48 protein-coding genes and 5 pseudogenes (1 of these 53 running past the window's edge) are annotated in these 57,671 nt (G+C 59.0%); 34 read left to right on the top strand and 19 right to left on the bottom strand.

Translation table 11 applies throughout. The features are described 5' to 3' along the window. The 7 genes and pseudogenes from AB1E33_RS17080 to AB1E33_RS17050 all read left to right on the top strand — a co-directional run. On the top strand, positions 1–253 hold the final stretch of the coding sequence (locus AB1E33_RS17080) for an aromatic ring-hydroxylating dioxygenase subunit alpha (protein ID WP_372578480.1). The gene continues 656 nt to the left of window position 1, outside the view; only the last 253 of its 909 coding nucleotides appear in the window; its start codon lies off the left edge, out of view; it ends in the stop codon at positions 251–253. A gap of 25 nt (positions 254–278) precedes the next feature. Further along, a complete protein-coding gene (locus AB1E33_RS17075) occupies positions 279–1,136 on the top strand; it encodes an aromatic ring-hydroxylating dioxygenase subunit alpha (RefSeq protein WP_372578479.1) in 858 nt (285 codons plus the stop codon). 22 nt (positions 1,137–1,158) lie between these two features. Beyond that, on the top strand, positions 1,159–2,886 hold the full coding sequence (locus AB1E33_RS17070) for a Rieske 2Fe-2S domain-containing protein (protein ID WP_372578478.1): 1,728 nt from the start codon (positions 1,159–1,161) through the stop codon (positions 2,884–2,886). An 8-nt stretch (positions 2,887–2,894) separates the two neighbouring features. Then, positions 2,895–3,563 (top strand): glutathione S-transferase family protein, encoded by a 669-nt coding sequence (locus tag AB1E33_RS17065; RefSeq protein ID WP_372578477.1) that lies wholly within the window; start codon positions 2,895–2,897, stop codon positions 3,561–3,563. Between the two features lie 118 nt (positions 3,564–3,681). After that, entirely contained in the window at positions 3,682–4,794 is a 1,113-nt protein-coding gene (locus AB1E33_RS17060; protein ID WP_372578642.1) for an S-(hydroxymethyl)glutathione dehydrogenase/class III alcohol dehydrogenase, read from the top strand. 3 nt (positions 4,795–4,797) lie between these two features. Beyond that, positions 4,798–5,067: a hypothetical protein gene (locus AB1E33_RS17055; RefSeq protein WP_372578649.1), complete on the top strand. Its 270-nt coding sequence runs from the start codon at positions 4,798–4,800 to the stop codon at positions 5,065–5,067. Continuing rightward, a pseudogene (locus AB1E33_RS17050) lies at positions 4,973–5,948 on the top strand (IS5 family transposase). Before AB1E33_RS17055 ends, AB1E33_RS17050 begins: the two are co-directional and overlap by 95 nt. A 195-nt stretch (positions 5,949–6,143) precedes the next feature. Here AB1E33_RS17050 and AB1E33_RS17045 read toward each other — a convergent pair. The 7 genes and pseudogenes from AB1E33_RS17045 to AB1E33_RS17015 all read right to left on the bottom strand — a co-directional run bounded on the left by AB1E33_RS17045 (position 6,144) and on the right by AB1E33_RS17015 (position 12,063). After that, on the bottom strand, positions 6,144–6,380 hold the full coding sequence (locus AB1E33_RS17045) for a DUF6429 family protein (protein WP_372578476.1): 237 nt from the start codon (positions 6,378–6,380) through the stop codon (positions 6,144–6,146). A 113-nt stretch (positions 6,381–6,493) separates the two neighbouring features. Further along, positions 6,494–6,802 carry a hypothetical protein gene (locus AB1E33_RS17040; protein WP_372578475.1) on the bottom strand — a complete coding sequence of 103 codons (309 nt, stop codon included), beginning with the start codon at positions 6,800–6,802 and terminating at the stop codon, positions 6,494–6,496. Positions 6,803–7,243: 441 nt separating this feature from the next. Further along, on the bottom strand, positions 7,244–7,957 hold the full coding sequence (locus AB1E33_RS17035) for a DedA family protein (protein WP_372578474.1): 714 nt from the start codon (positions 7,955–7,957) through the stop codon (positions 7,244–7,246). A 785-nt stretch (positions 7,958–8,742) separates the two neighbouring features. Next, a pseudogene (locus tag AB1E33_RS17030) lies at positions 8,743–9,039 on the bottom strand (integrase core domain-containing protein); the annotation flags it as partial. A 194-nt stretch (positions 9,040–9,233) separates the two neighbouring features. Beyond that, positions 9,234–9,611, bottom strand: coding sequence for a hypothetical protein (locus tag AB1E33_RS17025; RefSeq protein ID WP_372578473.1), 378 nt, complete (start codon positions 9,609–9,611; stop codon positions 9,234–9,236). Between the two features lie 88 nt (positions 9,612–9,699). Then, positions 9,700–10,596, bottom strand: a pseudogene (locus AB1E33_RS17020) (IS5 family transposase). 759 nt (positions 10,597–11,355) lie between these two features. Then, on the bottom strand, positions 11,356–12,063 hold the full coding sequence (locus AB1E33_RS17015; protein WP_372578472.1) for a DUF1194 domain-containing protein: 708 nt from the start codon (positions 12,061–12,063) through the stop codon (positions 11,356–11,358). A gap of 494 nt (positions 12,064–12,557) precedes the next feature. Here AB1E33_RS17015 and AB1E33_RS17010 point away from each other — a divergent pair, with 494 nt between their 5' ends. Next, positions 12,558–13,241, top strand: a complete 684-nt coding sequence (locus tag AB1E33_RS17010) for an IS6 family transposase (RefSeq protein WP_372578641.1) — start codon at positions 12,558–12,560, stop codon at positions 13,239–13,241. Positions 13,242–13,412: 171 nt separating this feature from the next. On the opposite strand, the gene AB1E33_RS17005 is transcribed toward AB1E33_RS17010, so the two are convergent. Next, the gene (locus AB1E33_RS17005) at positions 13,413–15,146 is read right to left on the bottom strand and encodes a calcium-binding protein (protein WP_372578471.1); all 1,734 of its coding nucleotides are present in this window, start codon (positions 15,144–15,146) and stop codon (positions 13,413–13,415) included. A gap of 395 nt (positions 15,147–15,541) precedes the next feature. Continuing rightward, on the bottom strand, positions 15,542–15,952 hold the full coding sequence (locus AB1E33_RS17000) for a hypothetical protein (protein ID WP_372578470.1): 411 nt from the start codon (positions 15,950–15,952) through the stop codon (positions 15,542–15,544). A 47-nt stretch (positions 15,953–15,999) separates the two neighbouring features. On the opposite strand from AB1E33_RS17000, the pseudogene AB1E33_RS16995 reads away from it, so the two are divergent. After that, positions 16,000–16,975, top strand: a pseudogene (locus AB1E33_RS16995) (IS5 family transposase). A 414-nt stretch (positions 16,976–17,389) separates the two neighbouring features. On the opposite strand, the gene AB1E33_RS16990 reads toward AB1E33_RS16995, so the two are convergent. Next, complete coding sequence (locus AB1E33_RS16990) at positions 17,390–18,598, bottom strand: alpha/beta hydrolase (protein ID WP_372578469.1); 1,209 nt, start codon at positions 18,596–18,598, stop codon at positions 17,390–17,392. A 169-nt stretch (positions 18,599–18,767) separates the two neighbouring features. Between AB1E33_RS16990 and AB1E33_RS16985 the strand changes: the two genes are divergently transcribed. Continuing rightward, positions 18,768–19,442, top strand: a complete 675-nt coding sequence (locus AB1E33_RS16985; protein WP_372578468.1) for a class I SAM-dependent methyltransferase — start codon at positions 18,768–18,770, stop codon at positions 19,440–19,442. A 22-nt stretch (positions 19,443–19,464) separates the two neighbouring features. Next, on the top strand, positions 19,465–20,376 hold the full coding sequence (locus tag AB1E33_RS16980; protein WP_372578467.1) for an alpha/beta fold hydrolase: 912 nt from the start codon (positions 19,465–19,467) through the stop codon (positions 20,374–20,376). Between the two features lie 261 nt (positions 20,377–20,637). On the opposite strand, the gene AB1E33_RS16975 is transcribed toward AB1E33_RS16980, so the two are convergent. Then, positions 20,638–21,639: a LysR family transcriptional regulator gene (locus tag AB1E33_RS16975; protein ID WP_372578466.1), complete on the bottom strand. Its 1,002-nt coding sequence runs from the start codon at positions 21,637–21,639 to the stop codon at positions 20,638–20,640. A gap of 49 nt (positions 21,640–21,688) precedes the next feature. On the opposite strand from AB1E33_RS16975, the gene AB1E33_RS16970 reads away from it, so the two are divergent. Next, positions 21,689–22,660: an MBL fold metallo-hydrolase gene (locus AB1E33_RS16970; protein WP_372578465.1), complete on the top strand. Its 972-nt coding sequence runs from the start codon at positions 21,689–21,691 to the stop codon at positions 22,658–22,660. 278 nt (positions 22,661–22,938) lie between these two features. On the opposite strand, the gene AB1E33_RS16965 is transcribed toward AB1E33_RS16970, so the two are convergent. From AB1E33_RS16965 to AB1E33_RS16955, 3 genes are all read right to left on the bottom strand, one after another. After that, positions 22,939–23,943: a peptidoglycan-binding domain-containing protein gene (locus tag AB1E33_RS16965; RefSeq protein ID WP_372578464.1), complete on the bottom strand. Its 1,005-nt coding sequence runs from the start codon at positions 23,941–23,943 to the stop codon at positions 22,939–22,941. Position 23,944: 1 nt separating this feature from the next. Further along, a complete protein-coding gene (locus tag AB1E33_RS16960) occupies positions 23,945–24,139 on the bottom strand; it encodes a hypothetical protein (RefSeq protein ID WP_372578463.1) in 195 nt (64 codons plus the stop codon). A gap of 105 nt (positions 24,140–24,244) precedes the next feature. Next, positions 24,245–25,201, bottom strand: coding sequence for a homocysteine S-methyltransferase family protein (locus AB1E33_RS16955; protein WP_372578462.1), 957 nt, complete (start codon positions 25,199–25,201; stop codon positions 24,245–24,247). Between the two features lie 109 nt (positions 25,202–25,310). Between AB1E33_RS16955 and AB1E33_RS16950 the strand changes: the two genes are divergently transcribed. Beyond that, positions 25,311–26,921 carry a winged helix-turn-helix domain-containing tetratricopeptide repeat protein gene (locus AB1E33_RS16950; protein ID WP_372578461.1) on the top strand — a complete coding sequence of 537 codons (1,611 nt, stop codon included), beginning with the start codon at positions 25,311–25,313 and terminating at the stop codon, positions 26,919–26,921. Here AB1E33_RS16950 and AB1E33_RS16945 read toward each other — a convergent pair. Beyond that, complete coding sequence (locus AB1E33_RS16945; protein ID WP_372578460.1) at positions 26,896–27,897, bottom strand: hypothetical protein; 1,002 nt, start codon at positions 27,895–27,897, stop codon at positions 26,896–26,898. The genes AB1E33_RS16950 and AB1E33_RS16945 overlap by 26 nt on opposite strands. 365 nt (positions 27,898–28,262) lie before the next feature. On the opposite strand from AB1E33_RS16945, the gene AB1E33_RS16940 reads away from it, so the two are divergent. The 8 genes from AB1E33_RS16940 to AB1E33_RS16905 all read left to right on the top strand — a co-directional run bounded on the left by AB1E33_RS16940 (position 28,263) and on the right by AB1E33_RS16905 (position 39,181). Continuing rightward, entirely contained in the window at positions 28,263–29,705 is a 1,443-nt protein-coding gene (locus AB1E33_RS16940; protein WP_372578459.1) for a cytochrome-c peroxidase, read from the top strand. A gap of 219 nt (positions 29,706–29,924) precedes the next feature. Further along, positions 29,925–30,656 carry a hypothetical protein gene (locus AB1E33_RS16935; protein WP_372578458.1) on the top strand — a complete coding sequence of 244 codons (732 nt, stop codon included), beginning with the start codon at positions 29,925–29,927 and terminating at the stop codon, positions 30,654–30,656. A gap of 220 nt (positions 30,657–30,876) precedes the next feature. Further along, a complete protein-coding gene (locus AB1E33_RS16930; RefSeq protein WP_372578457.1) occupies positions 30,877–31,557 on the top strand; it encodes an IS6 family transposase in 681 nt (226 codons plus the stop codon). Between the two features lie 189 nt (positions 31,558–31,746). Then, entirely contained in the window at positions 31,747–33,525 is a 1,779-nt protein-coding gene (locus AB1E33_RS16925) for an acyclic terpene utilization AtuA family protein (protein WP_372578456.1), read from the top strand. Further along, on the top strand, positions 33,522–35,138 hold the full coding sequence (locus tag AB1E33_RS16920; RefSeq protein WP_372578455.1) for an acyl-CoA carboxylase subunit beta: 1,617 nt from the start codon (positions 33,522–33,524) through the stop codon (positions 35,136–35,138). The genes AB1E33_RS16925 and AB1E33_RS16920 overlap by 4 nt, the downstream gene beginning before the upstream one ends. A 4-nt stretch (positions 35,139–35,142) precedes the next feature. Continuing rightward, positions 35,143–37,128, top strand: coding sequence for an ATP-binding protein (locus tag AB1E33_RS16915; RefSeq protein ID WP_372578454.1), 1,986 nt, complete (start codon positions 35,143–35,145; stop codon positions 37,126–37,128). A gap of 15 nt (positions 37,129–37,143) precedes the next feature. Beyond that, a complete protein-coding gene (locus AB1E33_RS16910) occupies positions 37,144–37,947 on the top strand; it encodes a TIGR03084 family metal-binding protein (protein WP_372578453.1) in 804 nt (267 codons plus the stop codon). A gap of 76 nt (positions 37,948–38,023) precedes the next feature. Next, the gene (locus tag AB1E33_RS16905) at positions 38,024–39,181 is read left to right on the top strand and encodes an acyl-CoA dehydrogenase family protein (protein WP_372578452.1); all 1,158 of its coding nucleotides are present in this window, start codon (positions 38,024–38,026) and stop codon (positions 39,179–39,181) included. 79 nt (positions 39,182–39,260) lie between these two features. Here AB1E33_RS16905 and AB1E33_RS16900 read toward each other — a convergent pair whose 3' ends face one another. After that, positions 39,261–39,965, bottom strand: a complete 705-nt coding sequence (locus AB1E33_RS16900) for an SDR family oxidoreductase (RefSeq protein ID WP_372578451.1) — start codon at positions 39,963–39,965, stop codon at positions 39,261–39,263. Between the two features lie 104 nt (positions 39,966–40,069). Beyond that, on the bottom strand, positions 40,070–40,987 hold the full coding sequence (locus tag AB1E33_RS16895; protein WP_372578450.1) for a LysR family transcriptional regulator: 918 nt from the start codon (positions 40,985–40,987) through the stop codon (positions 40,070–40,072). Between the two features lie 74 nt (positions 40,988–41,061). Between AB1E33_RS16895 and AB1E33_RS16890 the strand changes: the two genes are divergently transcribed. The 8 genes from AB1E33_RS16890 to AB1E33_RS16855 all read left to right on the top strand — a co-directional run bounded on the left by AB1E33_RS16890 (position 41,062) and on the right by AB1E33_RS16855 (position 50,765). Continuing rightward, positions 41,062–44,268 carry a reductive dehalogenase gene (locus tag AB1E33_RS16890; RefSeq protein WP_372578640.1) on the top strand — a complete coding sequence of 1,069 codons (3,207 nt, stop codon included), beginning with the start codon at positions 41,062–41,064 and terminating at the stop codon, positions 44,266–44,268. Positions 44,269–44,336: 68 nt separating this feature from the next. Then, a complete protein-coding gene (locus AB1E33_RS16885) occupies positions 44,337–45,110 on the top strand; it encodes a hormone-sensitive lipase (RefSeq protein WP_372578449.1) in 774 nt (257 codons plus the stop codon). A gap of 120 nt (positions 45,111–45,230) precedes the next feature. Then, positions 45,231–46,373 carry a patatin-like phospholipase family protein gene (locus tag AB1E33_RS16880; protein WP_372578448.1) on the top strand — a complete coding sequence of 381 codons (1,143 nt, stop codon included), beginning with the start codon at positions 45,231–45,233 and terminating at the stop codon, positions 46,371–46,373. A 200-nt stretch (positions 46,374–46,573) separates the two neighbouring features. After that, a complete protein-coding gene (locus tag AB1E33_RS16875) occupies positions 46,574–47,440 on the top strand; it encodes an FAD binding domain-containing protein (protein ID WP_372578447.1) in 867 nt (288 codons plus the stop codon). Further along, on the top strand, positions 47,437–47,916 hold the full coding sequence (locus AB1E33_RS16870; protein ID WP_372578446.1) for a (2Fe-2S)-binding protein: 480 nt from the start codon (positions 47,437–47,439) through the stop codon (positions 47,914–47,916). Before AB1E33_RS16875 ends, AB1E33_RS16870 begins: the two co-directional genes overlap by 4 nt. Further along, entirely contained in the window at positions 47,916–50,177 is a 2,262-nt protein-coding gene (locus AB1E33_RS16865; protein WP_372578445.1) for a xanthine dehydrogenase family protein molybdopterin-binding subunit, read from the top strand. The genes AB1E33_RS16870 and AB1E33_RS16865 overlap by 1 nt, the downstream gene beginning before the upstream one ends. Next, positions 50,167–50,415 (top strand): MoaD/ThiS family protein, encoded by a 249-nt coding sequence (locus AB1E33_RS16860; RefSeq protein WP_372578444.1) that lies wholly within the window; start codon positions 50,167–50,169, stop codon positions 50,413–50,415. The genes AB1E33_RS16865 and AB1E33_RS16860 overlap by 11 nt, the downstream gene beginning before the upstream one ends. A gap of 98 nt (positions 50,416–50,513) precedes the next feature. Beyond that, entirely contained in the window at positions 50,514–50,765 is a 252-nt protein-coding gene (locus tag AB1E33_RS16855; protein WP_372578443.1) for a hypothetical protein, read from the top strand. A gap of 27 nt (positions 50,766–50,792) precedes the next feature. Here AB1E33_RS16855 and AB1E33_RS16850 read toward each other — a convergent pair whose 3' ends face one another. Then, on the bottom strand, positions 50,793–52,163 hold the full coding sequence (locus AB1E33_RS16850; protein ID WP_372578442.1) for an amino acid permease: 1,371 nt from the start codon (positions 52,161–52,163) through the stop codon (positions 50,793–50,795). A gap of 208 nt (positions 52,164–52,371) precedes the next feature. On the opposite strand from AB1E33_RS16850, the gene AB1E33_RS16845 reads away from it, so the two are divergent. Continuing rightward, entirely contained in the window at positions 52,372–53,298 is a 927-nt protein-coding gene (locus tag AB1E33_RS16845; RefSeq protein WP_372578441.1) for a DMT family transporter, read from the top strand. Here AB1E33_RS16845 and AB1E33_RS16840 read toward each other — a convergent pair. Next, positions 53,277–54,068, bottom strand: a pseudogene (locus AB1E33_RS16840) (glycosyltransferase). The gene AB1E33_RS16845 and the pseudogene AB1E33_RS16840 overlap by 22 nt on opposite strands. 406 nt (positions 54,069–54,474) lie before the next feature. Between AB1E33_RS16840 and rpsL the strand changes: the two are divergent. The 4 genes from rpsL to AB1E33_RS16815 form a co-directional block, all read left to right on the top strand. Continuing rightward, positions 54,475–54,846, top strand: coding sequence for a 30S ribosomal protein S12 (rpsL, locus tag AB1E33_RS16830; RefSeq protein ID WP_009810698.1), 372 nt, complete (start codon positions 54,475–54,477; stop codon positions 54,844–54,846). Positions 54,847–54,861: 15 nt separating this feature from the next. After that, positions 54,862–55,332 (top strand): 30S ribosomal protein S7, encoded by a 471-nt coding sequence (rpsG, locus tag AB1E33_RS16825; protein WP_249712339.1) that lies wholly within the window; start codon positions 54,862–54,864, stop codon positions 55,330–55,332. A gap of 19 nt (positions 55,333–55,351) precedes the next feature. Further along, positions 55,352–57,469, top strand: a complete 2,118-nt coding sequence (fusA, locus tag AB1E33_RS16820; protein WP_372578440.1) for an elongation factor G — start codon at positions 55,352–55,354, stop codon at positions 57,467–57,469. 60 nt (positions 57,470–57,529) lie between these two features. Next, a partial coding sequence (locus AB1E33_RS16815; protein WP_348157405.1) for a GTP-binding protein occupies positions 57,530–57,671 on the top strand: 142 nt, incomplete at its 3' end.

The following is a 57,671-nucleotide window of genomic DNA, read 5'->3' as shown; positions in this document are numbered from 1 at the left end:
GCCTGAGAGCATTCTGGCCCACACCGGTATGTGCATTTTGGATGAGGAAAGTCCGTACCAGGCCATCCGCTATTTCCAGCAGGTGATCTTCGGACAGGATAAGCCCATTCTCGAAAACCAGATGCCCAAGCGCCTGCCGCTGGACCCACGCGCCGAAACCCCGATCCGGGCTGATAAATCCGCCATTGCCTATCGTCGCTGGCTCAGTGGCAAGGGCCTGACCTACGGCGTGATCCCGGTCTCAAACCCTTGAACCATTCTATTCCACGGAGGACACCATGACCTGCGACAACAAAATTCTGTTGAACGACTGGCATGTTGTTGCCGAGGCTGACCTGCTGGCCTTTGGCGACGTACAACGAACCGTATTGTTTGAAGAGCCGGTCTATGTGTCACGGGATGAGGATGGCGGGATCACGGTCAGGCGGAATACTGCAGATGGCGCGAAACTGCCATTGCAGGAGAAGTACGGGTTCATCTGGACCTGTCTTGGCGCACCTGAACGCGACATCATCCATGTGCCCGAAGCTTTTGAACCCGATCGGTACTTGGTCAGCGGCGGTTCATTCGGGGTCAAGGTTTCGGGTCTGCGTGTAGTCGAGAACTTCCTCGACATGGGGCATTTCCCGTTTGTTCACACCGGCTGGCTGGGTGAGGAACCACATACCGAGGTGCAGCCCTATGAGGTGGAGCTGACCAAAGATGATGAGATCATCGCGTCTGAGTGTTACTTCTATCAGCCGCAGGCCTCGCCCACGGCCGAGGGCGGGATCATGGTGGAATACACCTATCGGGTTTACCGGCCCTATACGGTCGCTCTGTATAAAACCAACCCGACCTATCCTGACCGCAACGACTATATCGTGCTGTTCGTGCAACCGGTCGGGCCTGAGGACTGCATCGTGCATCCATACCTTTGTTACGTCAAAGACGGGATGGAAGAAGACACTCTGCGCTGGTTCATGCAACTGATCTTTGCGCAGGACAAACCGATCCTGGAAAATCAGATTCCGCGCAAACTGCCGCTTGATCCCCGGGCCGAAACCCCCATTCGCGCCGACAAGGTCGCCATTCTCTATCGCCGTTGGCTGAGGGATCATCAGGTCACTTTCGGCACACTGCCAGCCGTCGCCTGAGCCAGCACAGAAAGGAATTTTCATGACTACTGAACTTCATTCGCAATGGATCCCGATCGCTTCAAGCTCGGACCTGCCGCTGCGCCATGTGTATCAGGCCAAGCTTCTGGGACGGGAATTCGCCGTGTGGCGGGCCGATGACGGCTATGTCAACATCTGGGAAAACCGTTGCCTGCATCGCGGCGTACGCCTGTCCATTGGCATCAACGATGGGCGCGAGCTGAAATGCCAGTATCACGGCTGGCGCTATGCCAATCGTACGGCAGGTTGCACCTATATTCCGGCCCATCCGGCGGATGCGCCCGCCCGCACGATCTGCAATAACACCTATCCCGCGCAAGAGGCGCATGGTCTGGTCTGGTGCGGTGAGCAGGCGGTGGGTGAAATCCCGGCGCTGGATGGGTTCGAAACGGCCACCACGCTGCGCCCGATCCCCATCAATGCGCCGCGTGATTTTGTGATCGAGGCGCTGACCTGCTACAGCATGGCAGACGGCTGCGCCGGGTTGGTCAATGAGGACGGGTCGGTCACGGTGACAGCCGGTGACGGCAGTGCTGTTCGGTTGTTCGTGCAGCCCTGCGACAGCAATCACAGCGTCATTCGCGGGGTTGTAAACCGGGCGGCACAGGGGGCAGACCACATCGCCTTGCTGCGCACCCACAGTCAGGCCCTGTCTGCGCTGCGCCGGAAGATCGAGGCACAGGCCGCGCAGCTTGAGGCGCTGGAACCGATGTCGGCCCCGATTGGTCGCGTGGCCGAGGATCTGGTCGACATCCCTGCCGCCAGCACCGATGGGCGCAATGCCGATTTGCGTGTGCAAGTCGCCGCGAAAGAGAGGACCGCCGAAGGGATCGTCAGTCTGCGACTGGAACCGCTGACGGGCAGCCGGTTGCCCACCTTCCAGCCCGGCGCACATATCGACGTGCATCTTCAGAACGGGCTGGTGCGGCAATACTCGCTGACCAACGGCCCAGGCGAGACGGACCACTACACCATCGGCGTCAAACGCGAACCGGACAGCCGGGGCGGCTCCACGGCCATTCATGACAGCGTCCAAAAGGGCGACGTTCTGGCGATCTCGGTGCCGCGCAACAATTTCCCGCTGCGTCGGGACGCGGTGAACACGATTTTTGTCGCCGGGGGCATCGGGGTCACACCGCTGCTGTCGATGGCGCGGACGCTGAACAGCCAGAATCTGGGGTTCGAGTTTCACTATTTCGTCCAGTCCGACGAACATGTGGCCTTTAAACAGGCAATCGGTGAATTCGAACAGGCGGCAAGCCTTCACAAGGGTCTGTCACCGGACGAAACCGTTGCCGTTCTACGCAAGGTGCTCGCCGAACCCGGCCATGCCCGCCACATCTATATCTGCGGTCCAGGCCCGATGCTGGAAGCGGCCCGTCAGGTCGCCTCCAATTGCGGCTGGTCCGACGAGGCGGTGCATTTCGAGTATTTCAAGAATACGGTCGAGCTGGACGATTCCAATAGTTTCGAAATCGACCTAGCCCGCTCGGCGGTGACGCTGACAGTGCCTGCTGGCCAGACTATCCTTGAGGTGCTGCGCGAAAACGGCATCAACATGGGCAGTTCCTGCGAACAGGGCGCCTGCGGCACCTGCCGCTGCGGCGTGATCGAAGGCGATGTGCTGCATCAGGACGTCTATCTGTCCGACAGCGAAAAGGCCGAAGGCAAGTCGATCATGACTTGCGTCAGCCGGGCCAAATCTGACCGGCTTATTCTGGATATTTGAGGTGCATCATGATCACGCTTTATGACTACGAACTGTCGGGCAACTGCTACAAACTGCGTCTGCTGATGTCCTTTCTGGGCGTCGAATTCGAGACTGAGAAGATCGACTTCTACCCGGGCCTTCAGCACAAGTCCGAAGAGTTCCTGAAACTCAACCCGCTGGGCCAGCTGCCGGTAATCGACGATGACGGGCTGGTGTTGCGCGATGCGCAGGCGATCCTGGTCTATCTGGCGTCGAAATATGACAGTTCGGGCCAATGGTATCCGACCGGCGATCCGGCGTTGCTGGGGCAGGTGTCGCAGTGGCTGGCCTTTGCCGACGGGATCACTGGCACAGCGTCTGCAGCCCGGCTGCATGACAGCTTGCTGTATCGCCATCTGGATATCGACTCGGCCCGAGCGGGCGCTCATAACCTGTTCCGCATTCTCGACGAACACCTGTATTTCGCCGAGCTGGACGGGCAGGATTGGATCTGCCCCGGCGATCACCCGACCGTCGCCGATATCGCCTGTTTCCCCTACATCATGCTCAGCGAGGATGGCGGCATACCGCGGATGGACTACCCGGCGATCCGCCGTTGGTGCGACCGGTTCAAACGTATCTCCGGCTTTGTGGTGATGTCGGGCGTTTTCCCCGCCGGCCCCGCGCCTGCAAAAGAGGCTGAACAGGCCGCATAACCCAAAGACTCCCTTTCGCCGCATACCCGTGCGGCGAAGCTCGGCGTCCGGTTCGAGATGCGACAACTTTGGACCGGACGCCACTTTTTACGGTATTCCAAGTAAGGACGAATCTATGATGAGAACCCGTGCTGCCGTCGCTCTTGCCCCCGGCAAGCCACTTGAAGTGATGAAAGTGAACCTTGAAGGCCCCCGCGCGGGAGAAGTTCTGGTCGAGATCAAGGCCACAGGCCTGTGCCACACCGATGAATTCACCCGCTCGGGTGATGACCCCGAAGGCATCTTTCCTGTGATCCTCGGTCATGAAGGCGCAGGTGTGGTCATTGAGGTCGGAGAAGGCGTGACCAGCCTTGAAGTTGGCGATCACGTGATCCCGCTTTACACGCCTGAATGCCGCGAATGCGAATATTGTCTGAACCCCAAGACCAACCTGTGCCAGTCTATCCGTTCGACGCAAGGGCAAGGGCTGTTGCCAGATGGGTCCACCCGGTTCTCGATGCTGGATGGCACGCCGATCCATCACTACATGGGCTGCTCAACCTTCGCCAACCACACCGTTGTGCCCGAGATCGCTCTGGCCAAGATCCGCAAGGACGCGCCCTTTGATAAAGTCTGCTATATCGGCTGCGGTGTGACGACTGGGATCGGTGCAGTAATCAACACCGCCAAGGTTGAGATTGGCTCTCGAGGGGTGGTCTTCGGCCTCGGCGGCATCGGTCTGAACGTGATCCAAGGCCTTCGGCTTGCGGGCGCGGATCAGATTGTCGGCGTCGATCTTAATGACAGCAAGGCTGAGATGGCGACGAAGTTCGGCATGACCGATTTCGTGAATCCATCGAAGATTGATGGCGATCTGGTGGCGCATCTGGTCGAACTGACACACGGCGGCGCCGACTACACTTTTGATGCCACGGGGAATGTCGGCGTCATGCGAACCGCGTTGGAAACGGCGCACAAGGGTTGGGGTGAATCAATCATCATCGGCGTGGCACCGGCAGGAGCCGAGATCTCGACCCGTCCGTTCCTATTAGTCACGGGTCGCTCTTGGCGTGGCACTGCCTTTGGCGGCGCATCGGGCCGGACAGACGTGCCCAAGATCGTCGACTGGTATATGAACGGCAAGATTGAGATCGACCCGATGATCACCCACAAGCTGACGCTGGATCAGATCAACGAAGGCTTTGAGCTGATGCACAAGGGCGAATCCATCCGGGCAGTGGTCGAGTTCTGATCCATGGAGCTGATTGAAAACACATCCTGCTTTGGTGGGAAAAACGCAGTTTACAAGCATCCTTCAGATGCTTGTAATTGCGAGATGACTTTTGGCATCTACTTACCACCGCAAGGGCTTTGTTGCACAAATGCTTTGAGGGATTCACTGTTTGAAATTAGCGTGGTAGCCGGGGCGTATGAGCAGTTGGTCCCCGACGAAGTACAAGACCAGGAACTGGCCTTCGTACAACACGGCGTTGAAGCAGCGCGGGTCACTGTCGATCTGGTTTGATCCTGAGATGGCATGGCATCCACCGGCAACTGGCAAGCCAGGCCGTCAGCCCGAGTTCAGCGACGGCGCAATTCAAGTTTGCCTCACGATGAAGGTGCTTTTTGGGATGCCCCTCCGACAGACCACGGGGTTTGTCGAAAGCCTCTTGCGACTGGCGGGCCTCGACTGGAGAGTGCCGGACTTCAGCACTCTGTGTCGGCGTCAGAAGACGTTGGAAGTCTCCATCCCTTGTCGTGGCGGAACGGGGTCGCTCCACCTGCTGATTGACGCGACCGGGATCAAAGCAGAGGGCGAAGGTGAGTGGAATGCCCGCAAACATGGTGGCACCAAGAAACGTCTTTGGCGCAAGCTCCACCTCGGTATGGATGAGCAAACACTGGAGATCCGTGCCGTCGAAATCACGACGAGCGACGTCGGCCCCTCTCGGCAGATTTCTTTCAGAAATCGCCTGCCGGGCAGTGGATGCCCCAATGCTGCCTGACCTTCTGGAACAGATCCCGCCCGATCAGGAGATCGCCACCGTCACCGCTGATGGTGCGTATGATACGCGCAAATGTCACGATGTGATTGCCGCCCGAGGGGCCGCCGCCATCATCCCACCGCGCAAAAATGCCCGACCGTGGAAACCCGACACCACGGGTGCCGTCGCGCGGAACGAAGCGCTACGAGCCTGCAAATATCTTGGGCGAGCGCTGTGGCGGCGGCTGACAGGATAGCACCGCCGAAGCCGCGCAGAGACAAAGATGAACTGCGTCAAACTGCTTGGCCAAGGCCTCATGGCCCGAGATTTCGACCGACAGGTCGCGGAAATCCAAGTCCGTGTCGCGGTGCTCAACCGCTACACCGCTCTTGGCATACCTGTCACTGAAGCCGTAGGCTAAGTCCGTCCGGGCAAAGGGGAAGTGCGTTCACGCCGCGATTTGTGCAACAAAGCCCGTCAAGATCATGCGCCGTCGTCTTCTGTGCACACTCCAGTTTCGCAGAACTGGGAGCGATCTAGCGCATGTTGCGCCCGCCATCCAGATGAAGGGCCAGTATCCGCAAACAACATCTCGTTGGATGCGCCACGGAGATGGCTATTTCCCGTGTTTGCGTTCAAAAAGCTCCTTGAAGAGTGCTTCGGAGCGGCGCAGGCCCTCTTCGGTCAGTACCACCGACTTCGCCTTCCCAACCGGGTCCAGGATCAGCCCTTTGTGATGCAGGCGGTCGAGCGCGTCCCAGTCAAACCCCTTCCAGGCGCGGCGCTCGCCGTGCAGCGTCAGCCAGAGCAGCGCCAGGACCGCATCATCCACCTTGTCCTCTTCTATCTTCATGACCACACCGGACGCCATCGGGGCCGCGCCCGTCAAGCCCGATCAGGCGAGAACAGAGTGCTGCCAGTCCGCGTACAATCGTGACCCCTTGCGGTTCAGATCTCCTGATCGCATCAGGGCTTATTGCTATCGATCCAGCGGGTCATCATCTTGCGATCGCGAAAGCACTCATCCGGAACATCGCGGCGTTTGATCCGGGCAATACGCTCGGCAAAAGCCACTTGTTTTGAGCTCGGGCGCGTGTCGTGCATGCGGGGCGCGGCAAGCTGGGCATCAATCCACGCACTGATGAGCTTTCGGTCCTGCTGAATCTCCCAAGGTAAGATGATATTCTGTTGCTCTGCAATCCGGCGGGCATAGGCGATCTGTTTATGTGTGGCCGGCAGAGCGGTGGATGTGTCGGAATTGGCATGATCGAGCATGGGATTTCCCCTTTGGCAGCGTTGGCTCAAACTAGAACAAATGGGGATCAAAAGCAAGGATGTTGTGTACTATTTCCCACTTGACACCACATCTGGTTCTCATTGTTGAAAGGAAGAGGGGGTTCTTTGTCAGAACGATCCTGGCTGGGGTATTGAGGTGAATCTGGAAAGGACAAGCCCTATGCAAACTACGTTCGTCCACTCGATGATGGGCGGATCTACCTATTCAGGGGCGGGGCAGATTCTGTTGGAGCACCAGACCGGACAGTCCTACCTTTTCCGGGTGAACGCTATCGCAGATGCTCTTTCCATCACGCAGTTGGCCTCAGACCTGGGGGTCGAGAGTCGCTTCCCATCCAGCAGCGATCGGGTTTCTTCGTCCCGCCGCCAACAGTCCGATGCTATGATCTAGAAATCGTTACATGAGGTTGGGGTCGTCCTTCAATGGGATGACTTCCTGTCATCGGGGTTGTGCACTTTCAGGCGGCTGCGACCAAAAACAAACACCAGCACAAGGATTGTTGGCACCAGAATGACTGCAATCAGTGATAGGTGATGAAGGGCTTTTGGCAGCAAAGAAATGTGTTGTCCGAACTGATAAGCAAGCGTCGACCAGAATGAGACCCAAAGAGCAGACCCGAGCACGTTGGCAATAAAGAAGTTTGGCCAGGGCATGTTTACTGAGCCAGCAACCAAACCATTGAGTTGCCTCAGCAATACGAAAAATCGCGCACAGACCACAGCATAGGCACCGTATTTCTCTGTTGCGCGTTCTGCAGCTTGATATTTGGCCTCCGAGATCCCGAAGCGGCCACCATAGACCAAGATGAGTGCACGGCCATACCGTCGCCCAATCAGGTAAGCGACATTGTCGCCAGCTACGGCCGCAAGGCCGGCGACCGCGGCAACCGCAAAGATGTTAAAAGATCCATCGGTCGCAATCGCTGCAGTTGCAACGAGAGCGCTTTCACCGGGTAGCGGTAGCCCGAATGTTTCAAGGAAAAGCGTCACAAACAGTACAATGAGGCCGTAGCTCTCAATCAGGTTTGCGAAGTGTTCTGGAAGGTGATGCATCTTGAAAACCGACCCTACTGCAACGCCAGTCGAAGGGAAATCCGATCTTGTCCGGCGCTCTTCCTGCGGCTTTTTTAGCATTCGACATAGCGCTTGTGCAGGGTGGTCCAGAGCATCCCGGCGTTAGATCGTACAGACTGATGGGATCCACATCAGGACTGAGCCGGTTAGCTTGCCGAGCGCGATAAGAACGCAGAAAGTAATAGGGGGATCGATCGGTAATTGATCGATCCCCTCTAAGCGTGAGGTCCGAAGAGGGGGCTGTCGAACCTCATGTCCCAAGTGGTAAACGGACGGTTAATGCCCCGCTATTGGGGGATTCCCGTAAGAACGAAAAGATTCTGGCTTTGGGCCCTTCGCATATTGCTCTTGTTTGAAAACTCGTGGCGACAGAACATCGCTAACCCATTGCCAAACAATGATGTTTTGAGAGGATGTTCAAAGCAGCTTCGCCGATGGATGGGCAACGGGTCCAGAAATTAATCGCTGTTGCTGACGCCACGTGTCTGCCGGCCACCGCCCTGAACGCAAATTTGGGTTACAATAGCCCACAAAGGGTTGGATTGTTCTTTCGCCAGCTCAAGCGAACATATGTCGATCCGATCAACACTAAACACCAAAAACCTTCAAAATCTCCAGCCTACAAAGCCATTCGAGGCCAAATCGATGTTTGTGGCAAAAACAGGCCAGAAAGTTAACTTGCAACGATTCTGGCCCACTCCTAACGCTAGTGTCCAGCCACTGTCCGAGCCTTGTGTGAGTTGGGGGGTGCGTCGGTTGTGGTCAGGGCCGGTGGGTGTGTGTTTGCCCCCAGCCCGCCTATTTCCACTTCATGCCACCTGACCTGCCCCCCGAGGCTCCCTCATTCATAACGAGAGTCTGCGGGTCTGGTTTTCATATTCTTCGTCGTCTGTTTGAGCAAGCGCATCGGGCGCGGAGCCCTCAAGTTGCTCATGCGTCCGGCACGCTTCTGCTGGGGTCTGGTTCCCGAGCGATGAGTGCGGCCTGACGTTGTTGTAGTCGTATCGCCAAAGGGCCAGCTTGCGCCTTGCATCGTCCAGGCTGTTGAACATCTCCTCGTTCAGGAGTTCATCGCGCAGACTGCCGTTGAAGCTTTCAATGAAGGCGTTCTGCTGGGGTTTGCCCGGGTCGATGTAGTGCCATTTCGGGATTTGAAGTTGGGCTGGATCAGCTTCCCCCTGCGCTTTGTTGCCACCGGATCACAATGTTTGTCCAACGCACCGAAGCTTTCCTCAAACTCGGCGGAATTCCTCGATTGATGCAACAAGTCCTATCTGAGACTGGCAGAGTTTGTCTGGCAGCACCCATCGGACAAACCGCAACGATAGTCATGCAATCAAGGCGCGCGACCCTCTGCAACATTTTTGCCAACCTGATAGCAATGTAGCGAGCAAGGAAAGTGCCTGATTAGCACTCCGTCAATCTCGCTTTCGGCTGTAATCGTCTTTGTTGTTGCTCCGGCCGGGATGCCGGTGTCAAAGTTACGCTTGGCAAATTCGATGAGTCCGCGCAGCTCACCCGGTTGATCGGCTGCATATCTGTCTGACCATTTGATTTCATAGGCCCACTTGGGTTTGAGACGCGCCCGATCGACGCGGACAAGATCAACTTCCAGATCTGACCTGCCCTTTCTCCAGCGCGCATAATGCAGGTTCTTCATCAGGTCTGAATGGAACCACTGCGAAAAAATCGCTGTTTCCGCCATCGCGCCCATGGCATCATCTCCGTCCGAGATTTGTGCAAATAGGGGCTTTGTTGCACAAATCGCGGCGTGAACGCACTTCCCCTTTGCCCGGACGGACTTAGCCTACGGCTTCAGTGACAGGTATGCCAAGAGCGGTGTAGCGGTTGAGCACCGCGACACGGACTTGGATTTCCGCGACCTGTCGGTCGAAATCTCGGGCCATGAGGCCTTGGCCAAGCAGTTTGACGCAGTTCATCTTTGTCTCTGCGCGGCTTCAGCGGTGAAATCCTGTCAGCCGCCGCCACAGCGCTCGCCCAAGATATTTGCAGGCTCGTAGCGCTTCGTTCCGCGCGACAGCACCCGCGGTGTCGGGTTTCCACGGTCGGGCATTTTTGCGCGGTGGGATGATGGCGGCGGCCCCTCGGGCGGCAATCACATCGTGACATTTGCGCGTATCATACGCACCATCAGCGGTGACGGTAGCGATCTCCTGATCGGGCGGGATCTGTTCCAGAAGGTCAGGCAGCATTGGGGCATCCACTGCCCGGCAGGCGATTTCTGAAAGAAATCTGCCGAGAGGGGCCGACGTCGCTCGTCGTGATTTCGACGGCACGGATCTCCAGTGTTTGCTCATCCATACCGAGGTGGAGCTTGCGCCAAAGACGTTTCTTGGTGCCACCATGTTTGCGGGCATTCCACTCACCTTCGCCCTCTGCTTTGATCCCGGTCGCGTCAATCAGCAGGTGGAGCGACCCCGTTCCGCCACGACAAGGGATGGAGACTTCCAACGTCTTCTGGTCTGTCGGAGGGGCATCCCAAAAAGCACCTTCATCGTGAGGCAAACTTGAATTGCGGCGTCGCTGAACTCGGGCTGACGGCCTGGCTTGCCAGTTGCCGGTGGATGCCATGCCATCTCAGGATCAAACCAGATCGACAGTGAACCGCGCTGCTTCAACGCCGTGTTGTACGAAGGCCAGTTCCTGGTCTTGTACTTCGTCGGGGACCAACTGCTCATACGCCCCGGCTACCACGCTGGATTCAAACAGTGAATCCCTCAAAGCATTTGTGCAACAAAGCCAGTATGAATGTCTTATTCATTTTCAAGCCTCTTTGTCCAAAAGCAACTATTCGGGCCCCCATGATACGCGAAAATTTCGCTTCTCAATCCAATTCATCTGCCCTACTTGTGGCACGCCTTGCACATTCAGCCGAATGAGAAACTGCCTACAGCACATATCGAGCACTGTCTCTCGCCGCGCTCTACGATAAAGCCGGAAACACTTCGGTACACACAAGACCAATACGGCCTGTTGGCGCGAAACAAACAGGCAAGAACGATCAACAGCAAATTCTCTCAGTTTGGTTGTGAACCGGAATCCGACCAAAACTACCGTTCTGGGTACGGACCTTGGAAGCTGACGTTGACACAGACGTAGCGAATGCCTGTAGTGTCCTGCAACACGTAAGTTCCTGCGCCGTGCGGCGAATGGTCGGTTCAAAATACGGCGCTGTTAACCAGTTTGAATGGCTGCTTTGGTGAAACATGCTGCACTGCCATACGGTCATCGCCGCGGTTGCGGGCAAATGCTGCGTTAGCAATAGCTGCGACAGCACAAGTCCGGTTTGTCCGCACGGCAGCCACTGGCTCCATTGTCGGATTATCGTGCCCGCGCTTAGCATAACTCGCTAGCTGTCGCACTACGCCCTGACTAAGCCGCCAATTTGATAGTCTATTGGGCGACTTCGCAACGCACGGGTTAATTGGGGTATTTCGCTAGTGTTCTGAAACTAATGCGTTCGGAGGGGTTCCTAAGTCGAGGAGGGAGAGGCTTGGAGCTAGTTCGCGCAGCAGTTTTCGCTTCATTGCGCGATCGTAGTCGTCATAGCCGTAGGTGACTTCCACAAAGGCCAAAGGCCCACGGATCACTTCGGATAGGTAATAGACGACTGGATCAGGGCGGGCGCCCGCGACCACCAAACCATTGATGGTGACCCCCTTTGCGGCGACGGCGTCCGAGATCGGGTTGACCTCTGGACCTGCATTCGAAATGCCATCGCCCGACACATCAATCACCTGTCGGCGACAGGGATATTCGAGCTGGTGGAACATCAGATCGGCATGCAGCAGGGCCTCCGAGACCGAGGTCTCGGCATGCCAGAAGCCACGATCGATCTCGATCAGATCTTCAACGAATTCTATGACGCTTTGCCGTTTCCAGAGGCGGCGCCAAGCGATCGGCTGGCGCTGCTGACCGGCGCCACCCCATTGGGTTACGGTCACTTTCATACCCCCAGGCATCCAGGCAATCAAATCGGTGACTTCGACATCTAGGAGTGCCTGGCCGATCCCGTTTCGCATCAGCACATACTCGAATTTGTCAACCGAGCGCGACACGTCGAGGGCAATGACCAGCGCAAGCTCGCAAGCGCGGGAACCCGCAGGAGTGAGCGCGAGGAGGAGCGATAGAACCAGAGCTTTCACGGGAGGGAAGCATAGCTCCACTCTCGGTGATCGGCAATTCAATTCATAGTAATCGCTTTCGCCTTCCAAGATTCATCTGTGTCAGGCAGCGTTTTGATGATCCTACGTAAACACTTGGACTATCTCAGAGTCCGACGGAAAGAAGCAGACATTGAAACTGTTTACGCGAACGGCTGCAAAGTCCGCCTCTCGGAAATTGCAAAGCTAGCTTTTGAAGGTCCACTTTGGGCAACCACCAGCCTATCATGATCACTGCTGAGAACTGCAGCACCGAGCCCAAGGCCGTCCTTGCTTGACCGGTTAGCATCGCTAACGAAGCATTTCCTTCGGCGGCCTAAATAACCTAGTCAGGAGTTCCCGTTTGCGGCTTCCGGGTGAAACTCGAATGCTAAAAAGTTCAAAAAAGGGATGTGTCGCAAAATTTTGGTCTGGATTGACGAGCCTGCAGCTTCCGAAGTTTGTTGTCCGCGTATTGTTTTCCATCAGGTTTCAGCATGATTTCCTTGAAAGGCTGCCATTTTCCCAAGGATGCGGTTCTATACGCTTTGTACTTCTACCTGCGGTACACGGTTTCCTATCGTGATTTGGAAGAGATCATGGCCGAACGCGGTGTTCACGTTGACCACGCGACTCTCAACAGGTTGGTTGTGAAGTATTCGCCGATGATTGCAGCGAGAGCGCAATCGAAGAAGCGCCCAACGCTGAGTTCCTGGCGCATGGACGAGACATATGTTCGTGTTCGCAGCAAATGGATGTACTTCTACCGGGCAGTCGACAAAGCTGGAAATACTCTTGATTTCATGCTGTCTGAGCGGAGGAACCGTCCGGTAGCCGCCAGGTTCTTTGCCAAAGCGCTGTCTTCTAACGGAATTCCAGGCAAGATCGTTATCGACAAAAGTGGAGCCAACGCGGCAGGCATCCGAGAAGTGAACAAAATCCTTACTCGGTTTGGCTGCCCAGCCAAAATCCAAACAGTCAGGTCCAAGTATTTGAACAACATGATCGAACAGGATCACCGGTTCATCAAGCGTCGCATCCGGCACATGTGTGGGTTCAAATCGTTCAGATCCGCCTCGGCCACTTTGGACGGCATCGAGGTCGCCAACATGATCCGGAAGCGGCAATTCGCCAGCACTACGACGTCTGGTTTTCGACTATTTTCCGAGATCGCAGGATAGCTGCGTCAAGTAAGACGCTAACTCCGACCGTCCCAAAAGTTTGCGACACATCCCAGCCGCGTGTCTCAGGCGCGCTTCGGCAGTTTTTTGGCGACGGCCGGTGATGTTTTCCGGACTCGTGCCGACAAAAGCGATCAGGCGCGCCGAAACCCCGTGCGCCTGATCATTGACTTACATAAAAAACAGGAAATCAGACTCAGTAAGCTCACTCACGTTTTCGATCGTAATGATGAAATCTGAACTGCCCCAAATTGGTTCAAGATAATCGTCCGCCAGAAATCCGGCTGTCTTGAAGTCAATCACCAGATCGCCGCCCGAATAGCTAACCCCAATGTCATCGCCGTTCACCACACCATCCGGCATGTTGGCAACCGGACCGCCGCCCGTATCGAGGTTGTCAAACGACAGATTCTCGCCACCAGGGCCATTGAATTCGAGCAACGCGATTTGGTCACCCGGCCCAAAGCCGCTGATGACATCGCTGCCAAAGCCATCTGCGTCTTCGACGGGGCTGGTCGATATATTGCTGATATCGAAGATGAACACGTCATCAGACCCACTTCCGCCGTGCATGGTGTCATCACCGCTGCCGCCCTCCAGATGGTTCCAGCCGTCTTCGAAACCGACGTTGCCAACACCTTCGTTCGCAACGGTTTGTGGTGAGGCAAAGGCCCACATGACGTCGTCGCCGTCTCCGCCGCGTAGATCATCATTGTCGCCGCCACCTTCCAGCGTGTCCTCGCCGGTGCCGCCTTCCAACGTATCAGAATCCCGACCACCCATCAGGTGGTCATCACCGATACCACCATCAAGCGTATCTGATCCGTCCTCGCCGCGCAGCACGTCGTTGCCGGAATCGCCGTTCAGTTCGTCCTGATCCTCGCCGCCACGCAGGTTGTCGTTGCCGCTGCCGCCGTTGACGGTGTCGTTGCCGTTCTGACCATTGACTTGATCATTGTTGGATCCACCGTCGATTTCATCGTTACCAGAACCGCCAAGGATATAATCACGACCGCTGCCACCGTTGATTTCATCATTGCCGCTGCCGCCTAGAATGGCATCGTTGCCACTGCCGCCCGAAATCGTGTCGGAGCTGGAGCCGCCATCAATGGTGTCTGACCCCGAGCCGCCAGAAATTTCGTCTGCGCCGCTGCCACCGATGATGCCGTCATTGCCATTGCCGCCTGACAGTTCATCGTTACCGCGACCACCATTCAGGAAGTCATTGCCCCAGCCGCCATCAAGCGTGTCCTGCCCGTTGCCGATACCGCCATGCAGAATGTCGTTGCCGGTATTGCCGATCAGCAGGTCGTGGCTTGAGCCGCCATTCATCGTATCATTGCCGGACCCACCGTTCAGCGTGTCGCGGCCACTTAGCCCTGACATAACGTCATTACCGGACCCACCCGACAGGAAATCATTCCCGCCACCGCCGTTCAGCTGGTCATTGTTGGCTCCGCCATAGAGCCTGTCAGCACCACTGCCGCCAAATATGCTGTCTTGGCCTCCATCACCGTACAGCCGATCATTTCCACCCTCACCAAAGATGCGATCGTTACCCGAACCTCCGCGGATCGTGTCGTTGTAGGTCAGAGCGCCAATGACGACAGGCACGAAGTCCAGTGGAGAGGCTGCCGTATCAAAGCTGGCTCTGACAGGTTGGCGGGCTGAAGCCGTGGCGAATTCGAAATCCCCCGGCCCGGGCGGGATCGATCCGCCAGTCCTGTCGCCATAAAGCAGATCATCGCCCCTCCCGCCACTAATTTCGTCAGACCCTGAACCGCCATAAACGGTATCGTTGCGGCGGCCCGCCTCAATCGTATCATTGCCCCCAAGGCCCCGAATGTAGTCTGAAAAAATAGTGCCCGGCAGATCATCGGCAAAGTTTGTACCTGTAATATTCATCGTTCTCTCCAATCGCTGTTTAGAAATTTGCACTCATTCCGACACGATGGCCGGTAATAAGTGCAGGCTAGGCAAACCAAGCGTGGAGGTGTTGTTGAGTTTTTGTAGAGTCTTGGCGCAACGGACGGATCAGCGTTTGCCCGCCCTGTCTTTTTCCCGGTTTTCCTGTTGGATGGATACCCATTTACAGGCGTTTCAGACAAATTCCGCCAAGCGCAGCCAAGAGACTTTAGCTATGAGCCAATGGTCATTTTATCCGGACGGCAACCTGCTGGTTGGTGAGGCCGGTTCACGCCAATTGACGCCCAAGGCAGCGGCTGTTCTGACCTGGGTAGTGTCGCAAACTCCGTCGTGAGGCGAGGTGGGGGCTTCAGGCTGTGAGATCCCGCGCTATGTCATGCCTTGCGTAACGAACACCCCGATGGATCCGACGAATCCGACTCTAGTGCACCCGTGGTGATCGCAGTGAGCAGTCCGGCGAGGTAAGAGCCGATGTCCAGTGACCCACTTGTGGTTCCATCGGGATCGAGGAATTGCTGGAGGATGTTGAGGTCACGGGTGGGCTGTGTGCTTGGATCGGGAATTCCCCGCTGGACGTCTTCCTTGGGTGGCAGCGGGATACCGATGGTTCGACTCACATCCTGGGCGAGCATCTTGGCGACCATACCGGCGAGCGTTCGTCCATCAAAAGGAATCGCGTCCCTGGGTTCACCCAGCCGGTCTGCGATCAACCGGATTCGGAAGTTGCGAATGGCCGGTGAGATGTGGTCTTCGACGGTATCGTCAAAAAGGGCTTTGTTGCACAAATGGGTGAGGGATTCACTGTTTGAATCCAGCGTGATAGCTGGTGGGTATAAGCAGTTGGTCCCCCACGAAGTACAAGACCAGGAACTGGCCTTCGTACAACACGGCGCTGAAGCAGCGCGGTTCCCTATCGATCTGGTTTGATCCTGATATGGAATGGCGTCCGCTCGCAACCGGCAAGCGCGGCCATCAACCAGAGTACAGCGATGCTGCGATCCAGGTTTGTCTCACACTGAAGGTGCTGTTTGGGATGCCCCTTCGACAGACGACAGGGTTCGTCGAAAGCTTGTTGCGGCTGGCAGGGCTCGACTGGAAGGCGCCAGACTTCAGTACCCTTTGCCGTCGCCAAAAGACGTTGAACGTCTCCATCCCATACCGTGGTGGAACTGGGCCGTTGCATCTGCTGATTGAAGCGACTTGGATCAAAGCTGAGGGTGAAGGAGAATGGAACGCACGCAAGCATGGCGGGAGCAAGAAACGCCTGTGGCGTAAGCTTCACCTCGGTATGGACGAGGAAACACTGGAGATCCGCGCGGTTGGTGTCACGACAAGCAACGTCGGCCCCTCTCGGCAGATTTCTTTCAGAAATCGCCTGCCGGGCAGTGGATGCCCCAATGCTGCCCGACCTGCTGGGCCAGATCCCACCCGACCAAAAGATTGCCACCGTCACCGCTGATGGGGCCTACAACACGCGAAGATGTCACAATGTGATTGCCGCTCGGGGAGCCACTGCTATCATCCCGCCGCGCAAAAATGCCCAACTATGGAAACCAACCTCAGCGGGCGCTGTCGCGCGAAACGAAGCCGTAAGAGCCTGCAAATATCTCGGACGGGCATTGTGGCGAAAGTTGACCGGATATCACCGACGAAGCCGCGCAGAGACAAAGATGAACTGCGTCAAACTGCTTGGCCAAGGCCTCATGGCCCGAGACTTCGATCGGCAGGTCCCCGAACTTCAGGTTCGGATCGCGGTGCTCAATCGCTACACAGCTCTTGGCATACCCGTCACAGAGCCCGTAGGATAAGTCCGTCTGGGGAAAGGGGAAGTGCGTTAAAATCCCGAATTGTGCAACAAAGCCCAAAGAACACCACACATCTTGCCGAACTTATCCGCGGGACCGAGATTGATCTGTCGTCTGACGACCTCGCGTAGATCGAAACGGTTCTTCCCGTCGGCTGGGCCCATGGTGATCGCTACAGTTTTGCGCAATGGGAAGGCCCTGAGAGATATTGCTGACCACAATCGCCGAGTTTTCGGAGAGGGTCCAAGTCAAAGTGTGGCGATCTCGTGAACGCCTTAGATCCAACTTGGCCCTTGAACGATGTCCCCAAGCGATGAGAGTGCGAATAGCATATCGATGATTGGCAAATTGGGTGTGGCTGGCCATGTGAGCTAGCGCCGGGGGAGTTAGAAGCTGAACAGTCCAACTAAGGAAAGACTATCCCCTAAGGAACGCGTTTGCCTGCACAGCCACGTCAAGCGGCCCGAACCAAGGCGCGTGTGCATCGCCCGGAAGAAGGTGCAACCGCGCATCTGGAATGGTGCGCGCCAACCATTGTCCATGATCGACCGGGACTGCTCGATCATCCTGGCGATGCAATACAAGGCTTGGAACGCGGACCTTGCTTGCGTCAGACTTCGCGTTGACCATCCAACTCAACTGAAGCATTGCAGCGGCCTGTTCCGGTTTAGCCGCAGCGCGTTGTTGCGCCGCAAAACGATGCCTGGCTTCGGCATCGGCCGAGGGAACGAATATATCTGCGAGTGCGCGAGACCCCACCCCCCAATGTTGCCGGATCAGCCCGAGGAGCATGGCTTGGGATTCTGGCGGCGCGAGATCCTCGCCTGAACCGTAAGCGCCATAGAAACAGATGCGCTCTAGGTTGTCCGGATGCCTAACGGCATAGCGAATTGCGACGGCACCCGCAGCAGAGATGGCAAAAAGTATGACCGGCTCAGAACCAAAAGCCGCTACCATATCCTCAAGCAGTGCTACTTCGTCTTCCAGTGATTCATTTGGCGGCGCGTCCCGACTAAGGCCAGACGCAGGACGATCAAAGCGCAATATGCGCACCCCTTTGCCCAATGTAAGATAGAATTCTCTGATGTCCGGATGATCATGCCATAGATCGGAGGCTGTCACCCAAAATGGGGGAAGTATGACAAGCGGGCCCTCACCGTGAATTGCATACCCGATGGAACGGCCCTTCCGATCTGTGACATAGCCGATCTCGGGCGCACTCGCTTCACCCATCTGCGCAGGTTCTTCTGTGTGGGCCCCGCTCCCGTGCGATGCAATCGGCGCGGTCGACGGCTTATCAGGATTGCGCAATAGCTCGACTGGCTCAACAGAACCGTCAAAACGGTATCCGACCCTTGGCAACGTGCGGATAAATCGCTGGGCGCGACCGTCATCGCCGATGGCTTTCCTTGCGGATTTGATACGGCTGGTAATCGCATCGTCAGAAATCGCGCGCCCATCCCATATCTGATCGACCAACTCGTCCTTGGTAACGGTTCGCCCCTCCGACTGAACCAGAAAAGCCAACAGGTCGAACACCTGCGGTTCGACATGCTGTTCAACCTCATCGCGCAAAAGCGTCCGGCGGTCGAGATTCAATTCGCAGTCTGAAAACCGTAAAATCACCGTTGTGCCACCTCATACCTTTTTTAGTCGGTCGCGCATGAGCTGCAAATTGCGCGTCTCACACTAGATTATCCAGCGTTTCTCCATTGTTTCTCCAGAGCCCCGCCAAGTACACAATGCCAAATCCGCACATGGTTTCCACGGCAACATCTCCGAAGGAAACCAAACCATGTCACTATATAGTAAGCATATTCTTCCGCGGATTGTCGATTGCGGCTGTGGGGGGCGAGCATTTGAAAAACAGCGGCGGCGCATCGTGCCCAAAGCGCGAGGGGTCGTGCTTGATCTTGGTATCGGCACAGGCCTGAACATACCGCTTTACGATGAATCCCGTGTCATTAAAATCATCGGCTTGGACCCGTGCGAGAACAGTCTCGGCATGGCAAGAAAGGTGGCCAGCGATTCAGGTATTCCCGTCGAATTCCTCCAAGGGGTGGGAGAGGACATCCAGCTTGACGGCGGAAGTATCGACACGGTTGTTCTGACCTACACGCTGTGCACGGTTCGCGACATTGACGCAGTGCTGAGCGAAGTCCGTCGGGTATTGCGGCCAGACGGTGAAGTCCTGTTCTGCGAACACGTCAGTGCGCCGCGCCGCTGGATCTCGCGACTTCAAAATATCTGCAATCGACCCTGGTCTCTTCTTTTTGGTGGCTGTCAACTCGACCGGCGTGCAGCCACGGCCCTCCGCCGCGCAAAGTTTCGTGTTGATGCCCAAACTGCCCGGCTCCAAGGCGCGCCCATTCCTATCGCATGGCAAACAACCGGTTATGCCCGGCCTCTTAGGCAGGGTGAACTCCCAGACCGCTGCCCAACGGGTCCGGATCTCAATCTTTCAGTTTAACCACCTTTCAGGAGCCAATCTTATGACTGCATACACATCAACCGACGACTTTCCGTGCATAGATCGCGGAGAAGGATCACCCATTCTCTTCATTCATGGAGCGGCTTGTGATCATCGGATATGGGAACCACACGTCGACCATTTCGCGAAACGCCATCGCTGTATCGCCCCGACACTGCGCTGGTTCGGGCAGATGCATTGGCGATCAGACTCTTCGGAGTTCGGCGAAAAAGCCCATTCGGACGATCTTGCCGCCATCATCGAAGGGCTGGGCTGCGGTCCTGTATCCGTTGTCGGCTGGTCTTATGGCGCCAACGTCGCGTTGCGGCTGACCGTCGATAGGCCGGACCTCGTCTCGCGCGTCGTTGCATATGAGCCAAGCTCAACCAGCCTTGTCTGCGATGCAACAGCAATCGAGATACATCACACAAGCATGCGCGAGACGTTTTTTCCTGTCACCGACGCCGCTTCCAAAGGAGACTGGCTCGGCGTTCTGACCGCATTCATAGACGCGGTAGGCGGTCGTGGTACGTTCGAAAAGCTAACGCCGGACTTCCGCCTGATTTGCCTGGAGAATGCGCATACGCTGATCCCTCTTCTAAACTCCAAACATCGTTTCGCCTCTATCTCCGTTGGTGAATTGGAGGTTCTATCGATGCCGGTTCATGTAGCTTGGGGAGAGCGATCCGGGAAGGTTTGGACGATCCCCAGCGAATCTGCCGCGGGACTCGCAAACATTTGCGGTCATAAAATTTCGGATGCTGATCACATTTGGCCAGTCAAGGACCCCTCCAATTTCTTGTTATGGCTCGATAGCATTATCGGCCCTGATTCAACCGGTACTGTGGGCTGCTCCCCAACTCACCTGTCGGGTGCGCTTTATCAGGAGGTGAGCCAAATTACAGGCGTCGCCAAAAGGTTCTCATGGATCTGATCCTTGTTGGGGCGTTGTGTCATTTGCCTAGCCTGAAAGGTGAAGCACGACGTTCCAATACAGTTCTTGGAAACTGAAATTGGTATTTTGACCCGGCTTAAAAAGGCCCGCTGGTTGCTCGAAACGCGAGTTCGTGACAGCATCAATTTCGCTAGTGCAGCGAATGGCGACAATGCGGGCTGCGAGCGCGGCATCTCGGTTAGCTATTGGATGTCTGGTAAGGGCCGCGTTTACCAGAAAGACAGCATTTAGTTTGAGCGCTTAACGCACTGGCTTCAGGTCCTGGTGTTGAATGATGTGTGTACTGCCGCATTTATTCAGCCCTCGATAGATGGCATCGACAACAACTCGCGCGCTCTCCGTTATGGCATGCCGATGAGGATACACAAGAAAGATATCTTTTGGTTCAATTGTGTAGTCCGCCAGCATGGTTTCTAATGACCCGTTCTCAACGAAGTCATTCGCCAGGACGCGTGGCAGTCGAGCATATCCCAAACCATCCACCAACGCGTTCATCAGATGCGAAGGAGTATCCACGATCAGCTTGGTCACCAATTCGATCTCTGCCTCCTGACCGTTTTTGCGCACGGTATGAAAGCCATAAACACGATGATCGGCGTATTGAATAAATGCATGTTGGCCCATCTCAGAGTGATGCTTAGGACGGCCAATCCGATCCAAATACGACGGTGCCGCGACCAGAACAGTTTCAAACTGACCAATCTTGCGTACAATCGCATCGGCGGCCCCGATGTCGCCAGTCCTCAGCGCCAAATCATATCCTTCTCTGACCACGTCGACGAGGCGGTCTTCGACTTTGAGTGTCAGGTTCATGTCTGGATAGGCTGCATGAAGCTCCTGTAACGCATCTCCTACTGGGTTTTCCCCCATTACCTTGCTGATACTGATGCGCAATTCTCCACCAGCGGTAGTAGCCAGCGTGGAAATATCGGCGCGCATCCGCTGGTGTGTCGCGACCATGTCAGAGGCGTGTCTTGCAACGATGCTACCCGCGCGAGTCGCCATTGCGCCGGATGTTGTGCGCTGCAGCAAGGGGGTGCCGAAATCCGCTTCGAGAGCGGCCATTTGTTGGCTTATCGCTGGTTGGCTGACATTGCGGGCTCGCGCCGCAGCGCTCAAAGAGCCTTGATCCAAGACCTCAAGGAAACTTTCCAGATATCCCAAGCGATCCATTTTACCCTCAAAGTGTTGCTTATGCCCGTCATAAGGTGCGGCGCGCTGGTTTCTAATATTTCGGGCCAATATATCTGCCTTCTGATCAAGAAGACAACAGCAACTATAGGAAACCCTTATGAGGCTCACACGTAGAAATCTTTTGACAATGGCTGGTACGACCGCATTGGCAACGCCATTTTTGACAAAACCCACCTTGCTGGAGGCCGCTGACGGCGGTGTCGTGGCTGGGAACTTGTTGTCCTTTTCAAAGCGGCGTGTCGGCGATGTGGAAGTTTTTGGTCTGTTGGACGGCACAATCGATGTTGGACCAGATTTGATTGTTGGGTTTGATCAGGATGCTGCTGATCAAGCGCTCAAACGCCAACATTTGCCGCCATTCGACGGGACGCGACCCCTACCTGTTCTGGGCCATGTCATCGACACAGGTAGCCAAAAGATTGCCATCGACACCGGAACGTTACCGGGGTTCTCGCCGAATACTGGTGGGTATCATGAAGCCTTAACACAGGCGGGCATCGACCCAGCTGATATCGATACTGTTTTGATAACCCACTTGCACCCTGATCATGTTGGTGGCCTGACGGCTGACAATGAGCGCTTGTTCCCCAATGCAGAGATTCTTGTGAGCAGGACCGAGTGGGATTTTTGGTATGGGGCGGCAGCGGATGCGCTGCCAGAACAAGTTCAACCGTTTGTGCAAATTGCGCGCAACGCGACCTCGCCCTACTTGGAACAAGTGGTTCTCTTTGAACACGAAGAGGAAGTGCTGCCTGGGATCCAAGCTATTTCAATGCCAGGCCACACACCGGGCCATGCTGGTTTCCAGTTGCACAGCGGTGGCGACAACCTGCTGTTTTGGGGCGATTTGATCCATCTTCCAAGGTTGCAATTTGACAATCCCGACTGGCTTGTCGCCTTTGATATGGATCCTGCTCAAACTGCTTCTACACGTGCGACAATGCTGGATAGAGCTGCGGCAGATGGCTTGCAGGTTACCGGAGCACATCTCGAATTCCCCGGCTTTGGTTACGTCGAAAAATTAGCTGGAAGGTATGAATTTGTGCCATCAGCTTACGATTATTCATAAGAATTCATCCGCCAATTTGACAATTCAAAGTGGCGGATGAGAGAAGTTTCGGGCTTGAAAATGAACGGCAGCAATGCGAAATGCTGCGCCGCAGCGCAGAAGGTGACGGCGAAAGGCGGTAATGGGCCGTTTGACACCTGGACTATGACGCATTGCGATGCCGATGGAGCAAGAGCCATCCAACCCATCCGCAGCACAACCACACCCGCCGCATCACGCCGTCAACATACGCTTACTTAATCGGGTTCTCGTCAACTTAAGTGACGCGGGCCAGAAACCTAGACCGCAAAGCCGATCAGTTTCCGGTGTTGTTTTTCGATTTCCCAGCACTTCTTGAGATGGTCGATGCAGATCCGCGCCTCGGCAAGAAGTTTCTGGTATTGCTTTTTGCCCCTCTCGCCAATTTTTAGAAGATCGTCGTCGCGCATCGTTTTGAAGTTGCGCTCGAACTCTTGCTTGATGTCGTCGAGGATCATGTTCTCTGCTTCGTAACTGACATAAGCTTTGTCGGTCGCCGAATAGACTTTCAGAGCTTTGTCCGCGAATGCGTTAACCTCGGGGTTTTCGTGCCCGTAGCAGTCGCTCTGGATCTCTTGCATGCGCTCCTTGACCGCCTCTAGACGTCTTAGGTTCCGTTTGAAGACGGGGTAGTATTTCGGCACTGGCCAGACTACGCGGCTACGTTTGCCGATGGCGCTTTTGGTTTCGGATTCGATCCGACCGACATTGATGATATGGCCATAGAAGACGGCGGAGTTGTCGCTGAAGACGCCCAACTTTTTCTTCGCCTGTGCGACCAGCGCCTCGCGTTTACGTACCTCCGAGAACGGAAGCTGGTCGAATTTATGCTCCGCAAAACCGATATCCGACAACGGATCGACCACGCCGGCATAGACCTTGTCGAGTGTCTTTCCGGCCTTCTGCATCTCTTCTTTGAGCTTGGTGATGCTATAGGCCTTGTGTTTGGACGCCAGAGCAATGGTGGCTTTGACGATCTTGCGGGCGTTTACATAGTGCTTGTCCACCTCGCGCCGGTCCGTCAGGACATCATCCAGTGGCCAGTTTCGCGTCTTGCCGGCCAGGCCAAGCGCAGTGAGCGTCTTTTCGCAGGCGACGCCGGATCGTTTCAGCCGGGATTTCTTCTGGAAAGTTTTCACCGCGGTCTCGGTCTTGTCTCCGAACTTGCCATCGGTTTTGAGCTTGGGGCGCGCTCCGGCCTTGTTGAGCGCGCCCTGCAGTTCCTTGACCTGCGTGCCTTTGGCACCTTTCTTCTGGGTTTTCATCTCATGCCCTCCAACAGGCGTCGCGCCGAATTCGGTGTTTGCCAAGGATGGCGCGGTGCTGGCGTATATAGAGGCGGCACAGGTTCAGAACCGGGGCACTGAACCCGCCCCCGGGGGCGATTGACATGCCGCTGCTGCTGTCATGTGGAAACGACATGCCCGGAACCCGGGACGGGGAAATACGATATTTACTCATTTTTGGTCTCCTGAGTCAGGCGCGTCTGCGCCGACTTCGCCCGGTGACCCTTTGGCCGCGAAAGGCAGAGCTGGGGAGCCGGACTTGTGTGATTTGAACCGAGTGTCAGACGGGGTCGGCGACGGGATGCTGCGCGGCCTTGCAGACATGCTCGACATGGCGATGATCGGTGCCGCAGCAGCCGCCGATGACGGTCAAGTTGGGCAGAAGCCCCGCTAGCTCGTGATGAAGCTGGCCAAATTCCTGCGGGTTTCCGTCATCCAGCTCCTCGGCCTCGTCCAGCTCGGCATGCGACAGGCGCGAGGCGTTTGCGCGCAAGCCCATGATCCGCTTGGTCCAGTCGCCGCCTTGTTCCAGGACGGACCGGAAATGGTCGGGATGGGCGCAGTTGATCATGAAATAGGCCGCAGCGCTGTTGGTGGCGATATCGACCTGTTCGATGGCGGAACCCAAGGCCTGACCCGAAGGCAGGCGGCCGTCGGTTTCGACCGTGAACGAGATCACCACCGGAATGCCGACAGACTTTGCGGCCCGCACGATGCCGATGGCTTCTTCGGCATAGGTCATGGTGATGGCCGAAATCATGTCGGCACCCAGTTGTGCGAACCAACCCGCCTGGGTCTGGTGGTAGGCCTCGGCTTCGGTCTCGGTCAGCATCTCGGTCGGGGCATAGCCATCGCTGTGCGGGCCAATCACGCCGTTGATCACAAACGGAGACTCGGGCGTTTCATGATCGTCGCGCATCTTGACAAGCGTTGCGACAACCTCTCGATGCACCTCCTTGAGCTGTGCGCGATCGACCCCCAGTTCAGCGGCCCAACGCGGGCTGGCACGCCAGGTCGGTGTGTCCATCACAAAACCCCGGCGGTTGCGCACCGCAAGTTCGGCAAACCTGCGCATGTAGCGGTTGATGGCCTCGACGCCGTCCTGACTGTCCAGCGCCTTGAAGGCCGCAAATAGCGGCAGGTCGATCCCGTCGTGAAAGACCAAGGTGGTTTCGAGCCCGCCATCGGCCAGCATCTGTGTACCGTTCAGTTGAGGCAGCGCGTTACGATATTTCATTGCTATTCTCCTGTTTCAGGGTCCTGTGGCGGACCGGTGCAGATGAAACGGAGATAGCGCCGGGGCGGATTCGAGACTCGAGCCGCATCTGAGCTTTTCCTGAGAATACATGAGGGCTAGGCTTGGTCCCGGCGAAACCTGCCCGGGTCACTACTGGTTCTGGAATATGAAATACACGTTCAATGAGTGTACGATTGACACCGATCTTTTTCAGATCTCGCGCCAAGGCGAGCGCAGCAGCCTAACGCCACAGACCCTGCATATTCTTGAATATCTCATTGCCAACCGCGATCGGGTGGTTCTGAAAGACGAGTTGGTCGAACAGGTTTGGCAGGGCCGGTTCATCACCGATGCAACCCTGTCGACGGCCATGAAAGAGGCCCGCCAGGCGGTGGGCGACAGCGGTCGCGATCAGCACACGATCCGCACCATCCATGGCAAGGGGTTTCGCTTTGTGGCCGAGCTCGCGCCGGCAGCTCACAAACCCCCGCCCGCGCCAGGGAGAGACCGGATCGTTCTTGCGGTTCTGCCGTTTCGCAGTCTGGGGTCTAGTCCCGATGATGCGTTTCTGGCCGAAGGTCTGACCGAGGACACGATTACGAACCTGTCCCGGTTTCCCGAACTGACCCTGTTGTCGCATCGTACAACCGCCCAGCTTGCCGACGAGAACCTGTCGAATTCGGGGATGTCAGACCGTTATGCGGTCACGCATGTGGTTGAGGGTAGCATACGCAGGTCTCAACGCCATTTGCGGGTGACGGTGCAGGTGACCGAGGCCAATGGCGGTAGGTTGGTCGCGACCGAGCAGTTCGACCGTGGCGGCGGGCCAGAGGATCTGTTTGATATTCAGCAGGACGTTGCCAGCCTCATTGCCGGTCGTCTTGGCAGTCGTCATGGATTGATGGCGCAACAGGTCGCTCGATCGATACCGGTGGGGCGCACCCAATCCTGGGACACTTATTTTCTGGTTGCGCAGTTCTATGAATATTACCGCACCTACAATCAGTCGCTGCACGCCGATATCCGCGACAGGCTGCAAGTTGCGCTGATAAAAGACAGCGGGTCGTCTGACGGTTGGGCGGCCTATGCGATGCTGTTGTTGGAAGAATACCGTTATCACATCAATCCGCGACCCGATGTGGATGCCTTAGCGCTGTCCGCGGAGGCTGCGCGCCGGGCGGTGGACTGCGACGCGCGAAATGCCTTTGCCCGGATGACCCTGGCACTGACCATCTTCTATCAGATGGACATTGCCGGGTTTCGCGCCGCAGCCAAGCGTGCGCTTGAACTGAATTCCGGTCATTGCGATGTTCTGGCCGAAATCGGGTCCTGCCATATGTTTCTGGGCGAATACGAGCGGGCGGTCGAACTGCTGGACCGGGCGATAGACCTCAGCCCGGTGCATCCCGGCTGGTACCATTATGCGCGCTGCTGGCTCTATGCGTCGCGAGGGTTCACTGAGGCTGCACTGGTCGAGATCGAGAAAGTGCCGATGCCCGATTTCTTCTGGTATCAGGCGCATCTGGCCTGGCTTCATGGTGAGTTGGGAAACACCGAACGGGCCCATGCGGCCGTTACAGCCATGCGAGAGATGTTCCCGCAGTTCGAGGATGTCGCTTATGATGAACTTGCATTAACCTGTATCACCCCGGACCGCGGAGAAATGGCTGTTCAAGGCTGGCGCAAGGCCGGGCTCAGGATCGCGGAGCGTCCTGCTTAGGCCGCGAACCTATCAGCGCGGGCAAGGCGATCAGACCCGAGACGGCAACCGCCGTGGCCAGGGCCGGATATCCACCCACCGCAATCGCGAGGCTTCCGGCTCCGCCACCCAATGCAAAGCCCAGAAGGTAGCGCGCCATGCCGGTGGCCGGCGAATCTGTCCGGTCCAGATAGAGCGGGAAGAACAGGAAAAGACCGAAGGCATTGATAAGGATCAACGCGCCCAGCAACGTTTCGGTCCGCGACAGGTAAGTGAGACACCCGGCAAGTGCGGCCAGAAGCAGACCGGTTATTCGCGCATGCAGGGTGATCCGGTGCGGTGTTGCTCCGGCAAGAAACGAGCCGATTGCGGACAATATCAGGCTCGCGGCCAGCCAGCCGCTGAGGCCGCCAAGCTGTTGTTCAGTCGCAAAAATTTCCAGAAAGGCCCAATAGGCGCCCATACAGACAAAGAAGGGCAGCAGGATCAGATCCCGTGCCCAATCAAGGCGCTGCGTGTTGCCATTGCCGGGCACGGGCAGCCTTTGCAGCAATAACAGCGCCTGCACCCCCGCCAGAACGGCCAGCAGAGGCAATAGCGACAGCCCGGTTGCAAAAATCCCAGCCAAAAGGACAAAAGAGATCACGCAACCAACCGAGATTCCATTGCCGATCATCCGCAGCGTTGTTGGTTTGCTGTCCGTTCGCGACAGGGCCAGGGCCAGAACGATACCCTGCGATAGGCCGACGGCGCAGGCTCCGGCAAAAAGAACCGGCGGGGCGATGGTCTGTGCAATTGCGGCACCCGCAAGTCCGCCGCAGGCAAGCCCCCCGGCGATCCGCGGCAGCGACAGATGCCCGGTAGACGACCCAAACAGGCACCCGGTGGCCGCGGAAACCAAAATGACGCTGGCCAACAGGCCGACGGCGACTTCAGAACTTCCGCTTTTGACTGCAAGCTCGGCCAGCCAGATCGGCATCGTGTTGAGGATGGTCACCGCAAAGGCGAGTATGAAAATGGATATCCGTTTCAGCTGTTCACCCTTGCGACGTCCGGGTTCCTTACGCGCTCAAGGTTTGTTCAATTAGACCGACGGGTCAATGATGCCGAACAAGCGGATGTAGCTCCTAAGCCGCTTCGGGCTCTGCAAATCCACCATTTTGCTGACCTCCTGATGGCTTCAATCTCAAATATCTATCCAGATGAGAGATCAGGGGATGTTCATTCCATCAAAGCCGGTCTCATAGCTTCTCAGGAAATTCTCAGGCTTGTCTCAAGTCTCGTTCCGCTTCTCTCTGTAGATCACTGCCATCGCAGGTTGCCCATAGTCCGAAAGCAATTGTGGAGCGCAGGAGAGGGAAAATGAATACTTGGGCCATCAAATACACCTTGCTGGTCACTGCAATTGCATTCGTGTCGCTCGGTTCTGCCCAAGCCCGTGACTTGCCGCAACCTCTGAATGACAGCGACTTCCTTTACAATGGTACCCCGAATGCAGAGGTCTTTGAACTGGGCCGGATGCTTTTCTTTGATCCAATCTTGTCAGGTAATCTTAATATCTCGTGTGGCACCTGTCACTCGCCAGGACATGGAACCGGTGACAACATTTCTTTATCTATCGGTGAGGGCGGTCAGGGCTTTGCCATGTCTCGCAAAACTGGTCCGATGGGTGTCGTTGGACGGGTCCCGCGCAATGCGCAACCGCTCTACAATGTGGGTGCAAGGTCTTACACATCCTTTTTTCACGACGGACGGCTTGAGCCTGATCCGATGGAAATTTTCCAAAGTGGTTTCTGGAGCCCGGCGCGCGAACACCTACCTGAAGGTTTGGACAACTTGCTTGCGGCTCAAGCCATGTTTCCCGTTCTTTCGCCCATCGAGATGGCCGGCCAGAAAGGTGAAAACCCGGTTGCCACTGCTGTGGCGGAAGACCGGCTGGTAGACGCCTGGTCTCATCTGGCCAAGAGGCTCGCCGATGTTCCCGAGTATCGTGCGATGTTTGAGGCAGCCTTCGGTCCCGGAGATGTAACATTTGTTCAAGCCGCAAACGCGCTAGCTGCGTTCCAGAGCAAGGCGTTTCGGTCCGAAGGTAACCGGTTTTTACAAGCACTGAGAGACAATGACCCATCGCTATTGAGTGACGCGGCGCGTGACGGAATGAACCTTTTCTTCGGAGAGGCAGGATGCTCTGGCTGTCATTCAGGCCCATTGATGACCGACCACAATTTCCACGCCATCGCAATGCCCCAGGTCGGTCCCGGTAAAGGCCACGGCAACGACACTGGATACTGGCGCGCCTCGGGTTTTATGGACCGGGTCGAGGACGAAGGGCGGTTCAGAGTCACGTTTGACCCAGAAGACAGGTTCGCATTTCGGACGCCCTCGCTCATCAATGTGTCGCTCACCGGACCATGGGGTCATAGCGGGGCCTACGACACGCTTGAAGCTGTCGTGCGGCACCATCTGAATCCTATCGTGTCATTGGAAGCTTATGACCCTGTGTCTCTGCCGCAGTTGGACGATGTGATCGAACAGACGGGCGAGGGATCGCAACTGATCTTCCGCCCACTGAACCCGGCGCGATCAGGCGCGTATGTTCTGCGGGATCAATGGGTTCAGTCCTCGGACAAACTCCGCAGCCGCATTGCGAGCGAGAACGATCTGGTGCCCAAAACTCTCTCGGACGACGAGGTGGACGCGGTCCTGGCCTTTCTCAGAAGTGCAAGTGATCCGGCCGTATTGGATCTTGTCGACCTCATACCGACGTCTGTCCCGTCCGGCCTGCCTCCGCAACCCACACAGTAAGAAGGAACGAACAAATGACTCAGAAACCACACAGATTCAGGGCGGCGCTCACCTTCTGGCAGCCATGCCGGGCAGGGCGGGCGATCCCGGCCGAGTTGGCTTTGTTCAACGGCCACGCTCTGAGAGGTTTGGGTGCAGATTCAATTCACGCCAGGCCTATTCAAAAACTCAATACCTAAATTCAAACTCAATTTTCGTAAATACTGAAAGGAAATACACATGAAACTCAATGCGCTTGTTTCATCTCTTTTGTGCAGCATCGCCATAGCGGTCCAAGCGGAAGAAATACCGCAATCCAACATCATGATGGCGGCATACGACGCAAAGCGAACCATGACGTTGAGCTTTATCTTCCATATTGATGAGGATTTGGCAGAACAAGACGTTTTCTTCGAGCGCGAGCCCGGCTCAGGTGAAGTGTATCGCCCAACAGGAGCGACACGCGAAATGGATGCGCCGTTATTTGCATCGGCAGTCGCCGTTCCGCACACACCTCTGCAAATCGATAATGTCGGACCCTGGCAGCGAGGCAAATCACTCAATATGACCCTAGGTGAGTGGTTTGCAGCGAAAGGCAGCGGAACCTACACCTGTGCTGACGGTCTCGGTGTTGTCGATCTGGAATTTGAAAACCTTGTTCCCAACGGGGTCTATACAGTTTGGCATGACTTCGCGATCTGGCCTCCGACTGAGCCGTTTCTGGGTTTCTACGACACGCCGCTCGGCGCGCGGGATGGGTCAGAAAACACCTTTGTTGCAGATGTAGTGGGCAGTGCCCGCTTTGTTCGAGAGATCATGCCGTGTCTGCAATTGACTGGTGAACAGCTGATCTCTGAGCTGGCAATTGCATGGCACAGCGACGGTGAAACACACGGGCCCTTGACGGGTGAGTTTTCCACGCAGACCCATGTTCATCTCTATGTGCCTCTGCCCAAAAGAACTGGATTGTAACCAGCTTTGGGCCCGTGCTTCAGCGCTGTTCAGCCCCAACTAAGATGGGTTCAATCACGTTAGCCTCCGGTCGACCAGGGAGTGCTGATGATCGGGTTTCAAGCGGCTCGATCGGAGGCATTTCAGACGGGCTGTGTCGCAAACTTTGGTCGACGTGTTGCACCTTCGCGCGGTTTGATCCAATGGCTGGTTGGTCTTTGACAACGTTTAGGAATGCCCAATGATCGACTTCAAAGGTGCACACTACCCGAAATCTGTGATCCTGTTCGCGGTCTATTTCTACGTTCGCTATGGCGTCTCTCACCGCGACCTGGAAGAGATCATGGCGGAACGTGGGGTATCGGTTGATCACGCGACGCTGAACCGCTGGGTCATAAAATACTTGCCTCAGGCCGCTCGCGAGGCGCAGAAACGGAAGGCCAACACCGCTGAATCTTGGCGCATGGATGAGACGTATATCAAAGTTCGTGGTGAATGGGTGTATTTGTACCGGGCCGTCGATCGTGATGGTCAAACCCTTGATTTCATGCTTTCGGAGAAGCGAGATACGAAGGCTGCAAAGAAGTTCTTCGCCAATGCATTATGCAACAATGGAATCCCGAAGCGGATCACCATTGACAAAAGCAGGAGCAACGCGGCCGGGATCAAGGAGATCAACAAGATCTTCAAGCGATTGCGGATACCGGTTAAGATCGACACTGTCAGATCTAAATACCTAAACAACATTGTCGAGCAGGATCACCGATTCATCAAACGGCTCACGAGGCCGATGCTCGGTTTCAAGAGCTTCGTCTCGGCTGCGGCAACACTCGCGGGGATCGAGACCGTCAACATGATCCGCAAGGGCCAGCTAGTACCTTCGACAAGCGGATTCCGTCAATTTGCAGAACTCGCTGGATAAAAACTGCCAGTCAAAGCGATAGCTTTGAACCACGCCAAAGTTTGCGACACAGCCCGGCACGGGTGCTGCTTGACCACGCGTCGGAATCGCGCTGACAAGTGGTCCTGCCTGTTGACCGGGTCGACCGGGCGATCCTACAAATGTTCCAGACGTTCATATGCGCATTGCCGCAGGAAGGAGGAGCCGCGGATGAACACCTTTCTGCGGATCGGAGGAGCCTGCGGCTTCTGGGGCGAGGCCCCACATGCCACGGCGCAGTTGCTGGCGGGTGGCGTCGATGTGCTGGTTTATGACTATCTGGCCGAAATCACCATGTCCTTGTTGGCCCGAGCCAAGGCGCGGGACCCTGAAGCGGGCTACGCGCCCGATTTCATCAAGGATGCCGTCACCCCGAACCTGACTGAGATTGCGCGGAGCGGTGTAAAACTTCTGTCCAATGCAGGCGGCATGAACCCTTCGGCTTGTGCGGCCGCTCTGCGGGCGGCAATCGACGCGGCGGACGTGCCTCTGAGCGTGGCGGTGGTCGAGGGGGATGACCTTCTCCCCCGCGCGCGCGATTATGCGCAAGCGACCGAGATGTTCTCGGGGGTGGCGATGCCAGCGCCGGATCGGCTTGCCTCGATGAACGCCTATCTGGGGGCGTTGCCGGTTGTTGCGGCCCTGAAGTCCGGGGCGGATATCGTAATCACCGGGCGCTGTGCGGATAGCGCGCTGACGCTGGCGGCCTGCATTTGGCGCTTTGACTGGGCGCCTGACAGCTACCACCTGCTGGCAACCGGATCGCTTGTCGGGCACCTGCTGGAATGCGGGCCGCAGGCAACAGGCGGCAATTTCACCGACTGGGAGGCGGCGGGCGATCTGGCCCTTATCGGCTATCCGATTGCAGAGGTGGCGGCAGATGGATCGATCCTGCTGAGCAAACCGCACGGCACTAGCGGAACAGTCACCCGTGCCTCGGTGGCGGAACAAATGCTCTATGAGATTGGCGATCCACGCACCTACCTGCTGCCTGATGTTATCTGTGACTTCTCCGAAGTGGTACTGGAACAGGCCGGACCTGACTGTGTCTCGATCACTGGGGCCAGAGGCCGCAAGCCGACCGGGCAGCTCAAGGTCTGCGCGACCTATCAGGACGGTTATCGCGGCGGCATGGTGTTTCAGATGATCGGGCGCGAGGCCAAACGCAAGGCGCGCACCTTCGCGCAGGCGGGGCTCGACCGGGCACAAGCGCGATTGCGGGACATGGGCGCGCCGGATTTCACCGAGGTCGCGCTTGAGGCATTCGGCGGGCACCCCGGATCGGGCGATTACCAAGAGGTCGCTTTCAAGGCGGCGGTCCGGCACCCCGATGCGCGCGCGGTGGACCTGTTTCTGAAGGAACTGACCGGCACCGCGCTTGCGACGCCGCCGGGCCTGCATTTCTTCACCGGGGCGGGGCGTCCGAAACCCTCGCCGGTTGTGGCGCTGTTCTCATTCCTGGTCGATGTGCGGGACATCACTTGCCGGGTGACGCTTGATGGCAATGAGGTGGCTTTTGCGCCAATCCCGTCAGCGCCTGCGCGGGATACGCCAGGACCGGCCCCTCTGCCACCTGAGCCTGACCGCAGCGGGGATCTCGTGCAGGTCACGCTGGAGACCCTCGCCTGGGCCAGATCGGGGGACAAGGGCGACAGCGCCAATATCGGTGTCATCGCGCGCCATCCCGACAGCCTGCCTCATATCTGGGCCGCTCTGACGCCCGGAGTGATCGCGGAGTTGTTTGAGCCCGAACTCAAGGGCGAGGTGATGCGGTTCTATCTGCCCGGATCGCAGGCGATGAACATCGTGATGACGCAAGTGCTGGGCGGCGGCGGGGTCGCCTCGCTGCGCAATGACCCGCAAGGCAAGAGCTTTGCACAGCGGCTGCTGTCGCTGTCCATCGCCGTGCCTGCGTTTCTGACACACCAAATGGAGGGCGGGGCGGAATGAATTTCACCACCCAGATCGTGACCGGTAGTGATACCTTTGCCGAAAACCGTCGCGCCATGCTCGCGCGGGTTGACGAGTTGCGCGGGCTGGAACAGCGGGCCGCCGACCTGTCCGAGCGCCGCCGCGACCGGATGGAGGCGCGCGGCCAGATGACTCCACGCGACCGGCAGGCCGCCCTGCTGGACCCGGGATTGCCCTTCCTGCAGCTGCACTCGCTGGCGGGCTATCTGACGGATAGCGACGACCCCGCGCAATCGGTGCCTGGCGCGTCGGTGCTGATCGGGATCGGTTATGTCTCGGGCACCCGCTGCATGGTGGTGGTCGATGATAGCGGCATCAAGGCCGGGGCCATGTCCGAGATGACCGCCGCCGCCTTTCTCAGCGCGCAGGAGGTCGCGCTGCGGCAGAAGCTGCCCTTCCTGCATCTGGTAGAAAGTGCCGGCGCCAACCTGATGGAATACCGCGTCGATCTCTGGTCCAACGGCGGAAAGCTGTTTCGCAACCTGGCCCGGCTGTCGGCGGCGGGCATTCCCAATCTGGCGGTGCTGCACGGGCCATCTACGGCGGGCGGGGCCTATATGCCGGGTCTGGCCGACTACGTGATCGGGGTGCGCGGCAACGGTATGGCGGCGCTGGCGGGGGCCGCACTGGTGCAGGCCGCCACTGGCGAGGCGGCGGAGGAGCGCGAGTTGGGCGGGGCCGAGATGCACGCCTCGGTCTCGGGGCTGGTCGAGTATCTGGCCAGCGACGACGCCGAGGCCATCGCCATCGCTCGTGATGTGGTGGCACGGCTTGGCTGGACGGGATCGCTGCCCGCCATCGACCGCAAGGGGGCACCTCCTGAGCATCCACCTGATGAGCTTGCCGGGGCGGTGCCGGTCGATCCGCGCACGCCATATGACATGCGCGAGATCGCGCTGCGGATCTCCGACGGGTCCGAATTTCGCGATTTCAAACCCGGCTATGGTGCCGCGACCGTCTGCCTGCAGGCGTCGATATGCGGCATCCCGGTGGGGCTGATCGGCAATAATGGCCCCATTGATCCCGACGGGGCCACCAAGGCGGCGCAGTTCATTCAGCTTTGCGGGCAGGCGGGCACGCCGCTGATCTTTCTGCATAACACCACCGGGTTCATGGTCGGCACCCGTTATGAGCAGGCGGGCATGATCAAGCATGGCGCCAAGATGATCCAGGCGGTGACTTCGGTCGATGTGCCGCGCATCGCGCTTTATGTGGGCGCCAGCTTTGGCGCCGGGAATTACGGCATGGGCGGTTATGCCTACGAGCCGGATTTCCTCTTCGCCTGGCCCAATGCCACCACCGGCGTGATGGGCGGCGCACAGGCGGCGGGCACGATGGAGATGGTGGCCCGCGCCGGGGCAGAGCGGCGCGGAGAGGCGGTGGACGAGGACAAGCTAGTGCAGCAAAGCGCACTGATCGCGCAACATTTCGACCGGCAGGCGGGGGCGTTCTATACCTCGGGCCGGTGTCTGGATCATGGTGTGATCGACCCGCGCGATACACGGCGGGTGCTGGGCTTGTGCCTGTGCACCTGCCTTGAGGCGCGCGCCCGGCAGGTCCGGCCCGGGTCTTATGGCGTGGCGAGGTTCTGAGGCGATGCGGTTTGACACGATCTTGATTGCGAACCGGGGCGAGATCGCCTTGCGCATCATCCGTACCGCCCGCACCCTGGGGCTGACCACCATCGCCGTCTTTACCGATGCTGACGCCGCCGCCCCGCATGTGGCCGCGGCGGACCGGGCGTTTCGGATCGGTACAGGGCCGGTGGGCGACAGCTATCTGAACGCCGACCGGCTGTTGGCGGCAGCGCGGGACAGTGGCGCGCAGGCGATCCATCCCGGCTATGGGTTCCTGTCGGAGAACACGGGCTTTGCCGAAGCCGTCGCGCAGGCCGGTCTGGTGCTGATCGGCCCGTCGCCCGAGGCCATGCGCATCATGGGTGACAAGGCCGCCGCGCGCGTGGCGATGATCGCAAGTGACGTGCCCTGCCTGCCTGGGTACGAAGGCCCCGATCAGAGTGACGAGGCGCTGATGCAGGCCGCCGAGCGGATCGGCTATCCGGTCATGGTCAAGGCGGCGGCGGGTGGCGGCGGGCGCGGGATGCGGCTGGCAGAAACGGCAGAGGAAATGCACGCGGCGCTGGCAAGCGCCCGGTCCGAGGCGACAGCGGCGTTCGGCTCTGACACGCTGATCCTTGAATGCGCGCTGACCGAGGCCCGGCATGTCGAGATCCAAATCATTGGCGATGCCCATGGCACGGTCCTGCATCTGGGCGAGCGCGATTGCTCGGTGCAGCGCCGGCACCAGAAGATCATCGAAGAGGCGCCATGCCCGGTCCTCACCGAAGATCAGCGCGCGCGCATGGGGGCGGCAGCGGTCGCGGCGGCGCAATCGGTCGACTATACCGGGGCCGGAACGGTCGAGTTTCTGCTGGATGGCGACGGGTCCTTCTATTTCCTGGAAATGAACACCCGCCTGCAGGTCGAACATCCCGTAACCGAATGCGTGACCGGGCTGGACCTTGTGGAATTGCAGATCGCGGTCGCGCAGGGCGCGCCTCTGCCACTGGCGCAAGCCGATGTGCAGATTACCGGTCACGCCATCGAAGCGCGGCTTTATGCCGAGGTCCCTGCCAATGGCTTCCTGCCCGCAACCGGCCCGGTGCACCGCTGGCACCCTGCCGAGGGGGACGGTCTGCGCATCGATGCCGGGATTACTGAAGGGCAGCAGATATCGTCCTATTACGACCCGATGCTGGCCAAGGTCGTTGCCCACGGCCCCGACCGCGACACTGCACTGCGCAGGCTGCAGCACGGCATAGCGGAAACCGTCCTGCTGGGCTGTGAAACCAACGCGGCGTTTCTGGCGGATGTTCTGGCGCAGCCCGCTTTTGTGACCGGTGAGGCAACTACCGGCCTGCTCGCGCAGGCCTATCCGGAGGGGTTCACCGCGGCACCGCCCGAACCGCAGGAGGTCGCGATTGCCGCATCACTTTTGCTACAGGACCGGCGGGACCGGATGGCAACGAGGGCCGGGGGCATCGATGCCGATCTGCTGGGATGGTCGGGTGCTCCGCTTGCCCCGACGTCGCTGCGGCTGCGCTGTGGCGGAGAACTGCACGAGGTGAAGCTGCGGGTCTGTGGGCAAGTCTGGCAGGCCGCGCTGGGCGAAGCGGCGTTTCACATCCATCTGACGCAGTGCGGGGAGCAGACAGTGGCCGAGATCGACGGTGCGCGGCGCAGTATTCACGCGCATCTCGGGGCCGGACGGGTCTGGCTGGCCTCAAAAGCTGGACAACGGGTGTTTGACGAGGTCGCGTCATATGACACTGCCCAATCGATTGAAACAAGCGGTCAGGTCGTCGCCCCGATGCCGGGCGTGGTGCTCAATATCGAGTGCAAACAAGGCGACAGGGTCGCGGCCGGTGACATTCTGCTCGTGATGGAGGCAATGAAGATGCAGCATCGCATCGTGGCGCCAATTTCGGGTCAGGTCGCACAGATAGGTGTCACCGCCGGACAGCAGCTTGATGCGGGGACCGAGATTGCCGAGATCACGCCCGATGTGGATCAGGGTAAATAGGAAAGGGGCGCAAGGATGCAGCAGGCAGCGGATTTCGTGGCCGAGAGTGAGATGCTCGATTCAGCGCTGGACACGACAAGCGGGCAGGGTTGGGATACTGTCACCCAGTTCAAAGACTGGACCCTGAACGATGTGATGGTGCATCTGCATTTCTGGAACGGCATGGTCGATCTGGCGTTGCGCGATCCCGACAATTTTGCTCGCGACAGCCGCGATGTGATGGCCGCGATCCAAGCCGATGGATTTCGCACAACCGAAAACGCCCGCGTTTCCGAACGTGGCCCTGCGCTGCGCGAGGCATGGCGCGCGCGGTATCTTGATATGGGTCCGCGCTGGGCCGCGCTTGACCCCAAGGCGCGGGTGCAGTGGGTCGGCCCCGAGATGTCGGTCCGCTCGGCGATGACGGCACGGCAGATGGAAACCTGGGCGCATGGGCAAGAGGTGTTCGATTGCCTCGGACAGCAGCGGCAGGAACAGGACCGCATCCGCAATATCGTCATGCTAGGCGTCAATACCTTCGCCTGGTCCTTTCGTGTGCATGGACGGGACGTGCCCGCGCAGATGCCACAGCTACGCCTGACCGGGCCTTCGGGAGACGAGTGGCGCTATGGCGAGGACGCAAAAAACACCATCACCGGCACGGCAGTTGATTTTGCGCAGGTCGTTGCCCAGACCCGGAACGTCGCCGATACCGGCCTTGCGGTCTCAGGGCCGGTTGCAGCGGAATGGATGTCGATCGCGCAATGTTTCGCCGGCGGGCCCGAGACCCCGCCCGCAGCGGGACAGCGCCATCGCCAGACCCGAAAGAACGTTACGTAGCAGCGCACGCTACCGGCTGGAATTTTCGCACCTGCTCGCTAGGCTCTTGCAAGCACCGCAAGAAGGAGTTTGCCCCATGAGTCTGTTTACGAGCACTGCAAGCTGGAAACTGGACGAGCACCAAATGTTTTCGGACATGGTGGGGCGGTTCATGGATGATGAACTGGTGCCGCATTCTGACGACTGGGCGGCCAATGGCGTTGTCGATCGCGCATTCTGGAGCAAGGCCGGAGAGGCCGGGATCATGGGCGGTGCGGTTGCCGAGGAATATGGCGGCTCGGGCGGCGATCTGGGGTTCGATTCGGTGGTTCTTTACGAACAGGCGGCCCGTGGTGATGCGGGCTGGGGCTATGGCATCCAGTCGATCGTGATCCACTATATCACCGCCTATGGCAGCGAAGACCAGAAGCAGAAATGGCTGCCCAAGCTGGTTTCGGGTGAAATGGTCGGTGCGCTGGCCATGACCGAGCCGGGCACCGGTTCGGACGTGCAGGCGGTGAGGACCACGGCCGAGAAAGATGGCAATTCCTACCGTTTGAACGGGTCGAAGATCTTTATCACAAACGGCCAGACCGCTGATCTGATCATTGTCACCGCCAAGACCGACAAGTCTCAGGGCGCCAAGGGTGTCTCGCTGATCGCGATGGAGACTGAGGGTGCCGAAGGGTTTCGCCGGGGCCAACCTCTCAAGAAACTGGGCATGAAGGGCAACGACACTGCCGAGCTGTTCTTCGAGGACGTCAAGGTGCCGATGACCAATCTGCTTGGTTCTGAAGAGGGGCAGGGCTTTTTTCAGCTGATGAAGCAATTGCCGTGGGAGCGTCTGACCATCGGAATCATGGCGCTGGGCGCGATCGATTTCGCTATCGCCGAGACCACCAGATACGTGCAGGAACGCAAGGCATTTGGGCAGAGGGTGATGGATTTCCAGAACACCCGCTTCAAGCTGGCCGAGTGCAAGACCAAGGCCGAATTGCTGCGCAGCTTCGTCAATGACTGTATCGCCAAGGCAGAAAAGGACGAACTGGATGCGGCCACCGCTTCGATGGTGAAATACTGGGGCAGCGAAACCCAGAACGAGGTCGTGCATGAATGCCTGCAGCTCTTTGGCGGCTATGGCTTCATGATGGAATACCCGATCGCGCGCCTCTATGCCGACAGCCGGGTGCAGATGATCTATGGCGGCACCAACGAGGTGATGAAAGAACTGATCGCGCGCTCGATCGATGTGTGAGCGGCGGTAAGAAGGCCGTTCGAACGGGGCTTATGAAAGGCGCTGCGAAGCGCCTTTTTTCCTTGGGACCTGCCTGTTCTTATACCGACCGCGTGATGCCGCCATCCACCCGGATGTTCTGCCCGGTGATATAACCGCCGCCCTCGGAGGCGAGGAACCCCACGACCGAGGCGATCTCGTCATAGCTGCTGCCATAGCGGCCCATCGGAATGCGGGCGCGGAATTCCTCTTTCTCCGGCAGGCTATCGATGAAACCGGGCAGCACGTTGTTCATGCGGATATTGTCGGTGGCGTAGCGGTCCGCATAGAGCTTGGCAAAGGCTGCCAGCCCGGCGCGGAACACGCCGGAGGTGGGAAAGACTGGATCAGGCTCGAACGCGGCGAAGGTCGAGATGTTGATGATCGACCCGCCACCCTGCGCCTGCATGATCGGGGTCACAAGGCGGGACGGGCGCACGGCGTTGAGGAAATAGACCTCCATGCCCAGATGCCAGTCCTCGTCACTCAGCTCCAGCACGTCGTTGCGGGGGCCGTGGCCCGCGGAATTGACCATCACGTCGACCCGGCCCCAATGGGCCATCGCCGCATCCACCAGCTTTTGCAGATCGTCATTGGACTGGTTCGAACCGGTCACGCCGACGCCTCCCAGTTCCTGCGCCAGTGCCTCGCCTTTGCCCGAGGAGGACAGGATGCCCACCTTGAACCCGTCTGCCGCCAGACGCCGTGCGGCATCGGCACCCATGCCGCTGCCACCTGCCGAGATCAGGGCTACCTTGTCTGTCATGTCATAATCTCCCGCTTGTTTTCTGCGGTCAGGATGACGCGATCTTGCAGATTCCACCAACAAGTTCCGCCCGCATCTCGTTGTAGAAAAACTATCGTCAACAATCAGCCACCGACGGAGGCGTCCGCGAGGCCGCGCGCGATCGCTTCGATCCGGTTGCGCAGCCAGCGATGCGCGGGATCGGCTTGCGAGCGTTCGTGCCAGACCAGATAGATCGAGACAGGTTCGCAGTCGAATGGCAGCGGTGCGCAGTCAAGCCCGGCCAGCGGTCCCTGTTTCATCAGCGCGGTATCGGTCGAGATCAAAGTACTTCCGCGCAGAAAAGGAGGGATCGCGTTGAAATGGGGCAATGTAACGACTGGTGCGCGTATCCGGGCCTGGTCGACCCCGCGCAGCGCGACTTGCGCACTGCGCCCGTCGGCGAAGCGCACGGCGACATGATCAGCGTTGCAATACGCCTCCCATGTCGCGGGCGGATCGCGCAGGTTTGCGTCGTAGTAGACCATCATCGGGCTGCTCAGCAGGCGTTTCTGATAGAGGTCGCGCGTATCCGGTGGTAGCGGTGTCAGCATCAGCTGGCAGCGGTTGCTGCGCAATAGATCAGCGTCCGGAACGCCCGAAGGCACGAAATCCAGCCGCAATCCGATCCCCTGCGCAAGGCTGTCCCGCAGCAGTGCGGGAAAGATCAGATCGCGCGGCATGTCATTGGTTGCAATGGCGAACTGCATGCCTTCGCGCTGCGGATCGAACGGGCGCGCATCAGTCAGCGCCTTCAGGCGGTCGAGTACCCCTTGCACCGGGTCCTTCAAGGTCAGCGCCCGCTCTGTCGGGATCAACCCCTGCCCGGACCGCACAAACAGCGGGTCGCCCAGCACCCTGCGCAGTTTGCCCAGCGTATGGCTCATCGCTGATTGCGTGACGCCCATCCGGTCGGCAGCTTTCGACACCGAACTTTCTTCGAGTATGGTGAGAAAACAGCGCAGAACCTTGCCGTCGAGCTCAGTGAAATCGAAATCATTCATGCCGGTTATTAATATACATGAATAGATTTGCTGTCGATGACGGGGTAAACCCGTCGGATCATGAGGAGGATCAGATGGGTTTCCGGGTCTTTTCGGATCGCAAGCGTCCGGTGCATATGGGGCCATACCCGCTGGAGCGGCTGGCGCGCCAGTCCGGGCCGGGGGGCTATGAACAGGTCCCCGAAATGGAGGGGCTCAGCTTCAGCAGGCCCGCGCAACCGGAAAGCATCGTCAACGCCATGGGCGAATTCCAGGCGATGATGGATGCGATCCGGGTTGGTCCGGCCAACCCGGTGCGCTCGGACATCCCCGAAGATCCGATTGAACGGTCCAACCACCTGAAAGCCTTTGGCTATTTCAACGATGCGTCGATGATGGGCATTGCGCCTCTGGCGCCGGAGGCCGTGTTGCCCACCCCGCGCCGTAATCCCGAGATTGACCGGCTGGCCCATGCGCTGAAGACCCGCCAGACCAAGACGCTGGCCTCGGGAATCGACATGATCATGGCTGATCTGAAAGAGGCGATGACGGCAGAGCCGACCTCGATCGACGGCCATACCAGCGCCATCGTCTTTCTTTTTGAACATCACCGCGACCCGAAACCGGACGAACCGGGCAGTGACTGGATCATCGATGCGCAGGATCACCGCGCCTGTCTGCGGGCCAGTGAGAACGCGGTGGTGATCGCGCAATATATCCGGCTGCTGGGATTTTCGGCGCGCGCGCATAGCCTGACCACAAGTGATGTCGACCTTAACCGGCTGGCCGTTGCGGCGGGGCTGGCAGCGGTCGAGGACGGGCAACTCAACGCGCCCTGGCTGGGACCGCGCTTTGGTCTGGCGGCGGTGAGCACGGATATGGCTCTGGCCCATGACCTGCCGCTCGCCGAGGAGCAACCCTGGCTAAAGGTGAACGGTCCGGGCTGGTGGCTGGGCACGCGCTCGGCCAAATCGGCGCTGAACCGCGATCCTTATGCAAAGCGGCGCTATATGGACGGGGCGCATCCGTTCGAGGATCTGAAACGCGTCGACACACCCACCACCTATATCGACGAGGCCAACGTGGCGCGGGTGCCCAAGCGCACCGACATGTTCGCACGCGCATTGTTCGGCGATATGGGCAAGGCACTGCAGGACGGAGCCAAGGGGGGCAAATACGTGATGAAATCCGCCCCAAGCTCGGCGCAGCGGCGGGCACTGGGGGCGTTCGTGTTGTTGCAGGACGGGGATAGCGCCCGCGTGGCAAAGCCCACCGATGCTGCGCGCAATGCCGCCAATCTCAAGGCGGCCACCTATTTTCTGGGTGCCGACGCGGTGGGTCTGTCGCGTTGCCCTGACTGGGCATGGTATTCGCATGACGCCACCGGGGAAGAGATCGTGCCGCCCCATGATCAGGCGATCAGCATGATCATCGATCAGGGCTATGAGACCATGGAAGGGTCCAGCGGCGACGACTGGATCGCGGTCAGCCAGTCCATGCGCGCCTATCTGCGGTTCTCGCTTCTGGGCGGCGTGATCGCCCAGCAGATCCGCAATCTGGGCTACAAGGCAAGGGCGCATACGGTGATGGATGGCGAAGTGCTGCAACCGCCGCTGCTGCTGCTCAGCGGGCTGGGCGAAGTCAGCAGGATCGGCGAGGTGATCCTGAACCCCTATCTGGGGCCGCGGCTGAAATCGGGTGCGGTGACCACCGATATGCCGATAACCCATGACAGGCCCATCGACTTTGGTTTGCAGCAATTCTGCGAGAGCTGCAACAAATGCGCCCGTGAATGCCCCTCGGGCGCGATCACCGCCGGGCCGAAGCGGATGTTCAATGGCTATGAAATCTGGAAATCCGACAGCCAGAAATGCGCCACCTACCGGATCACCACCCCCGGCGGCGCCATGTGCGGGCGCTGCATGAAGACCTGTCCTTGGAACCTCGAGGGGATATTCTCGGAACGACCCTTCCGCTGGGCAGCGATGAACATCCCCTCTGCAGCGCCCGCACTGGCAAAGCTGGACGATGCGGTGGGCAACGGCGCGCTGAATGACACCAAGAAATGGTGGTGGGATATCGAACGGGGTGCAGATGGCGCGTTTCGTCCGTCGGAACACCCACTGAACCGGCGCGGGTTGCAGACCGATCTGGACCTGAAATTCGAGGATCAGACGCTGGCGGTCTATCCCGCACCGCTGGCGCCGCATCCCTGGCCCTATCCCTTCCCGATGGACCGCGAGGCCGGGATCGCCGCCTATGAGGCCCTGATCAGTGCCGATGACTACAAGGCGCGGCTGGCCAGTGGCGACACCACACCCGTCCATCGCTACACCATTGATGGCGATGCCCCGGTCATGCAGGTCGCGTTGTCCAAAGTGCACAAGATGAGCGTTGACGTGACCAAATACGAGTTCTCGGCTCTGGATGGCGCGCCGCTGCCGGACTGGTCCGCCGGGGCGCATCTGGACGTGCTGGTCGCGCCTGAGTACTTGCGCCAGTACTCGATGTCGGGCGATCCCTCGAACCGGTCGACTTACCAGATCGGTGTGCTTCGCGAGGAAGATGGCCGGGGCGGATCGGCGCTGCTGCACCGGATTTTCGATGAGGGACGCAAGGTCTTCATCTCGAAACCAATCAACCATTTCGAGCTGGACGAGACGGCCACGCGGACTTTCCTGATGGGAGGTGGCATCGGCATCACGCCGATGATCGCCTTTGCCAACCGCCTGCACGATTTGGGCGCGGCGTTTGACCTGCACTACTCGGCCAGCTCACGGCAGGCTGCGGGCTATCTGGACGATCTGGCCGCAGCCCCCTGGGCGGATCATGTGCAATTGCATATCTCGGATGAGGACACGCGGGCGGACCTGAGCGCGATCCTGTCCGGATATCAACCCGGTTGGCATGTCTATACCTGCGGGCCGGACCGTTACATGGAGGCGGTGATGCAGGCCGCCGAGGCGCAGGGTTTCCCCGAAGAGGCGCGGCATCTGGAATATTTCTCGGTCCCGGAACAACCGGAATATGAGAACCACGATTTCACCCTGAAACTGGCCCGATCGGGACGGGAATTCATTGTGCCACAGGACAAGGATGCCGCGCAGGTCTTGGTCGAGAATGGCATTCATGTGGATGTGAAATGTTCCGACGGCATCTGCGGGGTGTGCAAATGCGGGCTGATCTCGGGCGCGGTCGAGCATCGCGATTTTGTGCTGTCGGCCAAGCAGCGCGACGGGGCGATCATCCTGTGCCAGTCCCGTGCGGCCGAGCCCGGCGGGGTGGTCGAGATCGATCTCTGAGCGCAGGCCATTCGCCCTTGGCCCCGCATCGGTGCCGCTCTACGGTTCCACGGCACAGGGAGAAATGCATGATCGACTGGGACGACGCCTTTGATAATTCCAGCTATGTGCCGGGGTCTGCGGCGCTGCCCGCGCGCTGGGCAGACGAAGCGGCAGCGTTTCGCGCCCGGCGCGGCGAGATCGACATTGCCTATGGCGACGGGCCGCGCAATCGCATGGACATCTTTCGACCACTGGGTGCCTGCGCGGGGCTGGTTGTCTTTGTCCATGGCGGCTACTGGCACAAACTCGACAAGAGCTACTGGTCGCATCTGGCCCACGGCGCTCTGTCGCGCGGATGGGCGATGGCGATCCCCAGCTACACGCTCGCGCCCGAGGCACGCCTGACCGCGATCGCACAAGAATTGACTGCGGCAGTGAATGTCGCCGCTGGACGGGTCGCGGGGCCGGTGCGATTGATCGGGCATTCGGCGGGCGGCCATCTGGTCTCGCGTCTGGCCTGCGCCGATAGCATGGTGACTGCGCGACTGGAGCGTGTGCTGTCGGTCAGCGGCATCCATGATCTGCGCCCATTGCTGCACACACGCATGAACGACGTGCTGGGGCTGGATGCGGCAGAGGCCGAGGCCGAAAGCCCAGCGCTGCTTCATCCGCCCAAAGGTGTGCAAGCCCGGTTCTGGGTGGGTGCGCTCGAGAGGCCCGAACTGGTCCGCCAGACCCGGTTAATCGCGGAAAACTGGCAGGCACCGAATGTTTTTGAGCAAGGTCAGGACCATTTCTCGGTGATCGAAGGGCTGCGACGCCCCAATGCCCCTCTGCTGCAGGCCCTGCTGGACGGGTGATATCCGCCGTCGGACCGCATCATTGCCCCTTCTGGTGCAAAAAAGTGACGTTTCAAAAAATGCGACTTGGCAGGCGCGCTGTGATTTGAACAATTTGAGGTTGTTCACGCAGGAGGGGACATGCGCCGTCTGATTCAGATCTCCGGGATCGCAACACTCTGTTTGTTTGCGGCAATTCTGCTCTATGGGCTGAGCGCGCTTGTCTATAACCGCCATCTTGTAGAATACGAGATCGAGGTCGATGGCTGGCCCGAGGCGGAGGCGTTCAGCGCGCCGGCCGTCTGGCAAACCGATCATCCCAAGCGCGCGCGCATTCTGGCGCTGGAAGGCGGTGCGATGTTCGGCCTTGCCGAGCTTGAGGTTCTCAAGGCGATCGAAGAGAAATCCGGCAAGCGTATCTACGAGATGTTCGATTTCGTGGCGGGCGCGTCGACCGGGGCCGTCATCAGCGCATTGTTGTTCTATCCCGATCCGGACACCGGCGAACCGATGACTGCCGCAGAGGCAATCGACGCCTATACGCGCTTTGGTGCCGATGTGCTGAAAACACCGCTCTACCACAAGATCCTGACCGGGGGCGGGCTGTTCGGCCCGCTGATCCGCAACAAAGGACGGATCGAGGTGGCAAACAGGTTGCTTGGTGACGGGCAGTTCAACGATCTGTTGCGCCCGGCCATGTTTCCGGCCTTTTCGCAGCAGAGCAATGGGCTGACGGTATTTCGCAACTGGGATGGGGTCGAGGGCAACATGTATCTGCGTTCGCTGGTGACCGGGGTCACAAGCGCGCCGATCTATTTCCCCGCCATCGTCTTTTCCGGTGCCCATGCGGACGGGCATTTCGTCAGCGATCCGGCGATGATCCTGAATGCTCCTGGCGAAATAGCCTATCTGCATGCCCGCACCCACTTGCCTGAGGCTGAGGATTTCGTGGTCGTGTCTCTCGGCACCGTCAGAAATCAATCGATCTCGGGCGAGATCGCCGAGCAGGGCGGCTTGCTCCAGTGGTTCAAACCGATGATGCGCATGGTGTTCCGGGGCGAGGCAAGCGTCAGCGCGCATGCGCTCAAGCGCCATTCGGGCTTTGACTCGACGATTGACCTACAGGCCTTCATTCTCACCCCAGAGGAGCCCGCTGAAGTGAATGAGTTCGACCCCTCGCCAGCAGGCCTCGCAACCATCCGCAAGACCGGACAACAGTTTGTTGCCGACAATCAGGCGATCCTCGACAAGATCGTCGGGATTTTATCGGCTCCGACAGGCTGAGAGGTCGGTTCGGGTGGCCAAAGGTGCGCGGGCAACCGGTGGCGCGGTCGATTTTGGCGCTCGAGCTGATAGCGTCTGACAAAAAACCACTCTGAGGGTGCGATTTTCCGGTGTTCTGATGATGGACGAGGGCTGGTTGCTGCACTAACGTCCCGGCAAAAGCCCAGCGACTCTCATTTCAGGACATGCGAGGTAGATAGATGGATTATCACAGCCCTGCCAGTTTCACCGAAGCCTCGGCACTGGCTGCATCAGCCACAGGCATCACCCGTTTCCTCGCAGGCGGGACCGATGTTCTGGTGCAGTTGCGGTCAGACATGGTGACGCCCGACCTGCTGATCGACATCAAGAAAATCGACGGCGTCAGCGCCATTACCCGTACGCCCGAGGGCGGCTGGACCCTTGGGGTCGCCGTCACAGGTGCCGAGATGAGTGAACATGGCGCTTTGGGCCGGGACTGGCCCGGCATCGTCGAGGCGATGGACCTGATCGGATCGACCCAGGTGCAGGGGCGCGCGACGCTTGTTGGGAACCTGTGCAACGGGTCTCCGGCGGCGGATTCGGTGCCGGCGATGATCGCGGCGGAGGTAACCGTCACGGTCACTGGCGCGGATGGAGAGCGGGTCGTGCTGGTCGAGGATATTCCAACCGGACCCGGCAGGACCTCGCTGGCGAAGGGCGAAGTGATATCGGCGGTAAACATTCCGCCGCGCGGGCTGCATGGCGGCGATGCCTATCTGCGCTTCATCCCGCGCACCGAGATGGACATCGCCGTGGTTGGCTGCGGTGTTAGCCTTCGGCTGGAAGGCGATACGGTGACCGAGGCGCGGGTGTCGCTGGGCGCAGTGGCACCTACCGTGCTGCTGGTCGAAGATTGCGCCAACGCGATCATTGGCACCAAACTGGATGACGCAGCGCTCGAGGCGTTGGCGTTGGCGGCCTCGGCGGCTTGCAATCCGATTGATGACAAGCGCGGCACCATCGCGTTCCGTACTGAGGTGGCCGGGGTTCTGGCCAAGCGCGCGGCGAAAATCGCCTATGGGCGCGCAAAGGGAGACCAGCAATGAGCAAACTGCACGTATCCACCACCGTGAATGGGGACGCCGTCGAATTCCTGTGCGATCCGCGCGAAACCCTGCTGGATTGTCTGCGCGACAAGCTGAACCTGACCGGCGCCAAGGAAGGCTGCGGCACCGGCGATTGCGGGGCCTGCTCAGTCACCGTCGATGGGCGTCTAGTCTGCTCCTGCCTGATGCTGGGCGTTGAGGCGGACGGCAAAGACATCGCCACTGTCGAAGGCATGGCCGATGGCGAAGAGTTGCATCCGCTGCAGCAGAAATTCATTGAATATGCCGCGCTGCAATGCGGGATCTGTACACCGGGGGTTCTGGTCGCGGCCAAGGCGCTGCTGGAAAAGAACCCCGATCCCACCGAAGAAGAGGCCCGGTACTGGCTGGCTGGCAATCTCTGCCGCTGCACCGGATATGACAAGATCATCCGCGCCGTGATGGACACGGCGGCGGACATGCGGGAGGCTTCGTAATGGCACTCGACGATCAAAAATCGGTTTTCAAATTCGTGGGCACACGCCCCGACCGCCCCGACGGGCTGGACAAGGTCACCGGCCGCGCGAAATTCGGCGCGGATGTCTCGGCGGCGGGAATGCTGCACGGCGCGATCCTGCGCTCGCCCTACGCCCATGCAAGGATCGTGAAGATCGACGCCTCGAAGGCTGAAGCGCATGCGGATGTCAAAGCGGTGGTCACTCGCGCCGATTTTTCCGACAAGGTGCCGTTCAAACCCGGGCTCGAGGGCGAGTTCTGGAATGTGCTGGAAAACGTCATGGCGGGCGACAAGGCGCTCTATGACGGGCATGCGGTGGCGGCCGTGGCCGCGACCTCGGCGCTGGCGGCGCGCGATGCGCTCAAGCTGATCGAGGTCGACTACGAGGTGCTGCCCCATGTCACCGAAGTGGACAAGGCGATGGCGACAGACGCGCCGGTGATCCGCGAGGGGGCCGCCGATTACTCGGTGCCCGAGGGCATGCACCCTAACGTCGTGCGCTATCACGAAAGCGGGCACGGCGAAGTCGAGGCCGGGTTTGCCGAGGCCGATCTGGTGGTCGAGGACAGCTTTACCACCGAGGCCACCCATCAGGGCTATATCGAGCCGCATGCTTGTCTTGCCCAGCTTGGCGCCGACGGCAAGGGTGAGCTTTGGTGCACGACGCAAGGCCACTGGATCGCGCAGAAAACCTGCGCCGCGCTTCTGGGGATCGAGACCGCGCAACTGCGCGTGACAGCCTCCGAGATTGGCGGCGGGTTTGGCGGCAAGACCACCGTCTTTATCGAGCCGGTGGCGCTGGCGCTCAGCCGCAAGGCCAACCGTCCAGTCAAAATCGTGATGAGCCGGTCCGAGGTGTTCCGCGCCACCGGTCCGACCTCTTCGGCGTCGATGGATATCAAGATCGGCATGAAGAAGGACGGGACGATTATCGCTGCCGAGGGCATCTTCCGCCTGCAAGGCGGGGCCTTTCCCGGCGCGCCGGGCGACATGACTGCCATGTGCGCCTTTGCACCATACAACCTGACCAATGTGCGGCAGGTGGGCTATGATGTGATGGCCAACCGCCCGAAACAGGCCGCCTACCGTGCGCCGGGCGCGCCGATGGGGGCGTTTGCGGTTGAATCGGTGCTGGACGAGCTGTGCAACCAGCTTGGGCTGGACCCGGTTGAGGTTCGTCTGAAAAACGCCGCGCATGACGGCAGCAAGGCCAGCTATGGCCCGACCTACGATCAGATTGGTTTGGTAAAAACGCTGGAAGAAGCCAAGGCGCATCCGCACTATGCAGCCCCGCTGAAGCCGGGGCAGGGGCGCGGGATCTCCTGCGGCTTCTGGTTTAACCATGGCGGCGAGACCTCGGTGTCGCTGGCTCTGTCCGAGGATGGCTCGGCACAATTGATGGTCGGCACACCCGATATCGGCGGCTCGCGCGCCTCGATGGCGCTGATGGCAGCCGAGGTGCTGGGTATCCCTTATGAGAATATCCGCGTGACTGTCGCGGACACCGCAACGCTGGGTTACAACGACGTGAGCCATGGCAGCCGGGTGACCTATGCAAGCGGCCTGGCTACGATCAAGGCAGCCAGGCACGCGGTCGAACGGCTCTGCGCACGGGCGGCGGCCAAATGGGGCATCCCGGAGGATGCGGTGAAATGGGAAGATGGCTGTGCAGTGCCATCGGGGCCGAACGCGGGCGATTTCGACCCGCTGCCGCTTGCCGACATCACCGCCAATATGGGCGCGACCGGCGGGCCGATCTCGGGCCATTTCGAGGCAACACCGGAAGGCGCAGGCGTGTCCTTTGGCACCCATATCGTTGATGCCGAGGTGGACCCGGAAACCGGCAAGACCGCGATCACCCGCTACACGGTTATTCAGGATGCGGGCAAGGCGATCCACCCGACCTACGTGGAGGGCCAGTATCAGGGCGGTGCCGCGCAGGGCATCGGATGGGCGCTGAACGAGGAATATATCTATGGCGAGGACGGGCGGCTGCAGAACTCGATCTTCCTCGACTACCGCATCCCCGTCGCCTCCGACCTGCCGATGATCGACACGGTCATCGTCGAGGTGCCAAACCCTGGCCATCCCTTCGGCGTGCGCGGCGTGGGCGAAACCGGAATTGTGCCGCCGCTGGCGGCAATCGCCAATGCGGTGTCCAATGCGGCGGGTGTGCGGATGCGCGATCTGCCGATGTCACCGCCGCGTATTCTGGCGGCGCTGAAGGCCCGTGACGGTTAAGGTCCATCTCTGGTCCGGGCTGCGCGCCCTGACTGGCGGGCAGGCCGTGGTGGAGGTCGAGGCCTCCACCATCGCAGAGATGCTGCGCGCGCTGGTGCGTCAGCATCCCGCACTGCAGGGACCGATTGATGCGGGCGTGTCGGTGTCGGTGGATGGACGGATCATGGCCAGCGATCTGACCGCACCTGTCGGGGCGGAAAACGAAATCTACCTCATGCAGCGCCTGCGCGGCGGATAGGGAACAGGTTCGCAGCGATAGTCGCGTTTGTGATCAAACCCTTGCAGCATCCCGCGACGATGCTAGGCTTCAGTGAACAGGCCGATAGGAGATTTGGGATGAACCGTTTTGTTATCGCTGCCGGACTTCTGGCCGTCGCCGGCTGTTCCGGGTTCTCGGATGCGAGAACGGGGCGGGTGCAGTCCTATGACGGCAATACCGTGGTTATCAGCGGCCCGCTGACCTCGGGGCAGGGCGCGCGCCCGCCGGTCGCAATGGCCGAGATGGCCAAGGACCTGTGCCAGAATGCGCGATTCATTTCGGCTGATGCGAGCGGTACCGGGTCGCTGTATACGTTTAGCTGCCGCTGACAGTTTTCGCAGCCGGGTTTAGTTTGATCAGAGTTCCGGGTCGCTGCGCCGCAGGCGGATCGTCACATAGACCGGCAATCCGGCCAGCATCAGAAGAAACGCCCACATCACCGGCTCGGCGCCCGCGCCGAAGATCGTCAACATCGAAAAGCCGAACCCGATAATGGCGACCGGCAGATAGGTCAGCGGGCGCAGAAAGCCGATGCGCCTGCCCAGCGACATCAGAATCAGCCCTTCGACCACGCAGCAGAACACATAAGGCGCCATGTCGGTGACGATAGACAGCTGGATGATGAACTCATAGGCGGCCAGCAGGGTCTTGGACCCGGTGGATTGCAGCAGCAGCACCACAATCGACAGCGACATCGAGATCAAGATGCCCTTGGCCGGGACGCCATTGGCGCTGAGCTCGGCAAAGGCCCTGGGCAGCAGCCCATGGCGCGCGGCGGCCAGAGGCACCTGCGCCATCACCAATGTCCAGCCATTGAGCGCGGCGATCGAGGACAGGATCGCGGCGGCTGCGACCATGTAGCCGGCCCAGTTGCCCCACATCACCTCAGCGGCGTCGGCGAAGGGGGCGTTGGATTGCTCCAGCGCCGTGCGTGACATCACCCCCATCACCGACATGGTCCCAAAGGTATAGAGCGCGGCGGCCAGCAGGACCCCGGCGATGGTAGCAATGGCGATGGTCCGGCGCGGGTTCCTGACTTCGCCCGCCGGGACGGTCGCCGTTTCCAGCCCGATGAAAGCATACATGATGAAGGGTGTGGTGGCGGCAAAGGCCATGAAAAAGGACATCGGCGTCGGGTTGATCGGGGCAAAGTGGCTCCAGTCCACCCAGAACAATCCGATGAAAGCCACGGCAAGGAATGGAACCAGTTTGACGCTGACGATGATCAACTGGACCATACCGACCTCTTTGGTGCCCTTTAGATTCAGCAGCCCGACGGCCAGGATCATTGCCATCGCCAGGGCGGAATTGGCATAGGTTTTGCCTTGCAGCGCGGGAAAGAAGAAATGCAGGTAATCGGTCGCGCCCAAGGCGATGGCGGGCAGCGAGATCCAGATCGAGATCCAGTAGAGCCAGGCAACCAGAAACCCGGCGAAATCCCCAAAGCCCAGACGCACATAGGCATAGGGACCGCCGGTCTCGGGCGCGATGCGGCTGAGCCGGGCAAAGACCAGCCCCAGGCACAGCGCCCCGATCGAAACCACGCCCCAGGCGATCAGCGCCACCGCCCCGTAGGGCGCCAGCGCCGCCGGAGCCAGAAAGAAGCCAGAGCCCACGATATTGCCGACCACAAGCGCCGTGCAGGTCCAGACCCCGTAGGAGCCGGATGATCCGGCTCGCTCGGTAGCACGAGGCTGATCGGAATCGGATGGGACGAAGTCGCTCACTGAAGCCCTTTGAGACATGGTCTGGTCATCGAAATCCCCGATGCCCGTCAGACGCGGGGTCGGGATTACCTATACCCGGCAAGTGTCGCACTTAAAACGCCACGCGGATAGCCTTGCCACAGCATGGCTGCGGAACGGGACATGGCTCAGGCTGTTGACGCGAACCCGCATCCGCCCTAGCGAAGCTTCAAACGTGACGGGCGCGACAATGACACAACAGAAACCTGCGCCGGAATGCGCGCACGCTGAGAAAGTGAGGCTGTCGCCAAACTTGCGTGGTGCAGTGCTTATGTGCGGCAGCATGGCCGGGTTCACGCTCAACGACGCGGTCATCAAATATCTTGGCACGGCGTTGCCGCTCTTTCAGATCGTAGTGCTGCGCGGGGTGCTGACCTGCCTGTTCATCTTTCTTCTGGCACGGCGGCTGGGCCTGTTTCACCTGCGTTTCCCCGTGCACGACCGGATGCTGGTATTGATCCGCTGTTTCAGCGAGGTGGCCGTCACCTATTTCTTTCTGAACGCCCTTCTTCATATGCCACTCGCCAATGTGACGGCTGTGCTGCAGGCGCTGCCGCTCACCGTGACGCTGGGGGCTGCGCTGTTCTTTCGCGAGCCTGTGGGCTGGCGGCGGATGCTGGCCATTGCGGTCGGGTTCTGCGGTATGCTCCTGATCGTGCGCCCGGGGGCAGAGGGATTTACCTATCACAGCTATTTCGCGCTGCTGGCGGTGGCGCTGATCACCCTTCGTGATCTGGTCACGCGCCGCATGTCCGCTCAGGTGCCCTCGATGATGGTAACATTTGCTACTGCGGTGATGGTGACGATTGCGGCAGGGATTGCCTCACTGACCGAGCCCTGGGTGCCGGTGACCCTACCGCTGGCGGGGCTGATCCTTGCGGCCTCGGTCTTCGTCCTGCTGGGTTACCTGTGCAGCGTGCTGGTGATGCGTGTGGGCGATGTGGGTTTTGTGGCACCCTTTCGCTATTCGGGGTTGATCTGGGCCTTGGCTCTGGGATGGGCTGTGTTCGGCGACTGGCCCGATCCGGTCACGGTGCTGGGCGGCGGGTTGATTGTCGCGTCGGGCCTTTTTGCATTGGCCAGAGAGCGGCGTGCTCAGAATCCGCCGAACACCTGACGCACGCGATCGCTGTCAGCAGCGAATCTCATGGAGAATTCCACTTCCTGCTCGAGGGTCAGGGGCGTGACCGGCACCGGCTTTACCAGCTTCTGGCGGGAATCATTGTAGCCGCTATGTGCGCGCACCCACATCGGCCGATCCGTATAGCTGACCGTTGGCATGACGCGATCCATCGTCGAATGCGAGCAATACATGACTGTTGTCTTACATTTCCCCGCAACCTACTTCTCCAGCGCTACCGCAAGGAAAGGTCTGAACATACCGGTGGCTGAGACACCCTGCGGGCCAAGCTCGGCGACAAAGCCGCGATTGCACTCGAACGCAACCGTCAGGTTTTCCCGCACCAGCCCCTCGCATTCTTCCACGGCGGATCTGAGACGTTCGATGAAGTTGACCGAGACGGCATCGTCGTCGCCATGGCGAAACTGCAAACAAGGTTGCGACGGGTCCTTTCGCTCAGCATTCAGCACGTCTTGCATTATGGTACGGTGCTTTCCCGGCGGATGAGAGATGATCTGAACCTGTGGCATATCGCTGGTAAGATCGTGCAGCCTGTCCCGAGGATGCTTCGGCAGGCTGTCTCCGATTACGATGACCAGGTCGAACTCCGCATCCGTCTGATGACGCAGGCAGGGCAGGGCGACAATTTCAAAAAAAATCGAAATCGTTCTTCCAGCCGGCCTGGCGCAAAAAGGTAGTGGATACGGTCCTCGATCATCTCGCGTGCGACCTGAAAGCCGCCGGGTGTGGGCTAGAAAAAACGGCAAACGCCGATCGCTTGCATTGTATCCCTGTTACATAAAATTGTATGTCCGGCGGACTATGCCTGCGTTCCTTGCTGTCCAAAAGGTCGTGGCTCCACCAGTTGCGAAACGGGCCTCGCAGGTGCACTGGCGGGGCGGGTATCGGACCCACTGTTGACACCACCGGCGACTCCTCCTATACGCCCGCTATCTCGGCATCGGGGGTCGCCCCACTGCCGACTTCATAGATGAAGTGGTCAAGGCCCGGACAATTTTGCAGTTCGCGCCCTCTGATATCCAACCGCGACGTTCACCTCGGAATGGGAACGTTCGCGGATTTTGCGCTTGTGGACGCATGAGTGCAGCGAATTGAAACCGCACGCGACGCGCGTGCATGTCACATGTGTTGCGAAACGGGGAAAGAACCGGAATGCCAACGATCCAACAGCTGATCCGCAAGCCGCGGCAGCCGAAAATAAAACGCTCGAAATCCATGCACCTGGAACAGTGCCCGCAGAAACGCGGCGTCTGCACCCGGGTCTACACCACCACACCGAAGAAGCCGAACTCGGCCATGCGGAAGGTTGCCAAGGTGCGCCTGACCAACGGGTTCGAGGTGATCTCGTACATCCCCGGTGAGAGCCACAACCTGCAGGAACACTCGGTTGTTCTGATCCGTGGCGGTCGTGTGAAAGACCTTCCCGGTGTGCGTTACCACATCCTGCGCGGTGTTCTGGATACCCAGGGCGTCAAAGACCGTAAGCAGCGTCGTTCGAAATACGGCGCAAAGCGTCCCAAGTAAGAAGGAGAGGCTGATATGTCACGTCGTCACGCCGCCGAGAAGCGCGAAATCCTGCCCGACGCCAAATTTGGCGACAAGGTGCTGAGCAAATTCATGAACAACCTGATGATCGACGGCAAGAAGTCGGTCGCAGAGCGTATCGTCTACAACGCGCTGGATCGCGTTGAGACCAAGATCAAGCGCGCCCCCGTTGAAGTGTTCCACGAAGCACTCGACAACATCAAACCCAGCGTCGAAGTTCGCTCGCGCCGTGTGGGTGGTGCCACCTATCAGGTGCCCGTCGAAGTGCGCCCCGAGCGCCGCGAAGCGCTGGCCATCCGCTGGCTGATCACCGCGTCGCGCAATCGCAACGAAAACACGATGGAAGAACGCCTTGCCGGTGAACTGATGGACGCAGTTCAGTCGCGCGGTACCGCCGTGAAAAAGCGCGAAGACACTCACAAGATGGCCGAGGCGAACAAAGCCTTCAGCCATTATCGCTGGTAATCCAGAGGACCTGAGACCTATGGCACGCGAATATACACTGAACCATTACCGCAACTTCGGTATCATGGCGCATATCGATGCAGGCAAGACCACCTGCTCCGAACGTATCCTGTATTACACCGGCAAATCCCACAACATCGGTGAGGTGCATGACGGTGCAGCCACCATGGACTGGATGGAGCAGGAGCAGGAACGCGGCATCACCATCACCTCGGCTGCAACCACCACCTTCTGGGAACGCACCGAAGACGGTGAAACCGCCGACTCGCCCAAGCATCGCCTGAACATCATCGACACTCCCGGCCACGTTGACTTCACTATCGAAGTCGAGCGTTCGCTGGCGGTTCTCGACGGTGCTGTCTGTGTTCTGGACGCCAATGCCGGTGTTGAGCCGCAGACCGAAACCGTGTGGCGTCAGGCTGACCGCTACAAGGTTCCGCGCATGGTGTTCGTCAACAAGATGGACAAGATCGGCGCCGACTTTTTCAACTGCGTTGAGATGATCGAAGACCGCACCGGCGCCCGCGCCGTTCCGGTTGGCATTCCGATCGGTGCCGAAACCGAGTTGGAAGGTCTGGTCGATCTGGTCACCATGGAAGAATGGCTGTGGCAGGGCGAAGATCTGGGTGCATCCTGGGTCAAAGCTCCGATTCGTGACAGCCTGAAGGACATGGCTGACGAATGGCGCGGTAAGATGATCGAAGCGGCCGTCGAAATGGACGACGACGCAATGATGGAATACCTTGAAGGCAACGAGCCCGACGTGCCGACCCTGCGCGCCCTGCTGCGCAAGGGCACGCTGGAAATCGCGTTCGTGCCGGTTCTGGGGGGCTCTGCTTTCAAGAACAAAGGTGTTCAGCCGCTGCTCAATGCCGTGATCGACTATCTGCCCAGCCCGCTGGACGTTGTCGACTACATGGGCTTCAAACCCGGTGACGAGACGGAAACCCGTGACATCGCCCGCCGTGCGGATGATGAAATGGCGTTCTCGGGCCTGGCGTTCAAAATCATGAACGACCCCTTTGTCGGCTCGCTGACCTTCACCCGCATCTACTCGGGTACCCTGTCGAAGGGCGACACGCTTCTGAACTCGACCAAGGGCAAGAAAGAGCGCATCGGCCGGATGATGATGATGCACTCGAACGACCGTGAGGAAATCACGGAAGCCTTCGCGGGCGACATCATCGCGCTGGCGGGTCTGAAAGACACCACCACGGGCGACACCCTGTGCTCGACCGGCGATCCGGTGGTTCTGGAAACCATGACCTTCCCCGATCCGGTGATCGAGATCGCGGTTGAGCCGAAAACAAAGGCCGACCAGGAGAAGATGAGCCAGGGTCTGGGCCGTTTGGCCGCCGAAGACCCGTCCTTCCGGGTGGAAACCGACCTCGAAAGCGGTCAGACCATCATGAAGGGCATGGGCGAACTTCATCTGGACATCCTGGTGGATCGCCTGAAGCGTGAGTTCAAGGTCGAGGCCAACATCGGCGCGCCTCAGGTGGCATACCGTGAGACTGTCAGCCGCGAAGCCGAGATTGTTTACACCCACAAGAAACAGTCGGGTGGTTCGGGTCAGTTCGCCGAAGTGAAGATGATCATCACCCCAACAGAGCCGGGCGAAGGCTATTCGTTCGAATCTCGCGTTGTTGGTGGTTCGGTGCCCAAGGAATACATTCCAGGTGTCGAAAAAGGGATCAGATCCGTCATGGATAGCGGCCCGCTGGCCGGCTTCCCCGTGATCGACTTCAAGGTTGCGCTGATCGAGGGTAAATTCCACGACGTGGACTCCTCTGTCCTTGCCTTTGAAATCGCCGCTCGCATGGGTATGCGCGAAGGTATGCGCAAAGCGGGTGCGAAGCTGCTGGAACCGATCATGAAGGTCGAAGTGATCACGCCTGAAGAATATACCGGTGGTATCATCGGTGACCTGACATCGCGTCGGGGTCAGGTTTCGGGTCAGGAAAACCGCGGCAACGCAATCGCAATCGACGCGTTTGTTCCGCTGGCCAACATGTTCGGCTACATCAACACCCTGCGTTCGATGTCGTCGGGCCGCGCCCAGTTCACCATGCAGTTTGACCACTACGATCCGGTTCCGCAGAACATCTCGGACGAGATCCAGGCCAAATACGCATAAGCGAAGATTTGAGGGAGCTCGGGTGCCGGGCTCCCTTCATTCCCGAAAAAGGAGGCCATCATGGCAAAGGAAAAGTTTGAGCGTAACAAGCCGCATGTGAACATTGGCACGATTGGCCACGTTGACCACGGCAAGACGACGCTGACCGCAGCGATCACCAAGTATTTTGGTGACTTCAAGGCGTATGACCAGATCGACGGCG

Source organism: Ruegeria hyattellae (assembly GCF_041537925.1).
Classification (GTDB): Bacteria; Pseudomonadota; Alphaproteobacteria; order Rhodobacterales; family Rhodobacteraceae; genus Ruegeria_C.
The sequence above is the reverse complement of the archived record's forward strand: the minus strand, read 5'-3'. Positions and strand labels throughout refer to the sequence as shown.

Coding starts and splice junctions, on each gene's coding strand:
- AB1E33_RS17040 (WP_372578475.1), bottom strand. CDS start 6,802: ATGCTCGATCATGCCAATTCCGACACATCCACCGCTCTGCCGGCCACA.
- rpsL (WP_009810698.1), top strand. CDS start 54,475: ATGCCAACGATCCAACAGCTGATCCGCAAGCCGCGGCAGCCGAAAATA.
- AB1E33_RS16940 (WP_372578459.1), top strand. CDS start 28,263: ATGAATACTTGGGCCATCAAATACACCTTGCTGGTCACTGCAATTGCA.
- AB1E33_RS16900 (WP_372578451.1), bottom strand. CDS start 39,965: ATGACAGACAAGGTAGCCCTGATCTCGGCAGGTGGCAGCGGCATGGGT.
- AB1E33_RS16970 (WP_372578465.1), top strand. CDS start 21,689: ATGAGGCTCACACGTAGAAATCTTTTGACAATGGCTGGTACGACCGCA.
- rpsG (WP_249712339.1), top strand. CDS start 54,862: ATGTCACGTCGTCACGCCGCCGAGAAGCGCGAAATCCTGCCCGACGCC.
- AB1E33_RS17010 (WP_372578641.1), top strand. CDS start 12,558: ATGATTTCCTTGAAAGGCTGCCATTTTCCCAAGGATGCGGTTCTATAC.
- fusA (WP_372578440.1), top strand. CDS start 55,352: ATGGCACGCGAATATACACTGAACCATTACCGCAACTTCGGTATCATG.
- AB1E33_RS16955 (WP_372578462.1), bottom strand. CDS start 25,201: ATGAAATATCGTAACGCGCTGCCTCAACTGAACGGTACACAGATGCTG.
- AB1E33_RS16950 (WP_372578461.1), top strand. CDS start 25,311: ATGAGGGCTAGGCTTGGTCCCGGCGAAACCTGCCCGGGTCACTACTGG.
- AB1E33_RS16875 (WP_372578447.1), top strand. CDS start 46,574: ATGGATTATCACAGCCCTGCCAGTTTCACCGAAGCCTCGGCACTGGCT.
- AB1E33_RS16865 (WP_372578445.1), top strand. CDS start 47,916: ATGGCACTCGACGATCAAAAATCGGTTTTCAAATTCGTGGGCACACGC.
- AB1E33_RS17070 (WP_372578478.1), top strand. CDS start 1,159: ATGACTACTGAACTTCATTCGCAATGGATCCCGATCGCTTCAAGCTCG.
- AB1E33_RS17035 (WP_372578474.1), bottom strand. CDS start 7,957: ATGCTAAAAAAGCCGCAGGAAGAGCGCCGGACAAGATCGGATTTCCCT.
- AB1E33_RS16895 (WP_372578450.1), bottom strand. CDS start 40,987: ATGAATGATTTCGATTTCACTGAGCTCGACGGCAAGGTTCTGCGCTGT.
- AB1E33_RS17005 (WP_372578471.1), bottom strand. CDS start 15,146: ATGAATATTACAGGTACAAACTTTGCCGATGATCTGCCGGGCACTATT.
- AB1E33_RS17055 (WP_372578649.1), top strand. CDS start 4,798: ATGGAGCTGATTGAAAACACATCCTGCTTTGGTGGGAAAAACGCAGTT.
- AB1E33_RS16915 (WP_372578454.1), top strand. CDS start 35,143: ATGCGGTTTGACACGATCTTGATTGCGAACCGGGGCGAGATCGCCTTG.
- AB1E33_RS16880 (WP_372578448.1), top strand. CDS start 45,231: ATGCGCCGTCTGATTCAGATCTCCGGGATCGCAACACTCTGTTTGTTT.
- AB1E33_RS16920 (WP_372578455.1), top strand. CDS start 33,522: ATGAATTTCACCACCCAGATCGTGACCGGTAGTGATACCTTTGCCGAA.
- AB1E33_RS16845 (WP_372578441.1), top strand. CDS start 52,372: ATGACACAACAGAAACCTGCGCCGGAATGCGCGCACGCTGAGAAAGTG.
- AB1E33_RS16985 (WP_372578468.1), top strand. CDS start 18,768: ATGTCACTATATAGTAAGCATATTCTTCCGCGGATTGTCGATTGCGGC.
- AB1E33_RS16980 (WP_372578467.1), top strand. CDS start 19,465: ATGACTGCATACACATCAACCGACGACTTTCCGTGCATAGATCGCGGA.
- AB1E33_RS16885 (WP_372578449.1), top strand. CDS start 44,337: ATGATCGACTGGGACGACGCCTTTGATAATTCCAGCTATGTGCCGGGG.
- AB1E33_RS16855 (WP_372578443.1), top strand. CDS start 50,514: ATGAACCGTTTTGTTATCGCTGCCGGACTTCTGGCCGTCGCCGGCTGT.
- AB1E33_RS16935 (WP_372578458.1), top strand. CDS start 29,925: ATGAAACTCAATGCGCTTGTTTCATCTCTTTTGTGCAGCATCGCCATA.
- AB1E33_RS17065 (WP_372578477.1), top strand. CDS start 2,895: ATGATCACGCTTTATGACTACGAACTGTCGGGCAACTGCTACAAACTG.
- AB1E33_RS17060 (WP_372578642.1), top strand. CDS start 3,682: ATGAGAACCCGTGCTGCCGTCGCTCTTGCCCCCGGCAAGCCACTTGAA.
- AB1E33_RS16905 (WP_372578452.1), top strand. CDS start 38,024: ATGAGTCTGTTTACGAGCACTGCAAGCTGGAAACTGGACGAGCACCAA.
- AB1E33_RS16925 (WP_372578456.1), top strand. CDS start 31,747: ATGAACACCTTTCTGCGGATCGGAGGAGCCTGCGGCTTCTGGGGCGAG.
- AB1E33_RS17025 (WP_372578473.1), bottom strand. CDS start 9,611: ATGGGCGCGATGGCGGAAACAGCGATTTTTTCGCAGTGGTTCCATTCA.
- AB1E33_RS16960 (WP_372578463.1), bottom strand. CDS start 24,139: ATGAGTAAATATCGTATTTCCCCGTCCCGGGTTCCGGGCATGTCGTTT.
- AB1E33_RS16965 (WP_372578464.1), bottom strand. CDS start 23,943: ATGAAAACCCAGAAGAAAGGTGCCAAAGGCACGCAGGTCAAGGAACTG.
- AB1E33_RS16890 (WP_372578640.1), top strand. CDS start 41,062: ATGGGTTTCCGGGTCTTTTCGGATCGCAAGCGTCCGGTGCATATGGGG.
- AB1E33_RS16930 (WP_372578457.1), top strand. CDS start 30,877: ATGATCGACTTCAAAGGTGCACACTACCCGAAATCTGTGATCCTGTTC.
- AB1E33_RS17045 (WP_372578476.1), bottom strand. CDS start 6,380: ATGAAGATAGAAGAGGACAAGGTGGATGATGCGGTCCTGGCGCTGCTC.
- AB1E33_RS16870 (WP_372578446.1), top strand. CDS start 47,437: ATGAGCAAACTGCACGTATCCACCACCGTGAATGGGGACGCCGTCGAA.
- AB1E33_RS16910 (WP_372578453.1), top strand. CDS start 37,144: ATGCAGCAGGCAGCGGATTTCGTGGCCGAGAGTGAGATGCTCGATTCA.
- AB1E33_RS17075 (WP_372578479.1), top strand. CDS start 279: ATGACCTGCGACAACAAAATTCTGTTGAACGACTGGCATGTTGTTGCC.